Genomic DNA, 47,987 nt, shown 5'->3' with positions numbered 1-47,987 from the left:
ACCCATTCGGAGGCGCAGGTGGCGCAGATTGCCGGGTCGATCCGGGCGTTCGGGTTCAACAATCCGGTGCTGGTCGATGGCGGGAACGGCATCATCGCGGGCCACGGGCGGGTGCTGGCGGCGCAGAGGCTGGGGCTGGAGCGCGTGCCGGTGATCGAGCTGACCCATCTGAGCGATGCCCAGAAGCGCGCCTACATCCTCGCCGACAACCGGCTGGCGGAACAGGCGGGGTGGGATCGGGCGTTGCTGGCGCTGGAACTGGGCGACCTCGCGGCGCTCGACATCGACCTTGGCAGTCTCGGCTTCGATGGCGCGGACCTCGATGCGTTGCTGGGCCACGGCACAGGCGATGCGCGGGAGGAGGAGACGCCGGAGCCGCCGTCCAATCCGGTGTCCAGACTCGGCGACCTCTGGCAGCTCGGGTCCCACCGGCTGCTCTGCGGGGATGCCACGGACGGGGCGGCGGTCGCGCGTCTGCTTGGTGGGATACAGCCGCACCTGATGGTCACGGACCCGCCTTACGGCGTGGATTACGACCCCGCCTGGCGCAACGAGACCGGCGCTGCGAAGACCAAACGCACGGGCAAGGTGCTGAACGACCACCGGGCCGACTGGCACGAGGCCTGGGCGCTGTTCCCCGGCGATGTGGCCTATGTCTGGCACGGGGCGCTGCACGCGACCACGGTGGCGGAGAGCCTTGTCGTCTGCGGCTTCGAGATCCGCAGCCAGATCATCTGGGCCAAGGAACGGTTGGTGCTGTCCCGGGGGCACTATCACTGGCAGCACGAACCGTTGATCTATGCCGTCCGCGGCAAGGGGCACTGGACCGGCGACCGCAAACAATCGACGCTTTGGAGCATTGCGAACCGCGATCAGGACGCCACCACCGTGCATGGCACGCAGAAGCCGGTCGAATGCATGCGGCGGCCGATCCTGAACAATTCCAGCGCCGGTCAGGCCGTCTACGAGCCCTTCGCCGGGTCGGGCAGCACGCTGATCGCCGCCGAGACCACGAAGCGGGTGTGCTACGCCATGGAACTCAGCCCGGCCTACGTCGATGTGATTATCCAGCGTTGGCAGGGGTTTACCGGCAAGCCCGCCGTGCTGGACGGCACCGGGCAAAGCTTCGACGCCGTCACCAGAGATCGGGAAGGCATCGCCGCATGAGCCAGTCCCGCAGCCAATCCGCCCTCGAGGCCCTCGCCAATGTCGTCGTCGGCTATTGCACCGCCTTTGCCCTGCAAGTCGCGCTGTTCCCGCTGGTCGGCCTCGCCGCTGGGCTCGGACAGCATCTGGCCATCAGCGCGGGCTTTACGCTGCTCTCTCTCCTGCGCAGCTACGCCCTGCGCCGTCTGTTCGTCCGGCTGGGCTGATGCGGCGCGGACGCAAACCCTGTCCAAAGTCGGGCACCCTCGCGGAAACGCCGCTCAACGCGCCTCCTCGCTGCCCGGACCACCTCTCCCCCGTGGCGAAGAAGGAGTGGCGACGGCTGGCCACGCCGCTGCACCGCGCCGGCCTGCTGACCATCGCGGACCGTGCGGCGCTTGCGGCCTATTGCCAAGCCTGGGGGCGCTGGGTGGACGCCGAGCAACGCCTTGCTGACACCCCGGCGCTCCTGAAGACGCCGAGCGGCTATGTCCAGCAGTCGCCCTGGCTGACGATTACCAACAAGCAGCTGGAGCTCATGGGGCGCTACATGACCGAGCTTGGCCTGACGCCCGTGGCCCGGACCCGCATCGACATGCCGGTGAGCGGCGCGCCCGAGCCAGTCGACAAGATCCAGATCACGATCGTGGGCATCGATGAATTCGGACAGCGCTTCGAGAAGCCGATGGACGGCTGGAACCCAAAGCCGCCCCGGACCGACAAGCCCAAGGAGCCGGTTCAGATCACCCTCGACAGGGGCCTTTGACCTTTTGGGACTACACTTCTGAGCCCTTTGGAGCGACGTACAGACCTGCCAAACGAAGGTTGCCCAGGTGTGTACATGGTCCGCAGCACTGCCCCAAACCGGCTGGTCGCCTACGAGCGCGTCTCCACCGCCCGCCAGGGCCGGTCCGGTCTCGGGCTCGACGCGCAACGGGCTGCCATCGACGCTTTCGCCAGGGCGCGGTCCGCCGAGGTTCTCGCCCGCTTCACCGAGGTCGAAAGCGGAGGCCGCAACGACCGCCCGGAACTCGACAAGGCCCTCAGCCTCGCCCGCCTGACCGGCGCCACGCTGGTCATCGCCAAACTCGACCGCCTCTCGCGCAACGCCGCCTTCCTGCTCACCCTGCAAGCCAGCGGCGTCCGCTTCCTCGCCTGCGACATGCCCGAGGCCAACGATCTGACCGTCGGCATCATGGCCCTCGTCGCCCAGGCCGAACGCGACGCCATCTCCCGCCGCACCAAGGAAGCCCTCGCCGCCGCCAAGGCCCGCGGCGTCCGCCTCGGCAACCCCAACGGCGCCGCCGCCCTCAAACGCGCCGGCAAAGGCGGCACGGCGCTCCACGAGACCGTCCGCCACAACGCCGACAGCTTCGCCCGCGACCTCGCGCCAGTGATTGCCGCCCTGCAATCCGAAGGGCATACTTCGCTTCGAGCATTGGCCACAGAGCTCAACGCCCGCGGCATCCAGACCCGGAGAGGCGGGCGGTGGCATGTGTCGAACGTCAGGAACCTGCGCTCCCGGATCGCGCAGCTTCACGCCGTGACCTGACCTTCGGCCGGGTTCATCGACACAAACATTGGACAGGTCGGCCCGTGTCGGCATTTGTCGGAAACTGACAGGATTCCAATGAGCAAGCGTCTGGGGTATAGTTATTCCAACCCCCGGGGGTGGGTCTATCTTTGCACGTTCTCGACCGCGACCGGCGGGGGGAGCACAATTTCCAGGATGCCAGAATTCGAAGAGGGGGTCATGCGCGGACGCAAACCCAAACCCAGCGGGCTGAAGCTGGTCACCGGCACCGACCGCGCCGACCGTCGCAATCCGGGTGAACCCAGACCAGTGCCGCGCTGCCCGGACCCGCCCCCGCATCTGACGGCCGAGGCCTGCGCGGAGTGGATCAGGATCAGCCAACAACTCTGCGCCCTCGGCATCCTCTCGGAAATCGATCGTGCTGCCCTGGCGGCCTATTGCCAGGCCTACGGCCGCTGGGTCCAGGCGGAGACTGCCCTCGATCAGATGGCCACCCGGGACCAGCTGACCAAAGGCCTGATGATCCGAACCAAAGGCGGCAACGCCATCCAGAACCCGCTCGTCGGCACCGCCAACAAGGCCATGTCCGACATGATGCGCTACGCCGCCGAATTCGGCATGACACCAAGCGCAAGAACCCGGATCAGCGCGGAGAATGACGCCCGTGCCATGGCCTCGGAATTGGCGGAATGGGGGCTGTGAGTAAACGCCGTGCTCAGAACGATGAACTCCGGAACATTGAAAGCATCAGAGCCAAACAAGCCTCCGAGATTGCCTGAACGGAACAAGCTCCTCATACGCCAGACCTAACTTTTTGGGCAACTATTGCGTTTGCTCCCGCACATACAATTGCACCAATACCCAGACCCCAAACGTAGTTTGTCTTCGCAAACTCCCCCCAGTAGTCCTCCGATAAGCCATGCATCAACCATCCGCCCCCTACGGACAACGAGCCAGCAGAAATCGTTCCGCTAAACCATCCGATCAGCTTATAAATCCAAGCACCATAAGTGTCGTTTGGTTTTTCAAGCTCACTTCCGGTTATTGCCGCCGTTATTCCCATCGAAAAAAATACTGTGACAGCCAAAACAATCAGCATCATGCGGCAATAGTCCTTTCGTTCAAGGCGGGCTTGAGGCCCTTGTGCCAAGCGTCGACATCCCACGGTTGAAAAAATTTTTCGGATGCCTCAAGTGCGAGATTTTCCCAAAGGATTCTATGCGGGAGAATCTCGCACTTAATGGATGAAGTGAACACTTTTCTTAGGGCTATCCAACGTGGCTGATCGAGCGTAACTGGCGGAGGCGAATTTTCTCCCTAAACACCGGACGGTCATCGGCGTGGCGGTCAAGGCCGTTGCAGGTGGGGCCGGCGACACCATCGGTCGGGTGCGCCTGAACGCGACCTTCTGATGAGCGCCTTCGCCGCCGCCGTCGGTTCGCTCTTTGCCGAAAACCGCCCAGCGGCTGCAGACCACCGGTGCGGGGCTCGGCACACTGCTGGCCAATTCGATCCGAAGCCAGAATTTCCCGAGGTCGGGCGAGAGCTTGGACGCCGCCGCGCTGGTCTGGTCGAAGGCGCCGGTCATCGTCGGCGCGCATGACACGGGGCCGCTGATCCGCTTGAAGAACAGGTTCTGGCTGGCGATCCCGCTGCCCGCGGCGGGCAAGTCGCTGCGCGGGGGCGGGATCACGCCCGGAGAGTGGGAACGGCGACGCGGGATGCGGCTGCGGTTCGTCTATCGGCGGACGGGGCCGAGCCTGCTCGTCGCCGACCGCGCCCGCATCAACACCCGTGGCCAGGCGGTGGCGTCGCGCGCCAAGACCGGCCGCAACCAGGTCCCCGCGCCGATCTTCCTGCTGGTGCCTCAGGTGAAGCTGCCGAAGCGGCTCGATCTGGACAGTGAGGCAGAGCGCGCGCTCGACAGCGTGCCGGGACTGATCGTCGCGAACAGGGTAGAGGGCAGACTTTGACCAATGAAACTGTCGCATAAAAAAACGGGCGGCGAAGTGCCGCCCGCGCCAATCGCTCGCTTTCGTTAAAATTACCAAGCTGCAATATCGGCGTCTATAATAGGGGTGAACACTATCTTGCTTGATGAGCCACCTGTAATAGTGGTCGTTCCGGCGTCGTCGTCGTCACCGCCGTTGCAATTGCCATTGCCGTTACCATTGCCGTTGCCGTTTCCAGAACCGCCGGGACAGAAGCCAATACAAACGTTGATGTCGTTGTCATCGTCATCAATACGAGTGATATCAACTTCAAAGCGTCCATCGTAACCGCCCATTCCCAATCCGGGGAACGGTTGGACCACTTGGGCGTATGCACCATGGCGACTCTGCAGCGCCTCATAGAGGATGCAGGGGAAAGTACACTCGGGGTTGGGCACCGGATCCGGACCATCTTCAGGCGCTGGGGTGAATGCATCGATCCCAACCGGGTCAATCGGGTTGTAGGGCGACACAATCCCAGGCTCGCGGTATTCGCCAGCAAACTCGTAGTTCAAGTATTCCTTCGCGCCCTGCACCACGCCGACGTACTCCTCCTCGATGTAGAAGGACGGCGGACGCGAGACCGGGTATTCGCCCGAGGCAATGGTCTCGGTCGAGGGGGCGACGCCGGACATGGTGGCGACCTTCAGCTTGTCGGTGTTGTTCTCGTAGAACGCTAGGCCGAACACGCCGATGCCGTTTGCGTTGGCGTCGATGGAGGCCAGCGTCTCGGCGTAGTCGCTGTCGATGTCGATGTCGACCGAGCGGCCGTCGGTGCGCACTTCAAGGCAGGCGTCTTCGGCGTCGTCTTCGGACATGCCAGCGGCCGTCATTGCTTCGAACGCGTCGGTGGCTTCACAGCCTGCTGCAACAACCTGTTCTTCGAACACTTCACGAGTGCCGTGCTTGGTGCCCCGGATGACGGCGGTGATGTCGACGAACGGCAGGTCTGCATTGAAGTCGGCCCACTGACTGTAGTGGTTGTCGACGATCTCGCCGTCGACCAAGACCTGCGCGCCGAGCGCGTTGGACCAGTCGGCCGGCTCGAATGCGGTGAAGGCCGGGCCGTCGATCTGGCTGGCGAACACGATGCCGTCGTAGCCGATGCGAACCTGGATGATATCGGTCACGCCGGCTTCGGCGCAGGCGTTGCTCTCTCGCTCGCGGATGGCGCGCGAGGCGTTGGCGATGTCGACGGTGTTTTCGCCCACGCCTTCGCAGAAGCGCTTCAGGCCGGCAGAGGAGCCGCCCGAATCCACCACCGGAGTCGGGAAATCGAAGTTCTCGCCGAACGCTTCGGCGACGATGGAGGCGTAGGGAAGAACGGTCGACGAACCGGCGATTTGAACGTTGTCGCGTGCGGCGGCGACGGACGCCACGGAGGCGATCGCCAGGGCCGAGACGGTTGTTTTCGTAAAAGACATGGATAGCTCCAGTTCTTGATAAGTAGTGGCGCTCATTCGAGCAGCCTCAAGACACGGCTAGCCACCGGGAGCTATGCTTTTGTGACGTGTTTGTAACAGGTTTATGACGGCGTCAGCAGGGGCTTGGATGCGCTTGACGGCTGCGACTCTCACCAGTTTTTCTGATCCAGCCTCCAGAAAAACACACTAAATCTTCACGCATTTCGGAGTTCGAATGGACCAAGTGCATACCCACTCTTCGCGAAACCATCCTCGCCGCGCTGCACGCGCGGCTTTCGGCGTTGCCCGCCAACACCCTGCGCGGTGAGGTGCTGCCCGAGCGCGCCCCGTGTCGTTCGCGGACGAGACCCCGCCAGCGCGCGAGGTCCTGGCGCAGAGCCGCACCATGAAAGGCGGCGGCACGGCGGGCGTCGCGACGCTCTGAGCGGCCGGTGTCGAGGTGGCGCAGCAGGTACTAGCGGAGACGCAGACCGCCTTCCTGCCGCTCGTCCCATATCTTGATACGCTTCGCTGGGTGTTCATCGCCGTAGCACTCGGTGGTATCGCGGTCACGATCTATGCCCGCCTCGATGACTGGCGCCGGGGGCGGCGGTGATCGCCGCGCTTCTGACCGGGTTTGCCGCCAGCCCGTGGACGCGGGCGGCGCTGCGCTACGGCGCCATCGTCCTCGCCGTGCTCCTGTTCCTGCTGTCGCTTCGGCGGTCCGGCGAGCGAGCGGGACGCCTCGCCGAACGCCTAGAGACCACAGAGAAGGCAAATGATGTGCAACGCCGGATGCTGGAAGCGGCGGCTCGCCGCCCTCGCAATCGCGACGAGCTCGCTGAGCGGCTGCGCAACGGTCGCTTCTGAACCCCGCGTCGCGACCGTCTGCCCACCGCAGGTCCAGTATAGCCGCGAGTCCCAGGCTCGGGCGGCCGAGGAGCTGGCCCTGCTGCCGGAGGGATCGGTGATCGCCGAAATGCTGAACGACTACTCCGTGATGCGGGAGCAAGCTCTGTCGTGCCTCTAACGCATAACTCTCTATAGCCCTAACAGGGTGCGCAGCCGTAGCTCAATATCCGCGGAGTCGATGCCTTTCTCTTCGGTGGTCGTCACAAGGATTCCTACATCTCCTTCACCCTCTTCTTCCGGCAACACCCCCTGAGCGCGATACCAATCCAGCTTCGCTAGCCACCGACGTCGATATGCTGGTTCAGACAGCAGCCCAAGGTGCTCCAGAAAGACGCGCCGACCAGTCTCAGCGTCTTCGATCGTGAAGTCAGGATATCGAACGCTGCCGTCCTGCCCGGTAAAGGGTTGTTCGTAAGCGTAGGTGATCCCAAGACTGTGAAGAAGATTGGCAATAATCACCTCCGATTTTGAGCGCACTAGCTCGCCGCGGGTGGTGCGGTGAATGAGGCCCTCTTCGAGGAAGGACCCGACATGCTCGACAGGCTTGGGATCGGAAAACAGATTGGTCAGCCGACGGGCAGTCTCGGAATGCTCGGATAAAGACAGCTTCAGGAGAGATCGAAGGTCGCCTTGGTGAAAGAGGACGACCTCTTCACGTTGGCGCGTCAGTGCCGTGTAGAGCAATTCGCGTGACAGAAGCCGGCAGGGATTCGGGATAACGATGAAAGTCGTACCAAATTCGCTGCCCTGGGCCTTGTGGATGGTCAATGCATAAGCGAGTTCCAAAGGCGCGTCGCCTTCATCGCCGAAATCACCGCCTCCAAAACCAAACTTGAAACCAAGCTGCGAAGAGAATTCGACTTCGATCTTCCAGGGAAGCCCCTTCGGTTTCCAACTTCTCCCCTTGAACTGTCCCACAACGATTCCGATCTCGCCGTTGGCGAGATAAGCCTTCTCCATTTTTGGATAGACGTCATACCGCCTCGCGTTGGCGACATTGATCACTTTGTCGCCGTAAAGGACGCCTTGTGCGCCCAACGGCTTGCAGGTCTTCCGCTCCCAATATTTTTCTGGCTCGGCCCAAGCACGCGCTTGCCGTCGGAAGGACTTCTGAAGCCATCGATTCAAACCGTCTACTCCGGTCTCGCCAGCGCGCACCGGTGACAGTATCTGCCAAGCTTCGGCGTCGGCGCCGCCACCACGTCGGCGTTCGACCCCCTCGGGGTCTTCTTCCGAACGTGACACGTTGAAGTAGATCGCCTCATTGTATGGGCGACCGCCGAGGCTAATCTCGAATGTGGCGTCGTCCCGCTCGTCGTCGAAGCCTTGCTTCTGCGAAATGGCCCGCGTCGCCGCTTTGATCTCGGCAAGAAGCTTTGTCTGGAGGTCGGTGTCTCCTTCCCAGCGAACAGCTCGAATGCCAGTCGACTTGCCGCTGGCTAGACGATCCCAGGCCTCATCAGCTCCGGGATCGGGAGCCTCTCCCCCGAACCACCGCGACAAGATGATGTCGTCACGAGCCGCTGGCGGCTCTCCGACCGCAACCGATTGCTCGGTCTGACGACGAACGATCTTCAGTTCTGCAAATCCGGCCGGTGCCTGGCTATTTGCGTTGGCATGGTTGTCGTTCAAGTAGCGGACGATGTCGACAAAAGGGCGGCCTGCACCGATTGGCGGGAGCTGCCTCGGATCGCCCACCAAAATCAGTCGCTCGACGGCCGTTGTCTCTATTGCATCAAGGGTGGCCGACAACTGGTCTTCTGTGAGCATCGAGCACTCATCGATGACGACAGTCTTGAAGCCCCGCTCGCGGTTTGCGTCGTCGGTAATGCGGTAGGATCCGGTAAGCGGATCATAGCGTCCGAGTGCCAACAAAAATTGTGCAAGTGTGTAGGCCTGCGCATTGTTGGCCCGCTTTTGCATCTGAACCCGCGCTTTGCCGGTTGGGGCGAGCAGGAGGACCCCACCGGCGGCGACCGAAGGCATCGACAGGAGGGCCGTCAACAGGCTCGTCTTGCCCGTCCCAGCAGGCCCGATCAAAACCGAAAACCGAGACCGGTAGATCTCACCCAGCGCATTGGCTTTTTCGACCCGCGCAAGCTCTTCCGTCTCGGGGTCGCTCGCGTCGATAAACGGCGGAAGCTGTTGGTCGATTAGGGCTCGCCAATCGTGCTCCCCGGCATGTCGTTTGCCCGCGAGGCGACGTTTCACACGTGCCGAGATGATGTCGCGTGCCTGAGCAAACTTCTGGAGCTGCCATGCGGGCGTGCCATCAGCCATCTTGGCGATGACGATCCTTGCCTTCAAGAACGCGTCAAATGCGTCGATCCAATCGGCGCCGATTGCGCATTGTGGAGAAATGTCGAGATCGCGGACCCGTTGCACCAGCCGAGATTGAGGTAGTAGCGTGTGCCCCTCGGTAGCGGCTCGATCAAGCGTGTTGATCATTAAGGCGCGGCCGCGACGGGGATCAATGGCCTCCGAGCAGCGAGAGGGATCAGGTACAGGCACCGATGCCGCAACCGTCGCTTCAGGGAACAATCCACGATCGACTACTGAAGCAGAGATGGGGTCTTTACGTCCGCGGTCGTCTTCGAAGCAAAGATACGGGTTTGCCAGAATTTCAGCGTCGGAAGCCGTAATGCCTGCCCGTTTGCGTTCTTCGGTTACGAACCATCGGCTCGCCTGATCGGCAGTGATCTCGAACCTGGCGAGGAGCTTCAGCAGCGCCCGCCGTTCTGGCTTCAGGCTGCCCCAGAGTTTTGCCGCCGTTGAACCAATTGTCGCTGCCAAATCGGGAGTGAGCATGTTCGGCTCGTGAAGCACCTTTTCGACAAGCGGCCAAGGATCGCGCACCTCCTGAGATCCGTCTGCGTACAGCTTTTGACCAATGGCGTGGGCGACGAGGGTGCCGTGGGTCAATCCGAACGCTGTGAGCGCGGAGCCAAGCCCGGGAAAGGCCCCCCGAAGGCGCCAGATTCGGTTGAGCTGAGTGTCGACCCAGCCCCGAGCGGCAGACCAGTTGCCAGGCACCACCTTTTCAAGCCGCTCCAATAGCGAAGCGCAGGCGAGCAGAACCGTGATCGCCTGGTCATGTGTCACATGCTCCGTACCCATCGAGAAAGCGTCCCAGTGTTCCTCGGGCGCATGGAGCACAAGACTGGACAAATCGATGCTCGGGTCTTTTGCGGCCAGATCGATCAAGTCGTGGTAGGGAAGGAGAAAGCCGTCCTTGATCTCTGGCCGGATCGAGTGATGCAGATTGCGCTCCCACAGGACACAGCGCATCGCATCTGACGGCGCGCCCTTCTCGTAAATGTACTCGACGGAGGGGTCGACCTTGAGAACTCGCCCTACACCGACGATGACCCGCCGCCCGTCATCCGTCAGCGGCGTGCGCTTGGCGTAGAAGAATACAAGAGACTCCTCGGGTGTGATTGCGCCGAAGAACGTGTCGAGCATCGCAAGCTGGTTCCGGCGTTCCTGAACCCAGAGCTTATCGAATTCGAGGTCTGGCTCGAGTTCGGGTCGAAAGTCGATCTTGTAGGCCTTGGCCCGGTCGGGGATTCCGTCGTCCGAATCCTTCATCATCCAAGCGAAGGGAACAGCCGCCGCCGAGAAGGCCGCATGATGAAAGCCGCTTTCCTGGAAATGTTTATATCTGGGATCGTGGCTATACGGGTGGCGGACCCTCCGAGTATAGCCAAAGGGTGCCATGAATGCTCCGCGTTCTGCGGCGCACGCCGGTAACCGAGCGCCCTCGGTATCCCAATTGGCTCCCGCAACACTCGTCTCGAAATCGTCATCCTTGGATTCCGCCACTCTCGGCAGGATCAAGCAGGATGTGTTTCCCCGAGGATTGGCGCAGATCTTCCCCGCCCAACGACTGTCGTGCCATGGCACCCGGACGGAAACATGCATGGTGGGCAAGCGTCTTGCTCCGGCGATCATTGGCATTCCTTTCTGCAGGGCACTCGCGCTGCTTCACGTATCAAAAAAGCGCCTGCAGAAGTGATAGGCGAGCCGATCTTTGAAATTTATGATGTTGTCTTCAACGGTCGTGATCTCACAGTGACCGGTGCCGCCGTTCGCCGGTCCTCTGAGGCCCCGGCCCACCATCTGCATGTAAAGTACGGGGCTGAAGACCGGTCTTGAGATCAGGACCATGTCGGCCTTTGGAGCATCAAAGCCGGTGGTCAACACGCTATGATTGCAGATTACCCGTAAATCACCGGCGCGGAACCGTCGTGTGAAGTGCTGCCTCGCAAGTCGGTCCGTCTCGCCGCTGACAGCGGCAGCAGGGCAACCTGCAAGGTGTAGTCTCGCCGCAAGGTACTGCGCGTGCGCGACAGAGTTGGCGAATAGGAGGATGGACTCCGCCTTGCTTTTCACAATGGCATCAATAATCAAATCGTTTCTGTCGGAGTCTTCGCCCATCCGATCCACGACGCTGTCGGGGAGTTCTCCAAACGTATCGACGTGCTGCTGTTCGCGTTCGGTCAAGTTGATCGGCCTGTCGTAGCGAAGTGGGCGATAACTTCGGTCTGCGAGCACGCCCATCTCGGAGAGTTTGTCGTGAAGGCCAGCCTGGTCAGCTGGAAACCAGCGACGGTCAAAGCGCGCTGCAAGCCGCTCCGACTCGTCCTCGTTGTATCCGCGCCATGGCGTGGCACTGAGTCCGAGAACGGGCGCTTCACGCTCCCGCGCACGTTCACTGCCGACCTGAACATCAAGCCATCGCAACAGGTCCGTGTAGCTCGAGGTTATCGCGTGATGACACTCATCGATGATGATGATCCCGGATTGGGCGACCCATGCCAGTTCGGGACGACCACTACGGCTGTTCAAGGTCTGGATGCTTGCGATTACCACGGTTGGCTCGTCGCCTTCCGGCGGCGAAGGGTTTCGCTGACCGCCCCATAGCCGCACGATGCGGAGGTCTTCGCCGGGCTCTCCCACGTTGACCCAGAGCTGGCGAAAGCACTGGACAGCCTGCTCGCAAAGTTCATCGGTCTGGGCAATCCAGAGTGCAGTTCGACGTCCATCACCCTGCAAGACCAGCCGCACGACAGCCTCGGCGGCGACACGCGTCTTGCCGCCACCTGTGGGCAGGCTGACCACAGCCCGGCGGCGACCGGCGCCGGTGTTGAGAAGCGAACCTATGCTGGCCAGGATATCTTCTTGGTAGTCGTGGAGCGGTGGCAGATGAATGGGCCCGCTGACAGACAATTCAGCATCTCGGCGGCCTCCGACCGAGGCGGCATACTCGATCGGGAAGCCAAGTTCTTGCACGAACACGCGCGCTTGCTCCCCGCCCCAGCGTTTGGGAGGCGCAAGCCCCCAAAGCTCGAGTGCGTCTCTCAGCCTACTGAGCAACGTTGGTCCGTGAACCGCCAGAGCCAACCGGGCGAGGCTCTCCCGATCGACATGGTTCTCTACGGCTTGCCGCGTAGCAGAGGTCAGAGTTCCGAGCAGGGTCTCGATGTCACCGCCAATCGCTTTCAGCAACCTGAGCTCAAGCGACTTCTCATCTCGAACTGCCTTTCGCGTCTCGTCTGACCGGCGATCCATTATGCGAAAAAGGATTTCTTCCAGATCGGCCCCATCCCGGATGATCCCATGGCGCGCGAGGCAGCGAAGCAGCAGTTCGACACCTTCCTTCCAGCCGCGACTGCCGAACTGCTCACGGTCGATGAGGAATGCGCCGTCGGCGTCCATACCGACTGTCACCGCTCGCCTGAGAGGTCCGACACTTTCTTCAAGACCGCTAACCCAGACGGCGGGGATCGTTCCCAACACCTCGGAGTCTTCCAGCGCTGCAGCCAACTCCGGGAAAAGGTCAAGCAGGTAGGACGGTGCCGACAAACGCTTCTCGAATGACATCGATGGCCCGGCGCCAAGCTCCATTGCGCCGGCTGCGACCCATGCCGAAGCAACATTCTCGGACAGCAAGACAATCCTGCCATCGTCGAGATCGTGCCCGACGCTCGGATCGGCGGTTACATAGATTTCCGACAGCGTGAGCGCGCCGTCGGCGCTGGGCAAGCTGGCAGGAATGGCGCCGTCAGCATGTGCCATCTCCCACACTGGCTGCAGGCCCTTGAAATCGCTCTTTCGTTCCGAAAGTGAAGTGAAAATTTGCTCCCAGAAACGGGCAGTGGCTTCGCCCGTGAGTTTGGCCCTGCTCCAAGCGAAGCGTGATCCCAAGTCAGTCTCAGCATCTCGGGCGCGGAGAAAACCTTCAACAGCCTTGAAACCCTGGACTTCAGCCTGACCCAACGTCTCAGCAAGTTCGGGGGAGATACACTTCAACGGCACTACGAGGTTGCCGACGCGTATCCTTCCATGCTCCGTCAGCCAGAAATAGATCGGATGCGGCGCCGTCACCTTCGGGTAGGCGTCCGCACGTGTCGGATGTACGATGGTCGCCTCGGACGCATTCTCGGCGAGTTGCTCGATTGCACCCAAGAGCAGCCGACACAGCTGAGCGGAACTTGCTGAAGGCAGCAAAGGAAGCAGCCGCCATCCTGCCGGCATGCGGATCGAATAGCTTGAGAACTTGGGCAAATATCGCGGCGTGCTTCCGGAGTGCTCCCTGCAAATCTCGTCGAAGGGAGTGCTCAACAAGCGGAGGTAGTTCTTCAGGTTCGGATCGTCTCGATCCACGGACTCCTCGATGCCTGGGAATTCCGTTAACCAGTCTTGTGGAGACGTGGTTTCGATACTCTTCCGAAATTGCGGATCCATCACATGGTCATCAGGAAATCCCGACGAGATCTCGCGTACGATCAGAAGACTGCGGCTTGTCCATTTTCCGGAAATCGCGCGAAACTTGAGCCGCTCCAGATCAAGGTCGTCGATGTATTCTTGACTTGCCTCCTGCGGTGCAGAGGCGATGTTGTGCCAGAAGTTCTCCCAGTCTTCCGGCCGATCGGAGGCCTCCGCGGTTGTCAGGGAGGTTTCCAGGATGTCGGACCATGAGGCAGATGCCAGTTCGGTGACTTGCATCTGATTGACCAGGATGCCCCGGCTCTCATTGTCCGCAGCGATTGCTTCCGCGACCGCAAGAAAGCCTGCAGGCGGTGCTGATCCGGATACAATCACTGCTTCCGAGGGAATGGCCAGACCTCCATCGGCGGTGGGTATCAGGCGTGCTTCGGGAACGCTGAACAGTCCATGTTTGAACTTATCCTTCAGTAGGTTGCCGACGAACGCCAAGGTCTGTCTCGCCATAGCGAGATCTGTGTGCGCAATGCAGTCGAGCCATTTATCGGCGGGCGACTTCGTCAAGACCTGCATGTCCCGGCGCTTTGCTTCAGTCACTAGAGCATTTAACCGCGATACCCTTGCCTCGGACAAATAGCAGTCTGGATGCAGATAACGGTCTCGCGCATCCGCGCTCGCAAGGCCGGCCCACGATCTGCAGATCTCCGTGTCCTCAACAAAATGCCGCAAAAGCTGGCTCGGACTGCGCGATATGCCATTCACGTCAGCCAACACTTCAGACGAAACGATCTGGTCCCAGAGAGACCGGATGAGTGGCACGGCGATTTCGTCCTGCCGTTCCGGTTGCCGCGGGAACGCACTTACGGCGGCCCCACAGTCCTCGGGTGTCGACAACGCCGAGAGAGAGCCGCTTATCAGGTCGGCCGCGGCTTGCATAATCGCTTCGTTCCATGGACCTCGGATCAGGTTGGTCCTGTCACTGTTGAGTTTCCACGGTGCGTTGAGGATGCCCGAAGTGCGGCTTTGCGTTTCTGTCGGGAAGAACGCCCAGAAGCGACCAGCTTGTTCGCGACCACCGACCGGCACCGCCCACGACAGTGGAACCTGTTCCCTTGCCTGGATGTGAGTTGCGTCGGAGCGCGCGGCCGGGCTGTCGACCTTGACCGACGCCTCGAAGACCTTCCATCGGGCCTCGTTCGCTCCGTCGCTCACAACTGCGAGTCCGTCTTCAAACCGCTTGGTCAAGAGACGGGGTGCAGCACCTTCCACTTCCAGCTCGAGGGAGATTGCCGAGGGCAGGAACAGCAGGAACTCGGCCGGGAAATCTGCAATTTCCTGGCTCAGTCGCTCAAACGCGGCCTCATCCGCGATTTCTGCCGTAACGACGGTGGTTGCCCAATACCATCTGCTTGATTTTGATAATGGACTGTTTTCAGCGGCGGAATCCAGCACCTCGGCAAGACGCATGCCGGGTGCGGGTGCATCTTTGGCCAGACCAAGATGTCGACGAATTCGATCACGACAGGCTTCGGGGTCGAAGCGCAGTCCTACAGTTCTGGATGTCAGGTCGACGCGACCGCCCAGCTTGAGCAGCGACTTGAACCCAATCCCAAATCGCCCAATCTGATTGCCACGCTTGGGGGAGCTGCGCGCGTTCAGAAGCGCCACAATTCCTGGTTCATCCAAGGCGGCTCCAGTATTGGCGGCCTCTAGCCGACTGGAGGAGAGACGTACATGGATCCGCCCTTGGGGCTCCGCGGCCTCAAGGATTGCGTCGGCAGCGTTCTGCACCAGTTCGTACAACTGACGATAGGCGTATCCGCCTGACAGGACTTCGTTCTCGGTCTCGAAATGTTCGGCCGCGTCCCGTGGTTGTGCTTCGTAGGCCTTAAGGCGCTTCTGGCATTCGTCATGAACGAACTCTGCGAGTTGCTCTAGATCGGATTCCTGGTTGCGAACATCCATGCACGCCTCAAATACCTTAATGGAAACATCTGCGTAGGCTGTTCCCGCACGCCCTCACCCTGTTTGCCAGACTAGCCGCGAGAGATGGGGAGCGGCAACAGCTTACGAGAGCATCGCCTCTCTAGTTCAGCGACGCAGGTGTCGGGAGCGACGCCATTCATGCAGCGAGGTATCGCGGGGGCTTAATGGTTTCTTTATAAATCAATGACTTGCACTGGAGATGGGGTGGATGCCGCTCTCCCCTGACGGCATCGCGATGTGCCAAACTCGTGGTGTCGAAGCACAAGCTGTAGGAGAGGGCATCCATGGGAGAAGTTAGCATCATCGGCGTCGATCTGGCAAAGAACGTGTTCCAGGTACATGGCGCGGCGGCGGACGGGTCTGTGCTGTTCCGCAAGAAGTTGTCGCGGCCGCAATTTGCACGGTTCATGGTGGACCAGCCGCCGTGCCTGGTTGCGATGGAGGCCTGCGCCAGCGCGCATCATTGGGCACGGGAGATGGCGCGGCACGGACATCAGGTTCGTCTGATCGCGCCGCATTACGTGAAGCCGTTCCTCAAACGGCAGAAAAACGATGCGGCTGATGCCGAGGCGATTGTCGAAGCGGCGCTGCGCCCGACCATGCGTTTCATGGAGCCGAAATCGGCCGACCAGCAGGCGCGCGCCGTCGCGTTCCGCACGCGCGAGCAATTCGTGAAGCAGCGCACCGAGGCCGTGAACGCACTGCGGTCGCATCTTTACGAATTCGGCCATACGGCGCCCGAAGGCATCGGCTACCTGCCGCGCCTCGCGAAGGTCGTCGAGGATCCCGACGCGGATATTCCGGACCTCGCGCGGGACATCTGCCGCATGTTGCTGGAACAGATTGCCCAGTTGACCGGCCGGATAGAAGCGCTGAAGGCGCGGATCGCGGCGATGTCGAACGAGGCCGAGATGCCACGCCAGCTGCAGACGATGCCGGGTGTCGGCCCGATCACCGCGCTCGCGGTCGAAACATTCGCCCCGCCGATGGATCAGTTCCGGCGTGGTCGCGATTTCGCCGCCTGGCTCGGCCTGGTCCCGCGGCAGCATTCCACCGGCGGCAAACAGAAGTTGGGGAAAACCTCGAAGATGGGCCAACGCGATATCCGGCGATTGCTGGTTATCGGGGCCACCGCTGTGATCCGCTGGGCGACGCGGCGTGGGGCTCCGAAGGGGTCATGGCTGGCGCGGATGCTGGAGTGCAAGCCGGTCCCGGTCGTGGCTGTCGCGCTGGCGAACAAGATGGCTCGCGGTATCTGGGCGATGCTGACGCGCGGCGAAAGCTATCGTGGTCCGGTACTGATCGGCGCCTGACGTGGTATCGAACGGGCAACTGGGCCACCGAGTTGTGAGGAAGGCATGATCTGCATGGGCAAATGATCGACATGATCCGGGTCGGGCAAGCCAGAAACCTTCTCCGAGCCTCGAGCTCGCTTTTGGAGATTTGGCCCCGGTCCGCGCATCACCATCCCGGCCAGCGGCGCCAGTCAGCCGCACGAACAGGCCTGACAAAAGACCGCACTCGATCACATGTCCGGAAGATCAGAAACTCCTTGCAAACCGAGCGGCATCCACAAAAGAAGGTTGGATATCAGGCCCATTCCCTCCGCCACTACCCACAGAATTCATTTCATAATTTGGCGCCTGTTCCCCCTGCCTATGGGCTACCCTCAGGATTTGAAGGGCGTAGAGCGTTGGCGTAGGCGTGATCGCATGTCGCGGGCAGAGAAATGCGACACGTCTTCCATGGCAACGCGTTGTCCCGTTTCAGGCGCTTGCGTGGCTTGATCCGCAGGTTCAGCTTCAGTGCGCAGTAGACCCGGTGGACGCGCTTGTTATTCCCATGCCCGCGGATATTGCGAATCCAATGGACGCAAAGGCCCAAGCCCGAGCTCTTCTTCGCCGTCATCAGCCCGACGAGCAGGTCGGTGAACGGTGCATTCTCTCGTCATCGAGCGTGGATCGGTACATTTAACAGGTCCCGCTGACACGGAATGCCCGACACGCCAGCGCGATGCTGACGCCCCTCGGCGCCATCGCTGTCTCGGCGTTCGCCTGCGGCCTCGAACCGCTGGCGCCGCGCGGTCTCAACCAAGGCGTTGAGCCGCCTGGTTGATTTCTTTTCGAACGCCTCCCTCAGCAGGCCGATCCACATGCTGACATGGGCATACCTGCGTTTCAGTCGACGGTTCTTCCCGGCCATCGGGTTCGCGGCGCGCTCGGACCAATGGCCGTTCCCGCTCGCTCTAGGAGATCAGCCTCGCACCAATTCCGCCATATTTGACCCGCCACTCAAACAGCGTGACGGCAGGCACACCGCTCTGCGTCTGGCGCAACTCGCCCATGATCCGGGCTTCCGTGAAACGTGCCTTCTTCATCGTACTCTCCCCGTTCATCCTGACGAGAAAATTCCGCTTCGGCATCCTCCTGAGATCAGGGGAATTACCCGGCAGACCGTGCCTTGATGAGTTTGAATGCAAAGGCCAAGGGAACGACAGCCGCAAAGAGGACCATGGCCAGCCAGATCGGCCCTTGGGCCCGTCCCGTTGCATCCAGGATCGCACCGGCCGCCGGGGGTGTGGCCAGCATGATCGCGTAGTAGACCGTGAAGAAGACCCCCATGCCGAAGGCACGAACCTGAGGCCGCAGGGCAAGACCGGCCAGCGCCATGATCACCCCGGCGGGAGCCATGCCGACCAGTCCGAACAGCAGGCTGGCGACCAATCCCGCCCCGGGGACACCCAGCAGTCCCAGAGCGACCGCGGCGGCGGTCATACACACCGTCAGTACAAGCGTGCGGTGGCCGAGCCGGTCGACGACCTGGCCGCACAGCGCCCCCGAGCCGATCATCAGCCAGCTGCCGACACTGATGATCCCGGCCGCGCCAATGGCAGTCTGCCCAAGGTCCTGCAGAAGCTTCGGGCCGAAGGACAGGTAGGTGACATAGGCCGCGTTGAAGAGACCCCAGGCCCCGGCGGCGCAGAGCACCAGAAGCCACTCCTGCCGGGTCAGTCGCGGCGCCTGCCCGGTGCTCGACGCAGGCTGGCCATCGGGTGTGCGATACACCAGGAAAACGCCCGCTGCCGCCAGCAGGCAATAGACGGATGCGACCTGAAACGGCACGCGCCAATCGAATGTCACGGCGAGCCAGGCATGGCCCACCTGGCCCATGGCGATCCCGAACGGCCAGGACATCACGAGAAGGCTCATCGCGGTTGCCATCTCTCGCCCCTCGAACCAATCGGCCACCATCTTGGTGAAGTAGAGCGTGCTGAACAGGAACCCGGCCCCGGCGACGGCCCGGCCAATCCCGATGCCAAGGCTCCCGGAGGCGAAGGACGATACCAACCCGCCTCCAGCGAGACACAGGAGCCCAAGCACGACCATGTCGCGGTCCGGGACAAGCCGCCCGAGATAGCCCGCAGGCAAGGCCAGTACCAGCCCCGGCGCCATGAACAACCCGATCAGGAGCCCGATGCCCGCATAGTCGAGGCCGAAGGCGACGATCAGATCGTCGCTCACCGAGGCGAGCGTCTGGAACTGGAACCCAAGCCCGATGCGGGCAAGAAACAGCAATGCCAGAATGCGCCAGCGCATCACACCCACCCCAGCCCGCTCAGGGCCTGCACATCGTTCCCGATCCCGGTCCTGTGGGTGATCCTGTTGCCGTCGCCCTGCGCGACACAGGCGCAATCGGCAGGCGTGGCCAGGGCGGGGTCCCGGGTCTCGTCCATGGCGTCGGTCCGACAGGAACAGATCGCGTCTTCGGCACAACATGCCGCGCGGACCTCGCACCCTTTGCCGGTTTCGCAGGCCTCGAAGACTGCCCTGGCGGTGTCGAATGGTGTCATGGCGTTTGCCCTCATGCAGGTGGTTCGCGGTCAGCCTATACGGTCGGCCCCGTGCTGCGTATCGGGCAGATGCAGTAATTTCAGCGGCCGCCCTGCTGTATTCGCCTACAGCAACTGCAGGATTGCCCGGCGGGTGGCGTTTGATACCCTTTGACCGGGATAGCAGACGGATTTTGCCATATGGTCGACGAAACCGAATTGAGCCCGCGTGAAAGGCAGATCGCCGAACGCTATGCTGCCGGGTGCAGCTATCAGGACATCGCGTCTGACCTGCACATCGCGCCCTCGACCGTGCGGACCCACCTGGCGACGATCTATCGCAAGCTCGAGGTGTCCTCCAAGGTCGAACTGGCGGGCCGCCTCGATGGCGTCGCCGCCAGCCCGCGCAGCGATGTGGACCACGCGGCAATCATTTCCGAACTCGCGTTGAGCCTCGAAGAAGCCCTCAGCCGTGAAAAGGCGCTGAGCGAGGTCTTGCGGATCATCGGCGCCTCGCACGGCGATCTGAGCCTCGTGATGCCGGCGATCCTGCGCTACGCCCTGGACCTGTGCGATGCGGAGTTTGGTATCCTGTTCGAATATCGGGAGCACAAGAGGTTTCGGGCCAGCTTTACCCTTGGCATTCCGACCGCCTTTCAGGACTGGCTCGATGAGAATGGCACCTTCAGCGTGAGCGATCAGACCGGGCTTGGCAGGATGGTCTCGCAACGTGCCGTGGTCAACATCATGGATGTGAAATCGGAGGCGCTGTACCGCACGGATGACCCGTTGCGCTTTGCCACGGCGGATCTGGGCGGCGCCCGGTCTTTTGTTGCGATCCCGATGGTGGCCGCAGACCGCCTTGTCGGCGCATTCAGCATCTACAGGCAGTCGGTGCGCCCTTTCTCGGAGGACGCGCTACGGTCCGCACAGATTTTCGCCGCACAAAGCGTGATTGCCTTGGAAAATGCGCGCCTGATCGGCAAGTCCGGGCAACGCTAGAGACGTCTTCAAGGATGGCTCCGTGCCGAACTCGCCCGTGATGCACACATCCGGTGAGGGAATCCTGTCGTAAATCCAGCGCGGGAGGCAAGAGCAGGCCTATCCCCCGGTCTTCAGGACCGGGAACGGGCAAGCCTGCAATGAAGCGTTCACGCGCCGGGGCCCGCCGACGTTCCCCGGGCGGGGCATGGCCCGAAACGTCGAACGCCAGGCCTGCATCGCCGTCCTGAACGGCCAGGTTGCGCCCGGCATCCCTGTCACGGAGGCCCTACAACAGATGTGTCCGGGAAAAGGAGAACCCTGGCCAGCCACCGACTTGGGCAACAGAACCCAGCGCGCCCCAAACTGCGATCACTTTTTCTCGCGGCTGGCGGCAATCAAGGTTACTGCCATCTCCCGCGCCAAACCCGCCGCTTCAGGCATGGATCGAACATGCGCCGTGGCGATGGCACCTTCTTTCAGAAGCGCGAGTTTTTCGGCGAGTTCGGCGGGGCCTCTCAAACCCGCCTCTTTGCAGAGCTTCGTCAGGTATTCGACGACGCGCGTCTTGTGTTCGGCCGCGAGGCGATGGGCGGGATGGGACGGGTCGGAGAATTCGCCCGCGGCATTGATGAAGGCGCAGCCGGAGAAGCCGAGGCCGGGAAAGGCCTTGCCACGAAACCATGTTTCCAGCGCGTCGAACATCGCCAGAAGCCGTTCCTCCGGGTCCGTCGATGCCTTTTCCATTTCGGTCATCAGCCAGTTTCGGAACCGCTCGTCCCGCAGGGTCAGCGCGGCGAGGATCAACTCGTCCTTGGACCTGAAATGCTTGTAGAGCGTCATCTTCGCGACCCCCGATTCGGCGAGGATCGTGTCGATGCCGGTGGCATTGAAGCCGTTCCGGTAGAAAAGTTTCAGGGCGGTTTCGACCAGATGGTCGCGGCGGGACGGGGCCATATCTTTTCCGAATAATCAGACAGTTCTGTCTATATGTGCCGCCTCCAGGCACATTTTTCAAGCAGATTGCGACGCGACCCGCTGATCACATGCCGGTGAAAGGGGTTTGACAAATATACAGACCTGTCTGTTCTATAGGGAGCGCACCAAGCGCCATTCCCAAGACAGGAGACATCAAATGACCCGCATTGCCCTTCCCGACACCATCGACGACGCCCCGATTGCCGCCCGCCCCGCGCTGGAGGCCGTGAAGGCGTCGCTCGGCTCCGTGCCCAACCTGTTCCGCCTCACCTCGAACAGCCCCGCCGCCTTGCAGGGCTACCTCGGGCTGAGCGGAGCGCTCGCCAAGGGGGACTTGCCCGCCGCCACCCGTGAACGCATCGCGCTCGCCGTCGCTGAGCGCAACGGCTGCGACTATTGCCTTGCCGCACACAGCTACCTCGGCAAAGCCGTGGCAAAACTCGACGATGCCGAGATCGCCGCAAACCGGCGGGGCGGATCGACAGATCCCAAAGCGGATGCCGCCGTGCGGTTCGCGGTCAGGCTGGTCGAAGCCCGTGGCACCGTGAGTGAAGCCGATGTCGAGGCCGTGCGGATGGCCGGATACAGCGACGCGCAGATTGTCGAGATCGTGGCCCATGTCGCGCTGAACACGCTGACCAATTACCTCAACGAAGCCTTCGGCACGCCGATCGACTTCCCCGCCGTATCGCGCAGCGCCGCGTAAACCCTCCCCCCTGGGGCGTCCCGGTTTCCTCCCTCCCCTGTTGCCGCCGGGACGCCCACCTTGACCAAGGAAAAATCCCATGACCCGTCCCCCGCTTCCCCCTTTCGATGCCGAAAGCGCCGCCCGCAAGGTCCGGCTCGCCGAAAACGCCTGGAACGGGCGCCAGCCCGAACAGGTGGCAGCCGCCTACACGCCCGACAGCCAGTGGCGCAACCGCGCCGAACATCTGTCGGGCCGCGCCGCCATCACCGCCTTCCTGACCCGGAAATGGCAGCGCGAACACGACTACCGCCTGATCAAGGAGCTTTGGGCCCATGACGGCAACCGCATCGCCGTGCGTTTTGCCTACGAGTACCGCGACGACAGCGGCCAATGGTTCCGCGCCTATGGCAACGAGAACTGGGACTTCGCACCCGACGGCCTGATGCAGCGCCGGATCGCGTCGATCAACGACCTGCCGATTTCCGCGGACGACCGCCTGATGCACTGGCCGCAAGGGCCGCGTCCGGACGGCCATCCCGGCCTGTCCGACCTTGGATTGTGAGGATCACCATGGCCAGCGCCTATGCCCACATCGCCTTCACCCCCGCCGTCCGGGCGGAGCAGCACCGTCTGGGGTCGGCGCATCTCTATGACCGCGCCCTCGCGAACGACACCCGCACCGGGGCCTGGCTCGGCCCGCGCGAGACCGCTTTCATCGAGGCCCGCGACGGCGTCTTCCAGGGCACCGTGACCGAGGATGGCTGGCCCTATGTCCAGTTCCGGGGCGGTGCGCCCGGCTTTCTCAAGGTTCTGGACGCGCAGACCATCGCATACGCCGACTACAGCGGGAACCGCCAGTACATCAGCACCGGCAACCTGCGCGGCAATGACCGCATCTCCATCCTGGCCATCGACTTCGCCCGGGCGCGGCGTCTGAAGCTGCTGGGCCGTGCCACGATCAGCGAGGACCCTGCCCTGATCGCGCGCCTGCAAGGCGATGGCCCGATGGCGGAACGGGCCGTGGTGATCGCGGTCGCGGCCTTCGACTGGAACTGTTCCCGCCATATCCCGCGCCGCCTGACCGAGGCGGAGCATCGCGCCCTCCCCTGACACGCCCTGAGCCGCTTCCACCCGGAGGCGGCTTTTCCTTGTCCACCCCCACTCACCGGAGTCTGCCATGCCCACCGTCACCGCTGCCTTCGTCCATGCCCTCGCCAAGACTGTCGGCCTGTCCTTGCACCCGGACGGCACGGTCCTGTCCGATGCGGTCCCCGTGTTGCGCCTGTCGCCGCTGCCGGACGGTCGCATCGGGGACCGCGAGTTCTTCGAGCTGATCGACTGGATCGAAACCCGCCATTACGACCGTGTCGCGCTGGTCGACGCCTATGCCCGGTCCATCCGGATGGACGATCTCGGCGTTCTGGGGCTGGCGATAAAGGCCGCACCGACGCTGCGGGCGTCGCTGGTGCGGTTGGAACGGTATTTCCGTCTGTTGACCGACACCGCCACCTATCGTCTCGACGAAACCGGGCCCGAACCGCAGGTGGTTCTGGAGATCTGCACCGGGGACCACCGCGCCCTGTCGCTGCGCAACGAATGCGCACTGGCCGGGCTGGTCCACAATGCACGGGCTTTTGTCGACGGGCCTCTAGCCCCGGTGCGTGTCAGCTTCCGCCATGCCTCCCGCTGCGATCCGGCGCGCTATGCCGCAACCTTCGGCTGCCCCGTGATCTTTGGCGCGGATCGGGACGCTGTCGTCCTGTCTGAAGCGGCGCTTCGGATGCCGAACCGGCTGGGCGACGACGCACTGTCGGATTATCTCACGCGGCACCTCGACACCGAGTTCGGCACCGTCAGCGCCGGAAGCACGCTGCGCGACGACCTGTGCCGCCGCCTGTCGTCGGCGCTCAGCACCGGCGTGCCGCAGGCCGCCACGCTGGCCCGCGACATGGGCATGAGCGAACGCACCTTCTTTCGCCGGCTTTCCGACGAGGGGACGACGTTTCGGGACGTGGTGCAGGACGTGCAGATCGGTCTGGCGCGGGAGCTTCTGCAAAGGGGCGATTGCAGCATTGCCGAAGTCGCCTTCCTGACCGGCTTCTCCGAACAAAGCAGCTTTGGCCGTGCCTTCAAACGCCGGGTCGGACAGGCTCCGGCACAGTACCGCAGCGCCGCGCTCGGGACACCGCGGGGACAGGTGGCAGAGACGGTCCAAAGGCTGGCAGGGCGCGTCGATACCGGCGAGCGGGCCACGGTCTAATCTGGCTTCATCACCGGGAAGGCCAGGCGCTTTCCTGAAAGAAACCGGAAACCGAAAGGATTTTCACATGCGCTCCACCGCAGTCCTCCGCCCGGCAGACCCGTCCTGCGGCGCCTGGCGCCACCCTGCCCGCCCGCGTCCGGGCCGCGCCCTGTTCAATGAAGCGGTGCAGCTGCTCGCCATGGCCGCCGCCGCGGCGCTGGCCACGGGGGTCATCACAACCCTGATCCTGATGTCCGGCCCGGTCCGGGCGCAGGATGCCAGGCTGCCCGACACGGACCAGAGCCCGATAAGCGAGCCGTCCGACCCGACGTGGCCACCGCGTTGCGCCTGCGTCCTGCCGGCGGACATCGACTGATGGTGTCTGGCTGCTGACAAGCCACCGACCCGGTCCCGACCGGGACCATACCCACCGCCCAACGCGAGACAAGATCTCGACCGCGACGTTCCTGCGCGCGCGCCGGGATGGTGCGTGCCCGCCTTTTCCCAAGACCCAAACCAAGAAGGAGAGAAAGACCATGACCCACGAAAGACACGAAACCTGCGGATGCGATGCGACACCGGAGCGTGTCGACACGGCGCGCCGCCGCCTGCTGGCCGGGGCTGCGGCGACCGGGGCAACGGCGCTGGCCGCCGGTGCCGCCCGAGCCGCAACGCCCGCCGCCCGCGCGGCCTATGCCGACCCGGACACGCCCGGCCTGCCGCAGATCGACATGGAGATCGCGCCCGGCCGCACCGCGCTGGTGGTAACCGATCCGCAGATCGACTTCCTGTCCGAGGACGGCGTGACCTGGGGCGTCGTCGGCGAAAGCGTGACCGAACAGGGCACGGTCGACAATATCGAGCGCCTCTTCGTGGCCGCAAAGGCGGCGGGGATGCCGGTGTTCATCTCGCCGCATTACTACTACCCGCACGACCACCGCTGGCATTTCGAAGGCACCCTCGAAAAGACCATGCACGGCATCGGCATGTTCGACCGTCCGGATGCCCTGTCGCTCGACGGGTTCGACGGATCCGGCGCGGACTGGATGCCACAGTACAAGCCGTACATCGAGGATGGCGAGACCATCGTCTGTTCGCCGCACAAGGTCTACGGGCCCGCTCAGAACGACCTGAACCTGCAGCTGCGCAAGCGCGGTATCGACAAGGTCATCCTCGCCGGCATGTCCGCCAACCTGTGCACCCAGGCGCACCTCTACGAGCTGCTCGAGCTGGGCTACGAAGTCGCCGTCGTGCGCGATGCCACCGCCGGGGCAAAGGTCCCCGAGGGCGACGGCTATCTCGCTGCCATCATCAATTTCCGAATGGTCGCCAATGGCGTGTGGTGGACGGACGACGCCGTCTCCCGCATCGCCCGTGGCGCCTGACCTCCCCTCCCCAACCTCCAGAAAAGGAACCTTTCCATGAAACTGACTGCCCTTGTGACCACGACCTTGCTTGCGCTCTCTTCCGCCGCCTTTGCCGCCGACGAGGTGAACGTTTCGAACGGCCTGACTCTGACGGGCAACCCGCTGGGCCTGCACGGCTTCGACCCGGTGTCGATGTTCCGCTCCGACGCGCCGATGATCGGTGACGCCGGGTTCACCTCCGCGCATGACGGTGTCGACTACTATTTCGCGACCGCCGAGGCACAGGCCGCGTTCGACGCCGACCCGGCGGCACTTCTGCCGCAGTTCGGCGGGTTCTGCGCCTTCGGTGTCTACGTCGGCAAGAAGCTGGACGGGGATGTGCGCTATGCCGACATCGTGGACGGCAAGCTCTACCTGTTCGTGAACCAGTCCATCTTCGAGAAGTACCTCGAGGACAAGCAGACCGTGATCGACGGGGCCTTTGAAAAGTGGCCTGGGATCATGGCGACGCCGGTCGGCGACCTCTGATCGACAGGACCGGGCCGCGACGCCATTCGCGGCCCGGTTGACACTGCGCCGGCTGCCCGCCGGGCCGAAATCACGAGGCAGTCGACGTCACACCACGGCCCGCACCCAAAATGCGTCTGCGAACCGCAATTGCGCTGCAACGTCGGTGGGCAGGACTGCTCATCCTGTCCAGCGACCCTGCAGAGGTCTCGGCATCTCTATCCCTCAGTCAAGACACGACCAGCCCCGGCGGCGATGTCTCGTTTCTCCCGAGCCTGCGGCACATACGCGGGCCTATGGGTCAGCCGCGCCCCCGGGTCCAGGGCTCCGCCCCTTCCGCATCGACGAAGACCCGATAGACCGAGGTCGTCGCGGTAATGAACATCCGCCGCCCGTCCGGCCCGCCGAAACACAGGTTCGATACCAGTTCCGGCACGAGGATCTTGCCAAGCAGCGTGCCGTCCGGGGCAAAGCAATGCACCCCGTCCGCCGCCGACGACCACAGGTTGCCCGTGCTGTCGCAGCGGATGCCGTCCGGCAGGCCGGTGTCGATGGTGGCAAAGACGCCGCGGTCGGTCAGCGTCCCGTCTACATGGGCAAACTTCCGGATCACGCTGGGCACCGCGTCATCATGGCTCGACCCGCTTTCGGCAATGTATAGCATCTTCTCGTCCGGCGAGAAACACAGCCCGTTCGGCTGCGCGAAATCGTTGACCGCGAGGCTCATCGTCCCATCCGACGCAACCCGGTAGACGCCGCGCACCGGCTGTTCCGGCTCGGCGCGATAGCCTTCGAAGTCCGAGATGATGCCGTAGGTCGGATCGGTGAACCAGATCGCGCCATCAGCACTCACCACGACGTCGTTCGGCGAGTTGAGCCGCTTGCCCTGCCATTCTGAGGCCACGACCGTGAGGCCTCCGTCATGCTCCGTGCGCACCACGTCCCGAGACCCGTGGCGGCAGCCGATCAGCCGCCCCTTCCGGTCCCGCGTGTTGCCGTTGTTGAAGCCACTCTCGCCCCGATACAGCGTCACGCCGGTCGTCTCCGACCATTGCATGATCCGCCGCGAGGGAATGTCGGAGAACAGCAAGGCGTCGCGGTCGCCGAACCAGACCGGCCCTTCGGTCCAGGTGAAACCCTCGGCGATCCGCTCCAGTTTCGACATCGGATGCGTCAGTGCCCGGAAGCGGTCGTCATGCACCTCGAGATGCGGGGGAAGGGTAATCATGAGCGGCTCCTCCGGGCGCTGGCGGCGATGACGATGGCAATGATGATGGCACCGGTCAGGACGTTCTTGATCCCTGCGCCCGCGCCGTAGCTGTTGAGCATGGAGACCACGAGGAACATGAACAACGCCGCGCCGAGCACGCCCGGCACGTTGGAATTGCCCCCGGCGATGGAGCTGCCGCCGATCACCACCACGGCGATGGACATGAGCAGGTACTCCGCCCCCATGTTGAGCGCCGCGCCGCCTGAGAAGCTGGCCAGCAGGTAGCCCGCCAGCGCCGCGAACACGGCCACGCCAAGATAGGTCGCGGCGCGGACGGCCTGCACCGGGACCCCGGCGAGGCGGGCGGCGCGGGCATTCTGTCCGGCGGCCAGAAGCCAGCGGCCCCAGACGGCGCGTTCCAGCAGCACCCAGACCGCAACGGCAAGCACCAGGGCCACCCAGGCGACATTCGGCACGCCAAGGAAGCGCCCGGTGGCGAAATCGGCGAGGCCCTCCGGCGGCTTGATCCGAAGGCCGCGATTGGACCAGATCGCAAGCGACTGATATATCAGCGAAGCGGCCAGCGTGGCGATGATAGGCGGCAAGCGCAGCAGCCAGATCAGCGCGAAGTTCGCGCAGCCGACGCCAAGCCCGGTGGCCAGCGCCACGGCAAGGCCAAGGATGGCGGTGCCGGGATCGCTGCCCATGACCTTCAGCGCCAGGGTGGCGGAGAGGGTCATGCAGGCCGGAATGGACAGGTCGACATTGCCCGGCCCGAGGGTGATCACCAGCATCTGCCCCATGCCGACAATGGCGGCGAAGGCGCCGAAGCTGAGCGCGGCATAGGCCAGCTCGTGCGCCCCCCGCCCGGAGGTCAGCGCCAGCGTCGCGGCAAAGGCCAGAGCGGCGGCGATCCAGGCCCAGGCCCAGGGTTTCAACGGCCCGCTCATGCTGCCACCCCCCGGCGCGAGAACAACAGCCGCGCGGTCAGGACCAGGATCAGGATCGCGCCCTGCGCCCCGATCTGCCAGTCCGGCGAGAGTCGCAGGAAGGACAGGAAGGAGGCGGCGAGGGTCAGGGTCAGCGCCCCGATGACCGCCCCCACGGGCGAGACCTTTCCGCCGATGAACTCACCGCCGCCGAGGATCACCCCGGCGATGCTCAGCAGCGTGTAACGCAGGGCGATATTGGCATCGGCGGAGGTGGTCAGCCCGACCAGCGCCATGCCCGCCAGCACGCCGAACAGGCCGGAGAGCGCATAGGCGGAGGCTTTCAGCACCGTGAGGTTCCAGCCCGCCCGCGCGATGGAGCGGGCATTGCCACCTACCCCGCGCAGCAGCGTGCCGAGCCGCGAGCGGATCACCAGGGCATGGGTCACGGCAGCAATCAGGATCGCCGCGACCACGGCCATGGGCATCAGCGGCGGCTTGACGGTCATCAGCGTCCGCAGCCACCCGGGCGAGGCCCCGCCCGGCGTCGGCAGCAGGAACAGCGCCAGCCCGCCCCAGACGAAGGACATGCCGAGCGTCACAACGATGGCTGGCAGGTCGAGTACATGGATCACCGCTCCCATCAGCGCATAGGCTGCGATCAGCGCCAGCAGGATCAGCACCCCGACCATGGGCGCGTCGTTGAGGAAGGTCGCCGTCACGCAAGCGACGAGGCTGACAAAAGCCCCGAGCGACAGGTCGATGTCATTGACCATGATCACCATCATCTGTGCAATCGTGGCCAGCGCGATCGGCACCGCGAGGTTGAACAGCAGGTTCAGGCCGAAATAGCTCATCGCCCGCGGCTGCATGTAGAAGGTCAGCGCCAGCAGCACGGCGAGCGAGATCACCGGCAGGATGATACGATACCGGGCGAGCATCAGGAGGCCTCCTGCATTTCGAAGGAGGCTTCGAGAATGCGCTCCTCGGTGATTGCCTCGCCGGTCAGTTCCGCGCTGATCTCGCCATTGCGGAAGACAAAGACACGGTCGCACTGGCAGACTTCCTCGGTCTCTGTCGAGTACCACAGGAAGGTCCGCCCCTTCGCGGCTTCGGCACGGATCATGGCATAGACGTCCTGCTTCGTGCCCACATCGACGCCGCGCATCGGATCGTCCATGACGACAACCGGAGCATCGGAGGCCAGCGCACGGGCAAAGAGCACCTTCTGCTGATTGCCGCCGGAGAGGGAGAGGATGGGATTGGTCAGATCGTCCGTGCGGATGCCGATGCGCGTCTTCCAGTCTTCTGCAAGGCGGCGCTCGGCGGCACGGTCCACAAGGCCGCGCGTGGCATCACGTCCAAGCACGGAGATCGAAATGTTGCGCAGGATCGACCACAGCGGCAGCACGCCGTCGCGGGGCCGGTCCCCGGCAACGAAGACCGCCTTTGCCGCCCTGCCCGCCCGCCAGTCGGAGGTCTGCGCGAGGTAGAGCCGCGCCAGCGCCGCCGCCTGCCCGTGCCCGGCCAGCCCCGAAAGGCCGACCACCTCGCCGCGCCGCGCCTCCAGACCTTCGGCCCGGATCACGACATCGCCGATCGTCGCCCGCGCCGCCTGCCGCGTCGCGGCCTCGCTGGCGACATGGCCCATGGCATCCACCAGCCCCTGCCGGGTAAACGCCTCTGCGGGGCGGTCCGCGACGACCTTGCCGTCCTTGAGGACGACGATCCGGCTCGACACGTCGAAAATCTCGCCCAGCATGTGGGAAATGAAGATCACCGCCCCGCCCGCGGCGCAGAACGCCCGCACATGGCTCAGCAGTTGCCGCGCTATTCCGGCATCGAGCGACGACGTCGGCTCGTCGAGGATCACCAGACGCGCCGCGCCGCCCCGGGGGGCAAAGCCGATGGCGATCTCCACCATCTGCCGCTCCGCGATGCTGAGCGTGTCCACCTCCGCATCGGTGTCGATGCCGTGGCCGGGAAACACGCTGTCGAGCGCCGCACCGATCTCCGCCCGCGCCGGACGGCGCCAGCCGATGCCCTTCAGCGCCGGATGCGCCATGGCGAGATTCTCCGCCACGGTCAGGTTCGGACAGAGCGAGAGTTCCTGAAAGACCGAGCGCACGCCCTCCCGGCCAAGCGGAAACGCAACCTCGCCCGAGGACGGCCCGAAGGTGCCGTTGATCAGGTTCACCAGCGTCGACTTGCCCGCGCCGTTGTGGCCCACGAGGCCGAGGCATTCGCCCGGCGTCACCGCCAGCGACACCCCGTCCAGCGCCTTGACCGGGCCGAAATGCTTTGCCGCCGCGGTCAGGCTGACCACGGCCGTCGTCTGTAGATCGTTCATGCCTGTTCCGCGTCAGAAAGGGCACCCCGCGCCGGTTCGACAGGCGCGGGGTGGAACAGTTACTTCGCGTCGGCGATGACCGCCTGCGCATCTTCCAGCGCATAGGACACGTTGGCGACGGAGCCTTCCGGCGTGGTGGCCAGCGCCTCGTCGAGGCCATCCTGCGTGATCTTCAGGAACGGCACGGTCAGGTCCTTCGGCACCTCTTCACCGGCGAGGATCTGCTGCGCGACCCAGAAGGCCAGCGAAGCCACGCCCGGCGCAATCGACAACGACATCGTCTCGTAGCCGTTGGCGTCACGCTGCTCGGCCCACCATTTCAGCTCGTCCTGACGGTTGCCCAGCACGATCAGCGGCGTCGGACGCCCAGCCGCGGCAAAGGCCTGCGCGGCGCCATAGCCGTCGCCGCCTTGGGTCACGACACCGACCACCTCGGGCAGCGAGGGCAGCACGCCGGCAACGGCCTTCTGCGCCACGTCCTGCGCCCAGTCGCCATGCACGGAGCCGACGATCTCGAACTGGGAGTGCTCTGCCACACCCTCATGGATGCCCTTGGAAATCTCGTCATCGACGAAGACCCCGGCAAGGCCGCGGATTTCCAGCAGCTTGCCGCCATCCGGCAAGCGACCCGCGAGGTAATCCACCTCTTCCTTGCCCATGGCGGCGAAATCCACCGCGATGCGCCAGGCGCAGGGCTCGTTGACGATGCCGTCGAAGCTGACCACGATGATGCCCGCGTCGCAGGCTTCCTTCACCGCGCCGTTCAGGGCGGTCGGAGAGGCGGCGTTCAACACGATGGCGTCGTAGCCCTGCAGGATCATGTTCTGGATCTGCGCGGCCTGCTCCGTGGCCTGGTTCTCCGAAGTGGTGAAGGCATCGGCGGCAGCCACCACGCCCTCGTCCACCGCCTGCTTTGCCGTCTCCTCGTAGGTCTGCAGCATGGCCTGCCGCCACGAGTTGCCCGCGTAATTGTTCGACAGGGCGATCCGCTTGTCCGAGGTCGCCGAAAGATGCGAGCCAGCCTGCACGGCGCCCGCCACGAGGGACAGCGTTGCCGCGCCCATCAGTAACGTCTTCATGTTTTCCTCCCTGCGCCCTGGGCGCTCTTTATCGGTGATCCGCGCCGGTCGGGGACGGGCACGAACAAGGCGGATGGTGGCCGGGCCTTTGCCACCTGTAAAGGATACCACCCGCAGACTTTTTGCGGGTTCCCGCAAGATTCCTGCGGGTTCTGGTGTTTTCTTTTGGCCCTGCGGAGCGCACAGTTGCGGGACCACGCATCCACCGCCGCCAGAGCGGGCGCGTGGCCAGGGAGGAGACATGGCTGACACGCGACCGGACGAGCGCACCGACGCTCTGATGCTGTCCATTGCCGGACATCTGGCGGAGGTGACCGACATCAGCGCCGCCCTGGACGCGGTGGCGGAGGACATCGCGCGCATTGTCCCCTTCACGCATTGCGACATCTGCCTTCTGGACCGGCCCGGCTGGGTGGTCAGCCACGAGGTCGGCATCCGCACCCGCTGGTCCCGAGCCTCGACGCGCATCGACTTTTCCCCGATCCGCGACCTGCTGCTCGGGCGTTGCGACGTGATGCTGAGCGACGATGCGACGCAGGACCCGCGCTACACCTTCCCCGGCGCCACCAGCGAGCCGATCGTCAACCACCGGCTGCGCAGCCGGGTGAACGTGCTGTTGCGCGTCAAGGGGCGAACCATCGGCACGCTGAACCTGTCGCATTCGGGGCTGGGGCTCTACGACGGCCGAACCGTGGCCCTGGCCCGGCAGATCGCCGCCATTCTCGCGCCGTGGTTCCATATCCTGCACCGTGCCGACCGCGCCCGGCGCGCGCCGCACGGCGCGGCCGCCAGCGACGAGGGTCTGCGGCGCGGAGCGCTGGAGCTGACGCGGGCAATGGATCAGGAGCGCCAGCGCATCGGCATGGGGCTGCACGACCAGACCCTGGCAGATCTCTCCCGGCTTCTGCGCGAGGTGACCGCCGAGACTCCCCTGCCCCGCGAGGCCATCGCCGGGCGTCTGAGCGAGACCATCGACGACTTGCGCCGGATCATCGACACCGCCGTGCCGACACTTCTGGACCTGTTCGGTTTTGCCCACGCGGTCCGGGTTCACCTCGAACGCGCGGCGGGCGAGGATGGCCCCCGGCTGTCCGTGGTCGACCTGACCGAAGGCGGCCCGGACCGGCTCGACCCCACCGTGCGCACCGCGCTCTTCCACATCGCGCAGGAGGCGATCAACAACGCCACCCGCCACGCCGGGGCACAGAGCATCGACGTAACCGTGGACCAGCCCTCACCCACCACTCTGACCGTCACCATCCGGGACGACGGTTGCGGCATCCCGGCCAGCCCTGCGCGGCAATCGGGGCTTCTGCACATGCGCACCCGGGCGCGGCTCATCTCGGCACGGCTCGACGTGCTGGCTGAACAGGGCACCGTGGTGCGCGTGACGCTGAGGGCCGTGGCATGAGGGTGCTGCTTGTCGAAGACGACCAGTTCCACGCCTCCTACATGGAAGACGTTCTGGCCGAGACGCTGCCCGAGGTCACGGAAATATTCCATGCGGTGAACGGCGAGGAGGCGGAGAACGAGGCGCGGGCGCTCGCCATCGACGCCGTGGTCATGGACCTGCGCATGTCCACCCGCAACGGCATCGAGGCGGCCCGCACGCTCTGGAGCGAACGGCCGGAGACGCGCATCCTGTTCTGGTCCAACTATGCTGACGAGGCTTACCTGCGCGGCATCTCGGCCATCGTGCCGGAAGACAGCGCCTATGGCTACCTGCTCAAGACCGCCCCGCGCGACAGGCTCAAACTGGCGCTCCGGGCGGTGCTCGTGGAAGGGCAGATCATGGTGGACCGCGAGATCCACCGCCTGCAACGCCGCGTCGCCTCCCCCCGCACGACGCTGGACGACAGCGAGTTCGCCGTCCTGCTCGACCTCGCCCTCGGCCTGCAGGACCGGCTGATCGCCGAGCGGAGGGGCATGTCGCTGCGGACCGTGCAGAACCGCCTGCTCTCGCTCTACGAGAAGCTCGGCGTGGAGGACGATGCGGACCCGGACGCTCCGATCAACAAGCGGGTGCGTGCGCTGAACCGGGCGCTGGTGACCCGGACGTTGAACGTCGAAACGCTTGAGACCGCGCAACGCGACTTCGAGCGCTGGAAATCGGCGCGGTCCTGACCGGGCACCGCCGCGCCTTCACGCAACTGTCGCAAACCCGGGACATAAGCGGCGCGATGGCTCCGGAAGAATTTGACCAAATGGTCAACTGAGCGCATTCTGACCGGAATCACAAAAACCGACAGAGAGGATCAACCATGACCAGAACTTTCCTTCTGACCACGACCCTGCTGGCCACCCTGACCGGCGCCGCGCAGGCGGACACGCTGCGCCTGCTGACCTGGGGCGGCTATGCGCCCGATGACGTGGTGCAGATGTTCGAGGAACAGACCGGCCACACCGTGGAAGTGACGAAATCCAACAACGAAGAGATGATCGCCAAGCTGCGCGCCACCGGCGGCGGCGGCTTTGACCTCGCCCAGCCGTCGCAGGACCGCATCATGGGCCCGCAGCAGGAATTCGGCATCTACAAGCCCATCGACGTCTCGAAGCTGAACAAGGATCTCTTCATTCCGTCGATGCTCGAAGCGACGATGAAGAACACCACCGTCGATGGCGAGGTCTATGGCGTCCCGCACGTCTGGGGCACCTCCGGCCTGGTGGTGAACACCGCCGAAGCGGGCTCGGTCAAGGATTACACCGACCTCTGCGCGCCGGAAGTGGCGGGCAAGGTTTCCTACCGCCTGAAGCGCCCGACCCTGATCGGCTTTGCCTTTGCCATGGGCGAAGACCCCTTCGCGGCCTATGGCGACGAGGCGAAATACACCGAGATCATGGAAAAGGTCGAAGCCAAGCTGATCGAATGCAAGGCCAACGTCAAAGCCTACTGGGGCGGCGGTGACGAGCTGATGAACCTCGTGCGCTCCGGCGAAGTGACCGCCTCCATGGCCTGGGACACCGGCGGCTGGAAGCTGAACGACGACAACAAGGACATCACCTTCGTCGCGCCCGCGTCCGGTGCGCTTGGCTGGATCGACACCTTCGTTCTGCCCGCCAAGGGTCAGGCGGATGATGCGGCCTATGACTGGATCAATTTCGTGATGCAGCCGGAAATCGCGGCGAAGATCACCGCAGCGGCGGGCAACTTCACCGCCTCCAAGGGCGCGGACGAGTTTGCCGAGGACGCGCTCAAGGCCAAGTATCAGGCCAGCTTCCCGCCCGAAGCCGTCGACAACATCAAATGGTATCCGCCGGTGCCCGCGGGCCTCGAGCAGATCGAGGGCGGCGTTCTCGACCGCGTGCAGGCGGCGAACTGATCGCTTCCTGACCTGACCAGGGCGGCATCCGGGCCTTCCGGGTGCCGCCCAAGACCATTTGACGAAAGCCCCCCATGACTCCCGATCTCGCCTGTCTCGACCTCACCCGCCGGTTCGGCGATCACACCGCCGTGGATGCGGTGAATTTCACCGTTCCACCGGGGACGTTCTTTTCCATCCTTGGCCCCTCCGGCTGTGGCAAGACGACGATCATGCGCATGATCGCCGGTTTTCTCGAGCCGACCTCGGGCGACATTCGCATCAAGGGCAAGTCCGTGCTGGACGTGCCGCCGAACAAACGTCCGGTCAACATGGTGTTCCAGCATCTCGCGCTCTTTCCGATGATGACCATTGCCGAGAACATCGGCTACGGGCTGCGCCGCCGGGGCATGGCGAAGGCGGAGATTTCCACCAAGGTTGGCGAGGCACTGGAGCGGATCGGCCTGCCGGGGATCGGCCATCGTAAGGTGACGGAGCTGTCCGGCGGCCAGAAACAACGCGTCGCCATCGCCCGCTGCATGGTGCTGGAGCCGGATGTGCTCTTGCTGGACGAACCGCTCGGGGCGCTGGACCTGAAACTGCGCGAGCATATGAAAGTCGAGCTTAAGGCACTGCAGGCGGCCTTCGACACCACCTTCGTCTACATCACCCACGACCAGTCCGAAGCCCTCGTCATGTCCGATCAGATCGCGGTGATGAACAATGGCCGCTTCGAGCAGGTCGGCACCGGGCAAGACCTCTACTACCGCCCCGAAACGCCCTTTGTCGCCGGGTTCATCGGCGAGGCGAACAAGTGGCAGGGCGTGGTCGAGCGGGTCGAGGGCGACCGGCTCTCGCTGCGCACGGACAGCGGGCTGACCATGACCGGCGCGGCAAGGGGCCTGACCCCCGGCGACCGGGCGCAGGTCTTTGTCCGGCCTGAGTCCATTCGCATCGCCGGGGACGCGTCCCAGCTCTCCGCCTTCGACAACCTGCTCGAAGGGGCCGTGTCCGAGATCCTCTTCAACGGCGCGGCCAGCCGGGTGCAGGTGACCGACGACGCCGGCGAGGTGATCGAAGTCACCCTGCCCCAGTCCGGTGAATACGCCACGCTGAAACGCGGCGACCGGGTGCATGTGGGCTGGTCCGGCGCGCAGGGCAACGCCTTCGCGGTGGCCCCATGAGCCGGACGAACCGCATCGCCTTCTACCTGCTGCTGACGCCGCTGGTGCTCTGGCTTGGCCTGCTCATCATCATCCCGCATATCGACATGTTCCTCGTGTCGATCCGCGAACGGGTCGCACGCGGGCAATACGAACTCAGCCCGGCGCAGTATCTGACCTTCATCAATGAACCGCTCTACATCTGGACCTTCATCCGCACCGCCGTGATGTCGGTCCTCGCCACCGCCATCACGCTGCTGATCGCCTTTCCCGTCTCCTACTACATCGCCAAGATGGCCCGCGGGCGGCTGCAACAGGTGCTTTTCATGCTCTGTCTGATCCCGTTCTATGTCTCCGAACTCGTGCGCACCTTCGGCTGGATGATCCTCCTGCGCGAGACCGGGATCGTGTCGAACCTTCTGCAATGGTCAGGCCTTGCGGATCAGCCGGTGGAGATGCTCTACAACGACGCCGCCATGATGATCGGCCTTGTCTATACCTCGATGTTGTTCATGGTCGTGCCGCTTGTCACGACGCTCGAAAGCCTCGACGACTCCGTCATCGAGGCGGGCTATGACCTTGGCGGCAATGGCTTTTCCGTCCTGCGCGAGATCGTCATTCCCCATGCCATGCCGGGTATCGTCTCCGGCTGCATCGTCGTCTTCATGCTCTCGCTCGGCAACTATCTCACGCCCACCATGCTCGGCGGCAAGGACAGCCTGTGGTTCACGGAGATGATCTACAACCAGTTCATCGTGCGCTTCAACTGGGAGCTTGGCGCGGCCTTCGGTTTCATGCTGCTGCTGCTGTCCTCCCTGATCGTCTGGTCGGTTCTCAAGCTGACCGGCCGCACGCTGCAAGAAACGCTGGGGTAAGGCCATGATCCCGACCATCCCCCAGCCGCGCAGTTTCGGCCTGATCTACGGCGCCTATGTCGTCCTCTTCTTCCTCTTCCTCGCCCTGCCGCTCACGGTTGTCGCGGTCTTTGCCTTCAACGACAGCCAGTTTCCATCGCTGCCCTGGCAGGGCTTCACCTGGAACTGGTTCTTCGGCGACGCACGCCCGCAGATCGGCGTGTTCCACGAACGCGGCATCCTGCGCGCGGTCGGCACCTCCGCCTTTGTCGCGCTCTGCGTGGCGATGCTCTCCGTCGCGGTGGGCACGACAAACGCCTTTCTCTTCAACCGCTACGAATTCCGCGGCAAAGGGCTGCTTTACGTGCTGATGCTGCTGCCGCTCGTGATCCCCGGAATCGTGCTCGGCATCTCGATCCTCGTGTTTTCCTCAACCGTCGCCAACGGTCTCTGGGACGCGGCGCAGATCGACGTGCAGGCGCTCCGTCCCGGGCTGCTTCTCGTGATCCTCGGCCAGTTCAGCTTCATCACGACGATTGCCACGCTGGTCATCACCGCGCGTTTGCAGAAATTCGACCGCACGCTGGAAGAGGCTGCGCTGAACCTCGGGGCGAGCCCGCTGACAGCGGTCTTCACCATCACCATCCCCTTCCTCGCCCCCGCGATGATCGGCGCGGTGGTGGTCGCCTTCCTGATGAGCTTCGAGAATTTCAACACCACGCTGATGCTCGTCGGCTCCGACGCGCCGCTGACCATCGCCATGTTCGACCGGCTCAAGGAAGGCTCGACACCGCTCCTGAACGCGGTTTCGCTCCTCCTGATGCTCGGCTCATCGCTGCTCGCGCTGGTGGTGATCCTCTTCCAGAAGAAGGACTGACCCGCCTACTGCGCCGCCTTCGACAATTCGTCGATGGCGTCCGACCGGATCGAGGTGATGTGGTTGCCGAGCACCGCATCCACCCGGGCCCAGTCGCCGGCGCGGAGCCCTTCGACGATCTCGACGTGTTGATCGAAACTCGCCTCCCGACGCTGCTTGAACCGGGCATTGAGCGCCGTGCGGATCGTGGCGATCCGCGCCTCCACAAGGTGAAAGGCGTTCTGCACCAGGGAGTTGCCGCAGAAATCGAAGAACAGGTTGTGGAATTCTGTGTCGAGCCGGACATAGCCGTACTCGTCCCCCGCCTCCATGCGCTCGCGCATCTGTCCGATACTGTGGTCCAGCGCATCCAGGAACGGTGCCGCACTTTTCTGCATGGCCAGCCGCAGCGCTTCGCGCTCCAGCATCAGCCTGTAATCGCAGATTTCCGCGACTTCCTCGGTCGTGGGGCTGAAAACGAAGCTGCCGCGCTTGGGTCTCACGGTAACCAACCCGGTGAACTGCAACGCGCTGAGCGCGTCCCGTACCGGCGTGCGGCTGACCCCGAAGGCCGCCGCCAGCTTGTCCTCGGAGATGTTCTCGCCAAAGGTATACTGCCCCTCGATGATGGCCTCGCGCAGCCGTTCGATGACGATTTCCGTCAGCGTTCTCGGCTGTTCGATGCGCATCTTGGGGTCAGCGGTCATGCCAGCGGGCCTCGCGTTTTCAGGTCGGAGGAGAGCCTAGCCCACCGGAGTGGGCCGGGCAACGGCGCTCAGGCCAATTCGGCGTCCCGCGCCTTGGCGGCCTCGGCGGCGGCGTTCATCAGGAACGAAATGTCGTTGACCCCCGCCACGAGGTGGAAGCCCTTCGCCCGGAGGTCCGCCCAGCTGCGCCCGCCGCCCGGCACCGTGGCCAGCAGCTTGCCCGCCGCCGTGACCTTGGCCTCGACCTCGGCAAAGGCGGCCTGCGGCACGGCATGGTCCATGTTCTCCATGTGACCCAGCGTGGCGGCAAGATCGTTCGGCCCGAGGAAGACGCCGTCGATGCCCTCGACCGCGCAGATCTCCGGCAGCGCCGCGACACTCTCGGGGGTCTCGCATTGCACGAAGACCAGAACATCCTCGTTGGCGGTCCGCTTCGCATACTCGGGACGGGTGCCGAAGCCGGACCCGCGCACGATGGGCGCGGCGTAGCCCCGGCCGATGCCGCCCTTGCCGGTCTGCGGGTAATGGCAGGAGCGTGCAATCGCCGCCGCCTGCTCCGCGGTGTTCACCATCGGCACGACGATGGAGCGGAAGCCGCGGTCCAGCACCTTCTTCAGCATCGTGTCGGTGCCGTCCGGTACCCGCAGGATCACCTCGCCGCCCGCCGCCTCGACAGCCCGCGCCACCGCGACCCAGGTTTCCAGATCGCCGACGCCGTGCTCGCCGTCGATCAGCACGACGGGCCAGCCGTGACGGACGAGGATCTCGGCCACATCGGCATTGCCAAGCTCGGCCCAGGCGGCGGTGATGAATTCGCCATTGAGCAGGCGGGATTTGACGGCGTTCATTCGGAAACCTCGGAAGTTGGAGTGTCTATGACCTTGCCCGGATTGAGCAGGCCTTTGGGGTCGAGCGCAACCTTGATCCGCGCCATCAGCGCAAGTTCCTCGGGGCTGCGGGTGTAGGGCAGATACGGTTTCTTCAGCAGACCAATGCCGTGTTCCGCGGAGATCGTGCCGCCGAACTCCCGCACCGTCTCGTAGACGATGCGGTTGATCCGGTCCATCGGCTGCTGCCTCGCGCTGCGGTCGAGCGCCACGATATGCAGGTTTCCATCGCCGATGTGGCCGTAATAGACCGAGAGCGCCTCCGGCATGGCCTCCTTCAGCCGCGCCCGGCAAGCGTCTGCAAAGGCGTTCATGCCGGACTGCGGCAAACCGATGTCGAAGGCGCAATGCGGGCCGAGCACCGTGGTGAACTCGGCGCAGGCGTCGCGCACGCCCCAGAAGTCCTTGACGTCCTGAAGGCTCTGCGAGATGGCCGCGTCCGCGATCACGCCCGCCTCGAACTGCGCCTCGATCCAGGCCATGAAGCGCGGGCCGTCGATGGCCTCGTCCAGACCCTGCGATTCGAGCAGGACATACATGGCGTGCTGGCCTTCGAGCGGGCTGCGGGTGCCGACCTCTTGCGTCACGACCTGCCAGTAATCCGGCCACATCACCTCGAAGGCGGAAAGCATCGGCCCCAGCCCGCGCCGCGCCGCTGCCAGCAGTTTCAGCACATCGTCATAGGAATTCAGCCCGCAGAGCGCCGCGTTCACGCAGCCCGGTTTCGGGTGCATCCGCAGCACAGCGCGGGTGACGATGCCGAGCGTGCCTTCGGAGCCGATGAACAGTTGCTTGAGGTCATACCCGGCGTTGTTCTTGATCATCTTGTTCAGGCCGTTGATCAGCGTGCCGTCCGGCAGGACGTATTCCAGCCCGAGGATCATCTCGCGCGTCATGCCGTAGCGGATCACCCGGTTGCCCCCGGCATTGGTGCCGATGTTGCCGCCGATATGGCAGGAGCCGCGCGCACCAAGGTCCAGCGGGAAGAAGAACCCTGCTTCGTCCGCCGCCTTCTGGATCACCTCCAGGGGCGTTCCGACCCGCACGGTCATGGTGGCGGCGGCCTGGTCGATCTCCTCGATCCCGCCCAGGCGCTCCAGCGAGATCGCCACAGCGCCTTCAAGCGGATGGCTGCCCCCGGCGAGGCCGGTCAGCCCGCCCTGCGGCACCATCGGCACGCCGTGGCGGGCGCAGATCGCCACCGCTGTGGCCACCTCCTCGGGCGAGCCCGGACGCACCACCGCCAGCGGCGTCACCGCCGGAAGATAGCTCGTATCATGCGTATTCCGGGCGGGCCGGTCGTCGCCGGTCAGCAGCGCGGGCCCGGAGAAGGCGGCGGCGAGATCGGCAAGGCAGGAGGTCGTGTCCAAAGGCATGTTGGCTCTCGGCAAGAAGGGAAAGGGACCGGCGCCCGGGGAGTGGGCGGGCGCCGGTCAGGAGGTCAGTTGCGGATCTTGGCCAGCTCTTCCATGAGCCGGTCGAAGTTTTCCTTGCCAACGGACTCCATCGAGGTTTCCCAGACCGGAGAGACCAGCTCGCGCAGCTTGGTCATCTCTTCCGCCGGCATCTCGGAAATCTCCATGCCCTCGGCGGTCAGCTTCGCGGCGGCCTCACCCACGGCGGCGCGGGAACGTTCGATCTGGGCATCGCGGGCGGAGGCCGCACAAGACGCCATCAGCGCCTGTTCATCGGCGTTCAGGCTCTCCCACACACCCCGGTTCACCAGCACCGGGTTCGGCGAATAGGCGTGGCGCGTCAGGGTCAGGTATTTCTGCACCTCGTAGAACTTCGTGGCCTCGATCAGCGGCAACGGGTTTTCCTGCCCGTCCACGGCGCCGGTCTCCAACGCGGTGAAGACCTCGCCAAAGGCCATCGGCACCGGGTTCGCGCCGAGACGGCGGAAGGTGTCGAGGAAGATCGGGTTCTGCATGACGCGGAAGTTCAGCCCCTCGAAGTCGGAAACCGCCTTGATCGGGTGCTTGGAGTTGGTGGCGTTGCGGAAACCGTTTTCCCACATCGACAGCATGACCAGATCGTGCTGCGGCATCTTCTCCGCCACGTAATCGAAGAACGGCCCGGTCATGATCGCGTCGACCTCCGCGTCGTTCTCGAACATGAACGGCAGGGTCAGCACGCCCAGCGCCGGCTCGATGCCGGCAATCGCGGCGGAGCCGGTCACCACCATCTCGATCGAGCCGGAGCGGGTGGCCTGAGTCGCATCGGCGTCGTCACCGAGCTGGCCCGAATAGAAGCCGCGCATCTTCATGTTGCCGCCGGACCCCTCTTCGAGGCAGGCGGACATCGACTTGATGCCGGTGGCAATCGGGTGATCCTCGGCGGCGCCGCTCGATACCTTGAACGTGTGCTTGCCATAGTCCGCGGCAAGCGCCGGGGAAGTCAGAGCCGTGGCGCAAAGCGCCAGCGCGGCGAAAGTCCTGGTCAGTGTCATGATAGTCTCCTCCTTGTTTTCGGTCTTCAAAAGGTCGGGTCACCTGAGCCAGTCGAGCGGCGTCAGGACGAGTTCCGGGAACAGCACCAGCAGCGCCAGCACAGTGATCTGCGCGATCAGGAAGGGCGCGGCCCCCTTGGCCACCCGGTGCAGCGGCACGCCACTGACCCCTGCCGATACGCTGAGCACGATGCCTACAGGCGGCGTCACGAGGCCGATGGCGCAGTTGATGACGAAGAGCACGCCGAAATAGATCGGGTCGATCCCCGCCTCCTCGACCACGGGCAGCAGCACCGGGGCGAGGATCAGGATGGTCGGCCCCATGTCGAGCATGGTCCCGATCAGCAGCACCAGCGCCATGATGACGATGAGCAGCAGCGTCGGGCTGTCCACCAGCGGGCCAACGAGGTCCAGCACGATGCCCGACAGGTCCGCCAGCGTGATGAACCAGGCGGTCGCCAGCGCGGCTGCGGCCAGCATCATCACCACGGCCGTGGTCAGCGCGGCCTTGCGGAACACCTCGAACAGGTGGCTCACCTTCAGCTCGCGGTGCACCACCATGCCGACGAAGATGGCATAGACGGCGGCGATCACGGCGGCTTCGGTCGGGGTCACGACACCGAAGCGGATGCCGCCCAGGATGATGACAGGCATGCCCAGCGACCAGAGCGCCTTCTTCGTCTCTCCGAGACGCACGCCCCAGCCCTGCCGCGCCAAAGGCTCGACCTTGTCGCGCCGCGCCACGATCAGCCAGGCCACGATTGCGCCAAGGCCCATCATGACCCCGGGCACGATACCCGCCATGAACAGCTGGGTTATCGACAGGTTCGTCGCCACGGCGAAGATGATATAGGCGATCGACGGCGGGATGATCGGCGCGATGACGCCGCCGGAGGCCATCAGGCCCACGGAGCGCGCCTCGTCATGGCCCGACTGCTTCATCATCGGCAGCATGATCGCGATGAGTGCCGCACTGTCCGCCGCTGCCGAACCGGAGAGCGAGGCGAGGATGATCGCTGCAAAGATCGCCACAACCCCCAGCCCCCCGCGCACATGCCCGACGAAGGCCATGGCAAAGCCGATGATCCGCTTCGACATGCCGCCCGCGTTCATCAACTCGCCCGCCAGAAGGAAGAACGGAATGGCAAGCAGCGAGAAGTTGTTCGCCCCCACGACCATCCTTTGCGAGATCACCTGCGGATCGAACAGGTCCATCTGCAGACCCATCGCCGCCGCGCAGAGCAGCAGGGCAAAGGCCACCGGCACGCCGATTACCAGCGACACGCCAAGAACAACGACGAACAGAAGCAGCGTCATTCGAGGATCTCCTCGTCATGTTCCGGCGCGTCCTGGATGCGGCCGGTGGCATATCCGAATGCCCGGATCGCCGCCATCAGCCCGACCAGCGCCGACATCGGGATCAGCACGCCGAAGACCCAGATCATCGGCATCCGCGTCACCGGCGCGATATTGGTGGCGTTGACGTGAAATTGCTGCAGCGTGCCGATCAGGACCAAGGCGCACATCGCCAGGACCAGCAGGTTCGCGACGGTCAGCAACACCCGCCGCTTGCCCGGCGACACCATGGTCACGACGAGGTCGAACCCCATGTGCATGTTATGACGCATCGCGACGATGGCGCCGAGGAAGATCAGCCAGACGAAGAAGAACCGCGAAAGCTCCTCGCTGACGTCGATCCCGGACCCGAAGCCGTAACGCAGCACCACGTTGGCAAAGACCATCACGGTCATGCCTGCCAGAAGCAGCACCAGCAGCCATTCCAGACCCTTGAAGAACAGGTCGACCAGTTTCATCGCCGCCCTCCCGCAACCTTGATGATTTCGCCCGTGACGTAAGAAGCGCCGAACAGCAGCCATTCGGCGGCCTCCGCCACCTCGTCCGGGCTTCCCATGCGACCCATGGGAATGCCTTTCTCGATGTCAGACCGCGCCTGCGCAGACGTCAGCACCGCGTCCTGGATCGGCGTGTCGATGATGCCCGGGGCAAGGGCGTTGACCCGGATCTGACCGGCGAAGTCCCGCGCCATGGCCCGCGTCAGCGCCATGATCGCGCCCTTCGACGCGCCGTAGGTCGCAAACCCGGTCGCGCCGCCATTCTCGCCGGCGATCGAGGCCATGTTGACGATGGCCGCCTGCGGATGCGGCACCCGGGCCTTGAGAAAGGCGGATGTCACCATCATCGCCCCGACGACATTGACGTCTAGCACACCCTGAACGTGCTCCGCGTCGAGATCCGCCCAGTCCATCCGCTGGCCGAGCACCCCGGCGTTGTTCACCAGATGCGTCGCCCCGCCCATCGGGGCCTCGGCAACCGCCTGCGCATCGGAGACATCGACCACATGCCCCTCGGCCAGCGGTCCCAGCACCGCGCAGGTCTCGGCCAGCTTGACGTCGGAGACGTCCCAGAGCACGACCCGCTCGCCCCGCGCCACGACCCTCTCCGCCACGGCGTGGCCTATGCCGGAGGCGCCGCCGGTTATCAGGACAACCGCACTCATTCGCCGTGCCTGTGGGCAAAGGCCTGATGCTCGGCAAGGTCGACCACCTCGCAGAACTCCGCATAGGTCAGCGCCGCCCCGCCGCCCGGCTTGCCGGACGCCTTCAGCCGCGCCAACGCGTCATTGCTCGCCTTGACGGCGGCAAACAGCGTCGTCACCGCGTACATCACCACGGAGAAACCAAGCTCCCGAACGTCTGCGACGCTCAACTGAGCCGCGTCAGTGCCGTCCACGAGGCTCAGCACCTTCGGCCCCTCGACCCGCTTCGCGATCTCCTCGACCTCGCTTCGGGTCTTTACCCCGTCGACGAAGATCAGGTCGACGCCCGTATCGCGATACCGCGCCGCCCGCGCCACCGCCTCGTCCATTCCCAGGGCTGGCAAGGCATCCGTGCGCCCGATCAGCACGATCTCCCCGGCGCCCCGCGCGTCCATCGCCGCCGCCAGACGCGCCGCACCCTCTTCGGGCGTTACCAGCCGCACCCCGGCCAATTGCCCGCAGCGCTTGGGCGAGATTTGATCCTCCAGGTGCAGCGCCGCGACGCCGCCCAGCATGTATTCCTGCACGGTCCGCGCCACGTTCAGCGCCCCGCCATAGCCGGTATCCGCGTCGGCGATCACCGGAATGTCCACCGCCCGCACGAAAGCCCGCGCGTGGTCCGCCATTTCGGTCTGCGTCATGAGGCCAAGGTCGGGCTGTCCGAGTCGCGTCGCCGTTGCACCGAGCCCGGTCATGTAGACCGCGTCGAACCCCTGCCCCTGAACAAGCCGCGCGGTCAGCGCATCGGGTGCGCCCGGCGCCACGACAAGGCTGCCCGCCTGCAGACTCGCCCGCAATGTGCCGGCTGCCGTCATCTGTGATCTCCTCCCCCGGTCCCTCACCCGAAGCGCCGGGACTCACGACCCGGCGTTTGAAATGTGTAACATGTAACACGGCAGATCTGTCAATACGCGACTTTACCCCCTCCATCCGAGCGTACCGGAAAGCCGGAACGACGTGCTGCGGGCCATCCAAAAATGCAATACAGGCAATGACTTCCGCCGCACGACGAAGATGCGGCGCGTTCAGGCAGCTGCAGGCGTTGAATGCGTTTGAGACTGTCTGCGACCGAGTCCTGCCGCGCCTTTGCGCGTCAGCTCAGCCGCCCGTAACGACGACTCGCGTGCGCCACGAATGACAGGCGGCCTTCAGATCGGCCGGCAACGGGCGGTCGGTGAAGAACGTGTCGAGATCGGCAAGCGAGGCGATGCGGGCCGGAGCGCTGCGCGACAGTTTCGTCTGATCGGCAACGAGAAAGGTCTTGCGGGACTGGCGCAGGATGGCCTTGCTGACGCTCACCTCCTGAATGTCGAAATCCAGAAGATCCCCTTCCCGATCCAGCGCCGAACAGCCGATCACCGCGAGGTCGAACTTGAACTGTCGGATGGTTTCGGCGGCGAGATTGCCGACCAGACCGCCGTCCGCACGGCGCAATTGCCCGCCCGTCACGATGATCTCGCAATCGTTGTTCCCGACAAGGATGTTAGCCACGTTCATGTTGTTCGTCACCACCATCAGGTTCTTGTGGTTCATCAGCTCCTCGGCCACCGCCTCGGTCGACGTGCCGATGTTGAGGAACAGCGAAATGTCGTTGGGGATTTCCGCCGCGCAGACCCGGGCGATGGCACGTTTGGCGTCCGGATTCAGGCTCCGGCGCTCCTCGTAGCCGATGTTTGTGGTGCCGGAGGGCAGCACGGCGCCGCCATGCACCCGCTCGAGCCGCCCCGCCTCCGCGAGATCGGTCAGGTCGCGGCGAATGGTCTGCAGGGTTACGCCGAAATGCTGGGCGAGCCCGTCGACTGTTACCTTCCCCTCCCGGCGGGCGATTTCGAGGATTTCGGGATGTCGGAACGTCTGCGACATGCTTTGCCTTTCGGATTGCGCGCCGATGCGGAACGTGACGCGCGGTCTGACGGGAAGACTCACAAAAAACGAACAGCAAGGCAAATATAATCTGTCCAGATCACCCAATGAACGGCCCATTGGCCGCCCGGATTGCAAGACAACGCCATGATTTCGCGACAAAACCCAATAACGAACAAAAACGAAAACAACCGCTTGCCAAATGGCGGCGCATTTGTCACAAACATGGTGCAAAACGCGCTTGGGGAGAATCGCGTGAAACATTCCAAAGATGCCGAACCCTTGGACCTGTTCATCATTGGCGGTGGCATCAACGGGTGCGGCATCGCCCGGGATGCGGCGGGGCGTGGATTGTCCGTCGCCCTGGCGGAAATGAACGACCTGGCCTCGGCCACATCCTCGGCATCCACCAAACTGTTTCACGGCGGCCTTCGTTACCTCGAGTTCTTCGAATTCCGACTGGTGCGCGAGGCGCTGATCGAGCGGGAAACTCTGCTCAAGGCGATGCCACACATCAGTTGGCCCATGCGTTTTGTTCTTCCTTATCATAAGGATATGCGGTTCGAGTCCGATACGCCGACGTCAAAGCTTCTGGGGATCTTCATGCCCTGGATGCGGGGACGCCGGCCGGCCTGGCTGATCCGGCTCGGGCTGTTTTTGTATGATCACCTCGGCGGCCGTCACATCCTTCCCGGCACGACGACTGTCTCCCTGAGTGGCACGGCGGAGGGCGCCCCGCTGCAGGACCGCTTTGCACGGGCCTACGAATACTCCGATTGCTGGGTCGAGGACTCGCGGCTTGTGGTGCTCAACGCCCGCGACGCCGAAGCCCGCGGCGCCCGGATCATGACCCGGACGAAGGTCCTGAGCGCGACAAGCGAAAACGGACTTTGGCGCATCGAAACGCGCAATTCCGAAAGCGATGAGGTCAGGACACACCACGCCCGCATGCTGGTCAACGCCGGCGGGCCGTGGGTGGGTGACATAATCCGGACCAAGGTCCGGGTGAACGCGCGCGAGGGTGTTCGGCTGGTGCGGGGCAGCCATATCGTCACGGAAAGGTTGTATGACCACGACAAGTGCTACTTCTTTCAGGGGACCGATGGCCGCATTATCTTCGCCATCCCCTACGAGACGGACTACACGTTGATCGGCACGACCGATGCAGAGCATGACGACCCGTCGAACACGCCGGAGTGCACGCCCGCGGAGCAGGACTACCTGCTCGCGTTCGCCAACCAGTATTTCAAGCGTCAACTGACCCGGTCCGACATCGTCTGGACCTACTCCGGCGTGCGTCCTCTGTACGACGACGGCGCCAGCAGCGCCACGGCGGCCACGCGCGATTACACGCTCAAGGTGGATACCTCCGCCGGGGCGCCGGTTCTCAACATCTTCGGCGGCAAGATCACCACCTATCGCCGTCTCGCCGAAAGCGCGCTCGAAAAGATCGGTACGCAGCTGTCCCTGCCCAAGGGCAAATGGACCGCCGGT

Annotated in this window: 44 protein-coding genes and 4 pseudogenes (1 of these 48 only partly in view); 25 read left to right on the top strand and 23 right to left on the bottom strand. The window is 64.1% G+C overall.

The features are described 5' to 3' along the window. The 5 genes from ACP159_RS13490 to ACP159_RS13470 form a co-directional block, all read left to right on the top strand. Positions 1–1,167: site-specific DNA-methyltransferase (locus tag ACP159_RS13490; RefSeq protein WP_425100247.1), on the top strand; the 1,167-nt coding region annotated here is incomplete at its 5' end. After that, on the top strand, positions 1,164–1,373 hold the full coding sequence (locus tag ACP159_RS13485; protein WP_425100246.1) for a DUF7220 family protein: 210 nt from the start codon (positions 1,164–1,166) through the stop codon (positions 1,371–1,373). The genes ACP159_RS13490 and ACP159_RS13485, both read left to right, overlap by 4 nt. Continuing rightward, positions 1,373–1,912: a phage terminase small subunit P27 family gene (locus ACP159_RS13480; RefSeq protein ID WP_425100245.1), complete on the top strand. Its 540-nt coding sequence runs from the start codon at positions 1,373–1,375 to the stop codon at positions 1,910–1,912. Before ACP159_RS13485 ends, ACP159_RS13480 begins: the two co-directional genes overlap by 1 nt. A 75-nt stretch (positions 1,913–1,987) precedes the next feature. Further along, entirely contained in the window at positions 1,988–2,698 is a 711-nt protein-coding gene (locus ACP159_RS13475; RefSeq protein ID WP_425100244.1) for a recombinase family protein, read from the top strand. A gap of 201 nt (positions 2,699–2,899) precedes the next feature. Further along, positions 2,900–3,382, top strand: a complete 483-nt coding sequence (locus tag ACP159_RS13470) for a phage terminase small subunit P27 family (protein WP_425100243.1) — start codon at positions 2,900–2,902, stop codon at positions 3,380–3,382. Between the two features lie 91 nt (positions 3,383–3,473). On the opposite strand, the gene ACP159_RS13465 is transcribed toward ACP159_RS13470, so the two are convergent. Then, complete coding sequence (locus tag ACP159_RS13465) at positions 3,474–3,779, bottom strand: hypothetical protein (RefSeq protein ID WP_425100242.1); 306 nt, start codon at positions 3,777–3,779, stop codon at positions 3,474–3,476. Positions 3,780–4,125: 346 nt separating this feature from the next. Here ACP159_RS13465 and ACP159_RS13460 point away from each other — a divergent pair, with 346 nt between their 5' ends. After that, complete coding sequence (locus tag ACP159_RS13460) at positions 4,126–4,653, top strand: DUF6441 family protein (protein WP_425100241.1); 528 nt, start codon at positions 4,126–4,128, stop codon at positions 4,651–4,653. Between the two features lie 535 nt (positions 4,654–5,188). On the opposite strand, the pseudogene ACP159_RS13455 reads toward ACP159_RS13460, so the two are convergent. Further along, positions 5,189–6,095, bottom strand: a pseudogene (locus tag ACP159_RS13455) (PstS family phosphate ABC transporter substrate-binding protein); the annotation flags it as partial. Positions 6,096–6,322: 227 nt separating this feature from the next. Here ACP159_RS13455 and ACP159_RS13450 point away from each other — a divergent pair. From ACP159_RS13450 to ACP159_RS13440, 3 genes and pseudogenes are all read left to right on the top strand, one after another. Then, a pseudogene (locus ACP159_RS13450) lies at positions 6,323–6,424 on the top strand (acyl-CoA transferase); the annotation flags it as partial. Then, positions 6,418–6,690: pseudogene (locus ACP159_RS13445) on the top strand (YcbK family protein); the annotation flags it as partial. The pseudogenes ACP159_RS13450 and ACP159_RS13445, both read left to right, overlap by 7 nt. Next, a complete protein-coding gene (locus tag ACP159_RS13440) occupies positions 6,687–6,944 on the top strand; it encodes a hypothetical protein (protein ID WP_425100240.1) in 258 nt (85 codons plus the stop codon). The pseudogene ACP159_RS13445 and the gene ACP159_RS13440, both read left to right, overlap by 4 nt. Positions 6,945–7,115: 171 nt before the next feature. Here ACP159_RS13440 and ACP159_RS13435 read toward each other — a convergent pair whose 3' ends face one another. Together ACP159_RS13435 and ACP159_RS13430 are read right to left on the bottom strand one after the other, a co-directional pair. Beyond that, positions 7,116–10,703 (bottom strand): AAA family ATPase, encoded by a 3,588-nt coding sequence (locus ACP159_RS13435; RefSeq protein WP_425100239.1) that lies wholly within the window; start codon positions 10,701–10,703, stop codon positions 7,116–7,118. A gap of 267 nt (positions 10,704–10,970) precedes the next feature. Next, positions 10,971–15,677 carry a DEAD/DEAH box helicase family protein gene (locus ACP159_RS13430; protein ID WP_425100238.1) on the bottom strand — a complete coding sequence of 1,569 codons (4,707 nt, stop codon included), beginning with the start codon at positions 15,675–15,677 and terminating at the stop codon, positions 10,971–10,973. Between the two features lie 305 nt (positions 15,678–15,982). On the opposite strand from ACP159_RS13430, the gene ACP159_RS13425 reads away from it, so the two are divergent. Continuing rightward, positions 15,983–17,011 carry an IS110 family transposase gene (locus tag ACP159_RS13425; protein ID WP_425100237.1) on the top strand — a complete coding sequence of 343 codons (1,029 nt, stop codon included), beginning with the start codon at positions 15,983–15,985 and terminating at the stop codon, positions 17,009–17,011. 445 nt (positions 17,012–17,456) lie between these two features. On the opposite strand, the pseudogene ACP159_RS13420 reads toward ACP159_RS13425, so the two are convergent. The 4 genes and pseudogenes from ACP159_RS13420 to ACP159_RS13405 form a co-directional block, all read right to left on the bottom strand. Continuing rightward, a pseudogene (locus tag ACP159_RS13420) lies at positions 17,457–17,900 on the bottom strand (IS3 family transposase); the annotation flags it as partial. A 43-nt stretch (positions 17,901–17,943) separates the two neighbouring features. Further along, positions 17,944–18,075: a hypothetical protein gene (locus ACP159_RS13415; protein ID WP_425100236.1), complete on the bottom strand. Its 132-nt coding sequence runs from the start codon at positions 18,073–18,075 to the stop codon at positions 17,944–17,946. Positions 18,076–18,139: 64 nt separating this feature from the next. Next, complete coding sequence (locus ACP159_RS13410) at positions 18,140–19,294, bottom strand: CynX/NimT family MFS transporter (protein WP_425100235.1); 1,155 nt, start codon at positions 19,292–19,294, stop codon at positions 18,140–18,142. Next, positions 19,294–19,548, bottom strand: coding sequence for a hypothetical protein (locus ACP159_RS13405; protein WP_425100234.1), 255 nt, complete (start codon positions 19,546–19,548; stop codon positions 19,294–19,296). Before ACP159_RS13405 ends, ACP159_RS13410 begins: the two co-directional genes overlap by 1 nt. Positions 19,549–19,728: 180 nt before the next feature. Between ACP159_RS13405 and ACP159_RS13400 the strand changes: the two genes are divergently transcribed. Continuing rightward, positions 19,729–20,529 (top strand): LuxR C-terminal-related transcriptional regulator, encoded by an 801-nt coding sequence (locus tag ACP159_RS13400; RefSeq protein WP_425100233.1) that lies wholly within the window; start codon positions 19,729–19,731, stop codon positions 20,527–20,529. Between the two features lie 351 nt (positions 20,530–20,880). Here the strand turns inward: ACP159_RS13400 and ACP159_RS13395 are convergent, their stop codons facing one another. After that, on the bottom strand, positions 20,881–21,465 hold the full coding sequence (locus ACP159_RS13395) for a TetR/AcrR family transcriptional regulator (protein WP_425100232.1): 585 nt from the start codon (positions 21,463–21,465) through the stop codon (positions 20,881–20,883). A gap of 178 nt (positions 21,466–21,643) precedes the next feature. Here ACP159_RS13395 and ACP159_RS13390 point away from each other — a divergent pair, with 178 nt between their 5' ends. The 7 genes from ACP159_RS13390 (at position 21,644) to ACP159_RS13360 (ending at position 26,311) form a co-directional block, all read left to right on the top strand. Beyond that, the gene (locus tag ACP159_RS13390; protein ID WP_425100231.1) at positions 21,644–22,192 is read left to right on the top strand and encodes a carboxymuconolactone decarboxylase family protein; all 549 of its coding nucleotides are present in this window, start codon (positions 21,644–21,646) and stop codon (positions 22,190–22,192) included. 79 nt (positions 22,193–22,271) lie between these two features. Then, complete coding sequence (locus tag ACP159_RS13385; RefSeq protein WP_425100230.1) at positions 22,272–22,736, top strand: DUF1348 family protein; 465 nt, start codon at positions 22,272–22,274, stop codon at positions 22,734–22,736. Between the two features lie 8 nt (positions 22,737–22,744). After that, on the top strand, positions 22,745–23,284 hold the full coding sequence (locus ACP159_RS13380; protein WP_425100229.1) for a pyridoxamine 5'-phosphate oxidase family protein: 540 nt from the start codon (positions 22,745–22,747) through the stop codon (positions 23,282–23,284). A gap of 67 nt (positions 23,285–23,351) precedes the next feature. Next, the gene (locus tag ACP159_RS13375) at positions 23,352–24,434 is read left to right on the top strand and encodes an AraC family transcriptional regulator ligand-binding domain-containing protein (RefSeq protein ID WP_425100228.1); all 1,083 of its coding nucleotides are present in this window, start codon (positions 23,352–23,354) and stop codon (positions 24,432–24,434) included. Between the two features lie 67 nt (positions 24,435–24,501). After that, positions 24,502–24,792 carry a hypothetical protein gene (locus ACP159_RS13370; RefSeq protein WP_425100227.1) on the top strand — a complete coding sequence of 97 codons (291 nt, stop codon included), beginning with the start codon at positions 24,502–24,504 and terminating at the stop codon, positions 24,790–24,792. A gap of 160 nt (positions 24,793–24,952) precedes the next feature. Further along, the gene (locus ACP159_RS13365) at positions 24,953–25,801 is read left to right on the top strand and encodes a cysteine hydrolase (protein ID WP_425100226.1); all 849 of its coding nucleotides are present in this window, start codon (positions 24,953–24,955) and stop codon (positions 25,799–25,801) included. A 36-nt stretch (positions 25,802–25,837) separates the two neighbouring features. Continuing rightward, a complete protein-coding gene (locus ACP159_RS13360; protein ID WP_425100225.1) occupies positions 25,838–26,311 on the top strand; it encodes a YHS domain-containing (seleno)protein in 474 nt (157 codons plus the stop codon). 280 nt (positions 26,312–26,591) lie between these two features. Here the strand turns inward: ACP159_RS13360 and ACP159_RS13355 are convergent, their stop codons facing one another. Genes ACP159_RS13355 through ACP159_RS13335 form a run of 5 tightly spaced genes read right to left on the bottom strand, consistent with a single transcriptional unit; the run spans position 26,592 to position 31,858 of the window. Continuing rightward, positions 26,592–27,518, bottom strand: coding sequence for an SMP-30/gluconolactonase/LRE family protein (locus tag ACP159_RS13355; RefSeq protein ID WP_425100224.1), 927 nt, complete (start codon positions 27,516–27,518; stop codon positions 26,592–26,594). Beyond that, the gene (locus ACP159_RS13350; protein WP_425100223.1) at positions 27,515–28,450 is read right to left on the bottom strand and encodes an ABC transporter permease; all 936 of its coding nucleotides are present in this window, start codon (positions 28,448–28,450) and stop codon (positions 27,515–27,517) included. The genes ACP159_RS13355 and ACP159_RS13350 overlap by 4 nt, the downstream gene beginning before the upstream one ends. Further along, positions 28,447–29,370 (bottom strand): ABC transporter permease, encoded by a 924-nt coding sequence (locus ACP159_RS13345; protein WP_425100222.1) that lies wholly within the window; start codon positions 29,368–29,370, stop codon positions 28,447–28,449. The genes ACP159_RS13350 and ACP159_RS13345 overlap by 4 nt, the downstream gene beginning before the upstream one ends. Further along, entirely contained in the window at positions 29,370–30,779 is a 1,410-nt protein-coding gene (locus ACP159_RS13340; RefSeq protein ID WP_425100221.1) for a sugar ABC transporter ATP-binding protein, read from the bottom strand. Before ACP159_RS13340 ends, ACP159_RS13345 begins: the two co-directional genes overlap by 1 nt. Positions 30,780–30,838: 59 nt before the next feature. Beyond that, on the bottom strand, positions 30,839–31,858 hold the full coding sequence (locus ACP159_RS13335) for an ABC transporter substrate-binding protein (RefSeq protein ID WP_425100220.1): 1,020 nt from the start codon (positions 31,856–31,858) through the stop codon (positions 30,839–30,841). A gap of 241 nt (positions 31,859–32,099) precedes the next feature. On the opposite strand from ACP159_RS13335, the gene ACP159_RS13330 reads away from it, so the two are divergent. The 6 genes from ACP159_RS13330 to ACP159_RS13305 all read left to right on the top strand — a co-directional run bounded on the left by ACP159_RS13330 (position 32,100) and on the right by ACP159_RS13305 (position 38,051). Next, entirely contained in the window at positions 32,100–33,269 is a 1,170-nt protein-coding gene (locus ACP159_RS13330) for a GAF domain-containing sensor histidine kinase (protein ID WP_425100219.1), read from the top strand. Further along, complete coding sequence (locus ACP159_RS13325) at positions 33,266–33,982, top strand: response regulator (RefSeq protein ID WP_425100218.1); 717 nt, start codon at positions 33,266–33,268, stop codon at positions 33,980–33,982. The genes ACP159_RS13330 and ACP159_RS13325 overlap by 4 nt, the downstream gene beginning before the upstream one ends. 137 nt (positions 33,983–34,119) lie before the next feature. Beyond that, entirely contained in the window at positions 34,120–35,178 is a 1,059-nt protein-coding gene (locus ACP159_RS13320; protein ID WP_425100217.1) for an extracellular solute-binding protein, read from the top strand. A 74-nt stretch (positions 35,179–35,252) separates the two neighbouring features. Next, positions 35,253–36,341, top strand: a complete 1,089-nt coding sequence (locus ACP159_RS13315; protein WP_425100216.1) for an ABC transporter ATP-binding protein — start codon at positions 35,253–35,255, stop codon at positions 36,339–36,341. Further along, complete coding sequence (locus ACP159_RS13310; RefSeq protein WP_425100215.1) at positions 36,338–37,195, top strand: ABC transporter permease; 858 nt, start codon at positions 36,338–36,340, stop codon at positions 37,193–37,195. The genes ACP159_RS13315 and ACP159_RS13310 overlap by 4 nt, the downstream gene beginning before the upstream one ends. Before the next feature lie 4 nt (positions 37,196–37,199). Then, positions 37,200–38,051: an ABC transporter permease gene (locus tag ACP159_RS13305; RefSeq protein WP_425100214.1), complete on the top strand. Its 852-nt coding sequence runs from the start codon at positions 37,200–37,202 to the stop codon at positions 38,049–38,051. A gap of 5 nt (positions 38,052–38,056) precedes the next feature. On the opposite strand, the gene ACP159_RS13300 is transcribed toward ACP159_RS13305, so the two are convergent. The 9 genes from ACP159_RS13300 to ACP159_RS13260 all read right to left on the bottom strand — a co-directional run bounded on the left by ACP159_RS13300 (position 38,057) and on the right by ACP159_RS13260 (position 46,493). Continuing rightward, on the bottom strand, positions 38,057–38,737 hold the full coding sequence (locus tag ACP159_RS13300; RefSeq protein WP_425100213.1) for a GntR family transcriptional regulator: 681 nt from the start codon (positions 38,735–38,737) through the stop codon (positions 38,057–38,059). A gap of 68 nt (positions 38,738–38,805) precedes the next feature. Beyond that, a complete protein-coding gene (locus ACP159_RS13295; protein WP_425100212.1) occupies positions 38,806–39,585 on the bottom strand; it encodes an HpcH/HpaI aldolase family protein in 780 nt (259 codons plus the stop codon). Further along, entirely contained in the window at positions 39,582–41,000 is a 1,419-nt protein-coding gene (locus ACP159_RS13290; RefSeq protein ID WP_425100211.1) for an FAD-binding oxidoreductase, read from the bottom strand. Before ACP159_RS13290 ends, ACP159_RS13295 begins: the two co-directional genes overlap by 4 nt. A gap of 65 nt (positions 41,001–41,065) precedes the next feature. Further along, complete coding sequence (dctP, locus tag ACP159_RS13285; RefSeq protein WP_425100210.1) at positions 41,066–42,073, bottom strand: TRAP transporter substrate-binding protein DctP; 1,008 nt, start codon at positions 42,071–42,073, stop codon at positions 41,066–41,068. Between the two features lie 39 nt (positions 42,074–42,112). Continuing rightward, on the bottom strand, positions 42,113–43,390 hold the full coding sequence (locus ACP159_RS13280; RefSeq protein WP_425100209.1) for a TRAP transporter large permease: 1,278 nt from the start codon (positions 43,388–43,390) through the stop codon (positions 42,113–42,115). Next, positions 43,387–43,887 (bottom strand): TRAP transporter small permease, encoded by a 501-nt coding sequence (locus tag ACP159_RS13275; RefSeq protein WP_425100208.1) that lies wholly within the window; start codon positions 43,885–43,887, stop codon positions 43,387–43,389. The genes ACP159_RS13280 and ACP159_RS13275 overlap by 4 nt, the downstream gene beginning before the upstream one ends. Beyond that, positions 43,884–44,591, bottom strand: a complete 708-nt coding sequence (locus ACP159_RS13270; protein WP_425100207.1) for an SDR family NAD(P)-dependent oxidoreductase — start codon at positions 44,589–44,591, stop codon at positions 43,884–43,886. The genes ACP159_RS13275 and ACP159_RS13270 overlap by 4 nt, the downstream gene beginning before the upstream one ends. Next, positions 44,588–45,445, bottom strand: a complete 858-nt coding sequence (locus ACP159_RS13265) for an isocitrate lyase/PEP mutase family protein (RefSeq protein ID WP_425100206.1) — start codon at positions 45,443–45,445, stop codon at positions 44,588–44,590. Before ACP159_RS13265 ends, ACP159_RS13270 begins: the two co-directional genes overlap by 4 nt. Before the next feature lie 283 nt (positions 45,446–45,728). Beyond that, positions 45,729–46,493: a DeoR/GlpR family DNA-binding transcription regulator gene (locus tag ACP159_RS13260; RefSeq protein WP_425100205.1), complete on the bottom strand. Its 765-nt coding sequence runs from the start codon at positions 46,491–46,493 to the stop codon at positions 45,729–45,731. A gap of 255 nt (positions 46,494–46,748) precedes the next feature. Here ACP159_RS13260 and glpD point away from each other — a divergent pair, with 255 nt between their 5' ends. After that, on the top strand, positions 46,749–47,987 hold the 5' portion of the coding sequence (gene glpD, locus ACP159_RS13255) for a glycerol-3-phosphate dehydrogenase (protein WP_425100204.1). It continues 360 nt past the right edge of the window; 1,239 of the gene's 1,599 nt are visible here — the first part of the coding sequence; it begins with the start codon at positions 46,749–46,751; the stop codon falls past the right edge of the window.

This window comes from Tropicibacter sp. S64 (genome assembly GCF_049803835.1).
Classification (GTDB): Bacteria; Pseudomonadota; Alphaproteobacteria; order Rhodobacterales; family Rhodobacteraceae; genus Pacificoceanicola.
The sequence above is the reverse complement of the archived record's forward strand: the minus strand, read 5'-3'. Positions and strand labels throughout refer to the sequence as shown.

Excerpts from the sequence above, each read along its gene's own strand:
- ACP159_RS13485 (WP_425100246.1), top strand. The coding sequence starts at position 1,164 with ATGAGCCAGTCCCGCAGCCAATCCGCCCTCGAGGCCCTCGCCAATGTC.
- ACP159_RS13480 (WP_425100245.1), top strand. The coding sequence starts at position 1,373 with ATGCGGCGCGGACGCAAACCCTGTCCAAAGTCGGGCACCCTCGCGGAA.
- ACP159_RS13475 (WP_425100244.1), top strand. The coding sequence starts at position 1,988 with ATGGTCCGCAGCACTGCCCCAAACCGGCTGGTCGCCTACGAGCGCGTC.
- ACP159_RS13470 (WP_425100243.1), top strand. The coding sequence starts at position 2,900 with ATGCGCGGACGCAAACCCAAACCCAGCGGGCTGAAGCTGGTCACCGGC.
- ACP159_RS13465 (WP_425100242.1), bottom strand. The coding sequence starts at position 3,779 with ATGCTGATTGTTTTGGCTGTCACAGTATTTTTTTCGATGGGAATAACG.
- ACP159_RS13435 (WP_425100239.1), bottom strand. The coding sequence starts at position 10,703 with ATGGCACCCTTTGGCTATACTCGGAGGGTCCGCCACCCGTATAGCCAC.
- ACP159_RS13430 (WP_425100238.1), bottom strand. The coding sequence starts at position 15,677 with ATGGATGTTCGCAACCAGGAATCCGATCTAGAGCAACTCGCAGAGTTC.
- ACP159_RS13425 (WP_425100237.1), top strand. The coding sequence starts at position 15,983 with ATGGGAGAAGTTAGCATCATCGGCGTCGATCTGGCAAAGAACGTGTTC.
- ACP159_RS13415 (WP_425100236.1), bottom strand. The coding sequence starts at position 18,075 with ATGAAGAAGGCACGTTTCACGGAAGCCCGGATCATGGGCGAGTTGCGC.
- ACP159_RS13410 (WP_425100235.1), bottom strand. The coding sequence starts at position 19,294 with ATGCGCTGGCGCATTCTGGCATTGCTGTTTCTTGCCCGCATCGGGCTT.
- ACP159_RS13405 (WP_425100234.1), bottom strand. The coding sequence starts at position 19,548 with ATGACACCATTCGACACCGCCAGGGCAGTCTTCGAGGCCTGCGAAACC.
- ACP159_RS13400 (WP_425100233.1), top strand. The coding sequence starts at position 19,729 with ATGGTCGACGAAACCGAATTGAGCCCGCGTGAAAGGCAGATCGCCGAA.
- ACP159_RS13395 (WP_425100232.1), bottom strand. The coding sequence starts at position 21,465 with ATGGCCCCGTCCCGCCGCGACCATCTGGTCGAAACCGCCCTGAAACTT.
- ACP159_RS13390 (WP_425100231.1), top strand. The coding sequence starts at position 21,644 with ATGACCCGCATTGCCCTTCCCGACACCATCGACGACGCCCCGATTGCC.
- ACP159_RS13385 (WP_425100230.1), top strand. The coding sequence starts at position 22,272 with ATGACCCGTCCCCCGCTTCCCCCTTTCGATGCCGAAAGCGCCGCCCGC.
- ACP159_RS13380 (WP_425100229.1), top strand. The coding sequence starts at position 22,745 with ATGGCCAGCGCCTATGCCCACATCGCCTTCACCCCCGCCGTCCGGGCG.
- ACP159_RS13375 (WP_425100228.1), top strand. The coding sequence starts at position 23,352 with ATGCCCACCGTCACCGCTGCCTTCGTCCATGCCCTCGCCAAGACTGTC.
- ACP159_RS13370 (WP_425100227.1), top strand. The coding sequence starts at position 24,502 with ATGCGCTCCACCGCAGTCCTCCGCCCGGCAGACCCGTCCTGCGGCGCC.
- ACP159_RS13365 (WP_425100226.1), top strand. The coding sequence starts at position 24,953 with ATGACCCACGAAAGACACGAAACCTGCGGATGCGATGCGACACCGGAG.
- ACP159_RS13360 (WP_425100225.1), top strand. The coding sequence starts at position 25,838 with ATGAAACTGACTGCCCTTGTGACCACGACCTTGCTTGCGCTCTCTTCC.
- ACP159_RS13355 (WP_425100224.1), bottom strand. The coding sequence starts at position 27,518 with ATGATTACCCTTCCCCCGCATCTCGAGGTGCATGACGACCGCTTCCGG.
- ACP159_RS13350 (WP_425100223.1), bottom strand. The coding sequence starts at position 28,450 with ATGAGCGGGCCGTTGAAACCCTGGGCCTGGGCCTGGATCGCCGCCGCT.
- ACP159_RS13345 (WP_425100222.1), bottom strand. The coding sequence starts at position 29,370 with ATGCTCGCCCGGTATCGTATCATCCTGCCGGTGATCTCGCTCGCCGTG.
- ACP159_RS13340 (WP_425100221.1), bottom strand. The coding sequence starts at position 30,779 with ATGAACGATCTACAGACGACGGCCGTGGTCAGCCTGACCGCGGCGGCA.
- ACP159_RS13335 (WP_425100220.1), bottom strand. The coding sequence starts at position 31,858 with ATGAAGACGTTACTGATGGGCGCGGCAACGCTGTCCCTCGTGGCGGGC.
- ACP159_RS13330 (WP_425100219.1), top strand. The coding sequence starts at position 32,100 with ATGGCTGACACGCGACCGGACGAGCGCACCGACGCTCTGATGCTGTCC.
- ACP159_RS13325 (WP_425100218.1), top strand. The coding sequence starts at position 33,266 with ATGAGGGTGCTGCTTGTCGAAGACGACCAGTTCCACGCCTCCTACATG.
- ACP159_RS13320 (WP_425100217.1), top strand. The coding sequence starts at position 34,120 with ATGACCAGAACTTTCCTTCTGACCACGACCCTGCTGGCCACCCTGACC.
- ACP159_RS13315 (WP_425100216.1), top strand. The coding sequence starts at position 35,253 with ATGACTCCCGATCTCGCCTGTCTCGACCTCACCCGCCGGTTCGGCGAT.
- ACP159_RS13310 (WP_425100215.1), top strand. The coding sequence starts at position 36,338 with ATGAGCCGGACGAACCGCATCGCCTTCTACCTGCTGCTGACGCCGCTG.
- ACP159_RS13305 (WP_425100214.1), top strand. The coding sequence starts at position 37,200 with ATGATCCCGACCATCCCCCAGCCGCGCAGTTTCGGCCTGATCTACGGC.
- ACP159_RS13300 (WP_425100213.1), bottom strand. The coding sequence starts at position 38,737 with ATGACCGCTGACCCCAAGATGCGCATCGAACAGCCGAGAACGCTGACG.
- ACP159_RS13295 (WP_425100212.1), bottom strand. The coding sequence starts at position 39,585 with ATGAACGCCGTCAAATCCCGCCTGCTCAATGGCGAATTCATCACCGCC.
- ACP159_RS13290 (WP_425100211.1), bottom strand. The coding sequence starts at position 41,000 with ATGCCTTTGGACACGACCTCCTGCCTTGCCGATCTCGCCGCCGCCTTC.
- dctP (WP_425100210.1), bottom strand. The coding sequence starts at position 42,073 with ATGACACTGACCAGGACTTTCGCCGCGCTGGCGCTTTGCGCCACGGCT.
- ACP159_RS13280 (WP_425100209.1), bottom strand. The coding sequence starts at position 43,390 with ATGACGCTGCTTCTGTTCGTCGTTGTTCTTGGCGTGTCGCTGGTAATC.
- ACP159_RS13275 (WP_425100208.1), bottom strand. The coding sequence starts at position 43,887 with ATGAAACTGGTCGACCTGTTCTTCAAGGGTCTGGAATGGCTGCTGGTG.
- ACP159_RS13270 (WP_425100207.1), bottom strand. The coding sequence starts at position 44,591 with ATGAGTGCGGTTGTCCTGATAACCGGCGGCGCCTCCGGCATAGGCCAC.
- ACP159_RS13265 (WP_425100206.1), bottom strand. The coding sequence starts at position 45,445 with ATGACGGCAGCCGGCACATTGCGGGCGAGTCTGCAGGCGGGCAGCCTT.
- ACP159_RS13260 (WP_425100205.1), bottom strand. The coding sequence starts at position 46,493 with ATGTCGCAGACGTTCCGACATCCCGAAATCCTCGAAATCGCCCGCCGG.